The following is a 55,684-nucleotide window of genomic DNA, read 5'->3' as shown; positions in this document are numbered from 1 at the left end:
CAGGCCCGGCAGGAGCACGACCGGCAGCAGGCCGGGGCCCACGTGCCGTTTCCAGCCGCCGAGGCCGACGACCGGCCGGTCGGGGAAGACCGCGTCGTCGAGGATGCAGGAGATCCCGTTGGCCAGGAAGTTGCGCGCGGCGAAGCCGCAGGTGCGGCGGGCCAGGCGGTACTGGGCCTCGGAGTGGTCGTTCCAGCCCGACTGGGGGTCGGCGAATCCCGAGCACACCCATTCGCGTACGTCGTCGAGGCTGATGTGCGCGGTCGGCACCCGGCGGTGCTGTGCCCAGTACCGGGCCACGGTCGTCTTGCCGGCGCCGGCGGGGCCGATGAGGAGCACCGCGAGCGTGGTGGCGCCGGTCCCCTCGGGGGCCTGCGGCAGCGGTACCGGGCCGCCGGGCGGCAGCGCGACATGGCCGGTGGTGTCCCGGGACGGTGGCCGGGCCGAGGCGTGCTGGGGCGCCGGCCCTTGCCAGCCCTGGGCGGGCGGCTGTTGGGCGCCGGGGTGGTGCGGGGCCCTGGCGGGGGGCGTCGGCGGGTGGGCCGGCAACGGGCCGGCCACGGGACCCGGCTGGAACGGCGGGGTGCCCGGCGCGCTCGGCCTGAGCGGAGCCGTGCCCTCGGACTCGATGCCCGGGGCCCAGTCGTGCGCGGGCTGCCCCGGGGCGTGGGGCGGCGGCGGTGGAGCCCCCCCTGCGTGCTGCATCCGGTGCCACTCCGTCTCGTACAGGCAACTGGCGCTGGTCGGGCGCCCGTCGGTGTGGGCGGCCCGGTGCAGAACCGTACCTCCCCCGGCCGTCACAGTGTGAACGGCCGGGGGGCGGCAACAGTGCCCGTCAGCCGAGTTGGTCGGCCAGTTCGTCGGCGAGCGCGCGCAGCGCGAGCCGGTAGGAGCCGATGCCGAAGCCCGCGACGGTGCCGGTGGCGACGGGTCCGATCACCGAGGTGTGGCGGAATTCCTCACGGGCGTACGGGTTCGAGATGTGCACCTCGATGAGCGGCGCGGTGCGCTGGGCCGCCGCGTCGCGCATTCCGTACGAATAGTGGGTGAAGGCGCCCGGGTTGATGACGACCGGAATTCGACCGTCCGCCGCCTCGTGGAGCCAGCGGATGAGCTCGCCCTCGTCGTTGGTCTCGCGCACCGAGACCTCGAAGCCGAGCTCCTTGCCGAGCCCTTCGCAGACCTCCACGAGGCCCGCGTAGGAGGTGGCGCCGTACACGTCGGGCTCGCGGGAGCCCAGCCGGCCCAGGTTGGGCCCGTTCAGGACGAACACCCGCCGCGTCACGCGGAGACCTCCCCGAAGGCGGCGAGCAGCACCGCCGGGTCCGGGCCCTCCAGGACGGTCGGCTTGGCGAGGCCGTCCAGGACGATGAAGCGCAGGAGGTTGCCGCGGGACTTCTTGTCCAGCTTCATGTTCTCCAGGAGCTTGGGCCACTGGTCGCCCCGGTAGGTGAGCGGCAGACCCACGGACTCCAGGATCGCCCGGTGCCGGTCGGCGGTCGCGTCGTCCAACCGCCCTGCCAGACGGCCGAGTTCGGCCGCGAAGACCATGCCGACGGAGACGGCCGCGCCGTGCCGCCACTTGTAGCGCTCGTTCTTCTCGATGGCGTGCGCCAGGGTGTGGCCGTAGTTGAGGATCTCGCGCAGACCCGATTCCTTCAGGTCGTTGGAGACCACCTCGGCCTTGACCCGGATGGAGCGCTCGATGAGCTCGGCGGTGTGCGGGCCCTCGGGGGTGCGGGCGCCGGCCGGGTCGGACTCGATCAGGTCGAGGATGGCCGGGTCCGCGATGAAGCCGGTCTTGATGACCTCGGCCATGCCCGACACGTAGTCGTTCACCGGCAGCGAGTCGAGCGCGGCCAGGTCGCACAGGACGCCGACGGGCGGGTGGAAGGAGCCCACCAGGTTCTTGCCCTCGGCGGTGTTGATGCCGGTCTTGCCGCCGACGGCCGCGTCCACCATGCCGAGCACGGTGGTCGGCACCGAGATCCAGCGCACCCCGCGCAGCCAGGTGGCCGCGACGAAGCCCGCGAGGTCGGTGGTGGCGCCGCCGCCCACGCCGATGACGACGTCGGTGCGGGTGAAGCCGGACTGGCCGAGCGCCTTCCAGCAGTAGGCGGCGACCTCGGCGGTCTTGGCCTCCTCGGCGTTGGGCACCTGGATGGCGATGGCCTCGTAGCCCTCGGCGGCGAGGTCCAGACGGACCGCGTCCCCGGTACCGGCCAGGGCCTCCGGGTGGATGATCGCGATCCGCTTCGCCCCGTCACCGACGAGCCCGGGCAGCTCGCCCAGCAGGTTGCGGCCGACGAGCACTTCGTACGGGTCAGTGCCGGCGGTGCCGCCGACCTGGATCCGGGTGGGTGCCTGCTCCGTCATGCGTCCTTCAACTCCAGTGCGTCGAGGACCGCCTGCGCGACCTCTTCGGGGGTGCGCTCGTCGGTTGCGACGACCGCACGGGCGACTTCGGTGTACAGATGGCGGCGCGCCTCCATCAGCTCGCGCCACTGCCGGCGCGGGTTGACGGCGAGCAGCGGCCGGGCCGTGTTCAGGCCGACGCGCTTGACCGCCTCGTCGACGTCCATCGAGAGATAGACGACGGGGTGCGCCGCGAGCAGCGCGCGGGTGTCGTCGTCGAGGACGGCACCGCCGCCGAGCGCGAGCACACCCGGGTGCTCGGCGAGCGCGGCGCGTACCGCGGCCCGCTCCAGGGCGCGGAAGTGCGGCTCGCCGTCCTCGATGAAGATGTCCGAGATGGGCCGGCCCTCGGCGGCGACGATGTCGGCGTCGGTGTCCCGGTAGGACGTACCGAGCCGCTCGGCGATCAGCACGCCCACGGTGGACTTGCCGGAGCCCATCGGCCCGACCAGGACGACCAGGGGTCCGGCGCTCACCGGATCTGGAGGTTGTCGAGGAAGGAGGTGACGTTGCGGCGGGTCTCGGGCACGCTGTCGCCGCCGAACTTCTCGGCGACCGCGTCCGCGAGGACGAGCGCGACCATGGCCTCGGCGACGATGCCCGCGGCCGGCACGGCGCACACGTCGGAACGCTGGTGGTGGGCCTTGGCGGCCTCGCCGGTGGCGACGTCGATGGTGGCGAGCGCGCGCGGCACGGTCGCGATGGGCTTCATCGCGGCCCGCACCCGCAGCAGTTCACCGGTGGTCAGGCCGCCCTCGGTGCCGCCGGAGCGGCCGGAGGTGCGCTTGACGCCGTCGGCGGTGTTGACGATCTCGTCGTGCGCCTGCGAGCCGGGCACCCGGGCCAGGTCGAACCCGTCGCCGACCTCGACGCCCTTGATCGCCTGGATGCCCATGAGGGCGGCGGCGAGCCGCGCGTCCAGACGGCGGTCCCAGTGCACGTGCGAACCGAGGCCGACGGGCACGCCGTAGGCGAGCACCTCGACGACGCCGCCCAGGGTGTCGCCGTCCTTGTGGGCCTGGTCGATCTCGGCGACCATCGCCTTCGACGCGTCCGCGTCCAGGCAGCGCACCGGGTCCGCGTCCAGCTTCTCGACATCGGCGGGGGTCGGCAGCACACCGTAGGGGGCCTTGGCCGCGGCCAGCTCCACCACGTGGCTGACGATCTCGATGCCGGCCGTCTCCTTCAGGTAGGAGCGGGCCACCGCGCCGAGCGCGACCCGGGCCGCGGTCTCGCGGGCGCTGGCGCGCTCCAGGATCGGCCGGGCCTCGTCGAAGCCGTACTTCTGCATCCCCGCGAGGTCGGCGTGACCGGGGCGCGGGCGGGTCAGCGGGGCGTTGCGGGCCAGCTCCGCGAGGATCTCGGGGTCGACCGGGTCGGCCGACATGACCTGCTCCCACTTGGGCCACTCGGTGTTGCCCACCATGATCGCGATCGGCGAACCCATGGACAGACCGTGCCGCACACCGCCGAGGAAGGTGACCTCGTCACGCTCGAACTTCATGCGGGCGCCGCGTCCATAGCCGAGCCGCCGCCGGGCCAGGTGATCGGCCACCATGTCCGTGGTGATCGGTACGCCGGCGGGAAGGCCCTCCAGCGTCGCGACAAGGGCGGGTCCGTGGGATTCCCCAGCGGTCAGCCAACGCAGCCTGCTCAACGGTGCTCCTCGTTGCTCGCGCGTCCTGGTACTCCTACGACTGGCGCGTCCAGGATGCGCGGCCCTGGCCCGCCACCCCTGATCCTCCCACGTCCCGGGTGGTGGACCGGGCCCCGGTCCATCAGGCGGACTGTGATGAGGGGCGGCAGGCGGCCTTCCGCTCAGCGGGCGGGAAGGCTCAGCGGTGGGTCAGGGCCGCCTCGCCCGCCTTGCGCATGGCGTCCAGCGGGGCCGTCGGGCAGCCCGTCATCTGCTCGACCTGGAGCACGGCCTGGTGCACCAGGAGGTCGAGGCCGCCGACGACCGCTCCCCCGCGCTCCGCCCAGGCCGCCGCCAGCGCGGTCGGCCAGGGCTCGTACAGCACGTCGAAGAGGGTGCCCGCCCGCTCGGGGACGGCCGCGGCCAGCGCGTCGGTGGTGCCGGCCGGGGTGGTGGCGATGACCAGCGGCGCCTCGAAGGCCTCGGCCGCGCGCGACCAGTCGACGGTACGGACGTCGATCTCAAGGCGCTCGCCCCAGCCGCGCATCTCCTCGGCCCGCGACTCGCTGCGTACGTACGCGGTGACCGGTCCGGTGCAGATCCTGGCGAGGGCGGCGAGCGCCGAGGACGCGGTCGCGCCCGCGCCGAGGACCGCGGCGGACTCGACCCGGGTGACCCCGCGCTCCTCCAGGGCCGCGGTCATGCCCGGGATGTCGGTGTTGTCGCCGAGGCGGCGGCCGTCGTCCGTGAAGACGACGGTGTTGACCGCCTCGACCGAGGCCGCGGTGGCGCTCACCGCGTCGAGCAGCGGGATGACCGCCCGCTTCAGCGGCATCGTGAGCGAGAGCCCCGCCCACGAACCGTCGAGCCCCGCGAAGAAGCCGGAGAGTCCGGCCTCGTCGACCTCGAACCGGTCGTAGGACCAGTGGTCGAGGCCGAGTTCGGCGTACGCGGCCCGGTGCAGGACCGGGGACAGCGAGTGCGCGATGGGTGACCCGAGCACGGCCGCCCGTCGCGCGCCCTCACTGACCGGACTGGGCATTGAACTCTTCCTTCAGCTTGTTGAACTCGGCCAGGTTCTTGGCGAACTCGGTCTTGTGCATGCCGTCGGTGGCCACGAAGTACAGCCAGCCGTCGCTCGTCGGGTCCAGCGCGGCGGCCAGCGCCTCGCTGCCGGGGTTGCCGATCGGCCCCGGCGGCAGTCCGGGCCAGTGGTAGGTGTTGTACGGGTCGGTGTTGGTCTTGATCTCGGCCAGACCGATCTTGATGTTGCTCTGACCGGTGAGGTAGTTGTACGCCGAGTCGAACTGGAGCTTCTGGTTGGTCTCGGTGTTGGTCTTCTTGAGACGGTTGTAGACGACCTCGGACATCTTGCGGAAGTCGTCGTGCGTCTTGCCCTCGGCCTGTACGAGGCTGGCGACGGTGATGAGCTGCCAGGGGCCGTCCAGGTTCAGCTTCTTGGCCTCGGCCGTCAGATCCTGCTTGCCGTACTCGGAGCTGGCCCGGTTGACCATCTTCCGCAGGACGTCGTCGGGCTTCATGCCCTTGGCGACCGGGTAGCTGGCCGGGTAGAGGAACCCTTCCAGCGGGTCCTTGACGTCCTTGTGGTTCTTGGCCCAGTCGGGCAGGCCCATGCTGTCGGCCTGCTTGAGCGCGATGCCCTTGGTGGTGCCCGCCGACAGCCCCAGGCGCTTGTCGATCTCGGCGTAGACCCACGCGTTGCGTTTGCCTTCGGGAATGATGAGCGAGTTCCTGCTGCTCGGGTTGAGCATCAGCTTGATCGCGTTCGCCGCCGACATGCCCTTCTTCAGGGTGTAGGCGCCGGCCTGGATCGTCTTGCCCTTGGGGTCGTCGTTCTGGGCCTGGACGAAGGCGTCGATGCTCTTGACCACGCCGGCCTGCTTCAGCAGCTGGCCGATCTCGGAGCCGCCCGCGCCGGTCGGCACCTCGATGGTGACCGTCTCGCTGCTGCCCTCGCCCACGTAGTCGGGGGCCGCGCCGAACTTCTTCTGGTAGAAGTCGTAGCCCACATAGCCGATTCCGCCGGCGCCGACGGCGAAGATCACGGCGAGCACGAGACAGGCACGCCCGCTCTTGCCCTTCTTCTTGGTCTTGCTCCGACGGTCACGGCCACCGCCGCCGCCGGCCGCGCGGCGCGAGTCGCGCGGCTCGTCCTCATCGCCTTCGCTGTCGCCGGTGCCGGTGAAGAAGGGGTGGTTCTCCTCCTGCGGCTCGGCGTTCCACTCGTGGCCCTGCTCGGGCACCTCGGGCGTGGCGGGCGCCTGGCGCTGGCCCGGCGGCTGCGGAGGGGGATACGCCTCGGGCGTGCCGTAGAGGTCGTGGCCCTCGTCGGCATAGCCGTTGTGGTACGGGTCGGGCTGCTGGCCCGCGTACGGCATGGCCGCCTGCTCACCCGTCGCATTCCAGCCACCGTCGTACTGCTGCGGTTGCCGCGGCTGGGCCGCGTACTGCTCCGCGTACTGCTGCTGGGGGTAGCCCTGCTGGGGCTGTTCTGCGTAGCCCTGCTGCGCGTGCTGGTCCGCGTAGTGCTGCGGGGCCTGCTGGTCGCCGAAGTGCTGCTGGGCCTGCGGGTCGCCGTAGTGCTGCTGCCCGTACGGGTCCTGCGGCTGCTGCGGGTAGTACTGCTGCTGGCCCTGGTGTTGGGCCTGCTGCTGGTACTGCTCCTGCTGCTGGTAATGGCCCTGCTGCCGGCCGTCGTACGGAGCCTGACCGGAGGCAGCTTGCTGCGCTCCCCACCCCTGGTCCCCGTAGAGGGGATCCTCTGGGTGCCACGGTTCGGAGCCTTGGCTCCGGCCATACTCAGTCATCGGTCCCCTAGAGCCGCGAGGCATCCGGACGGTCCGCCTCTTGTGCTGTGCGGCGACTGTTCGAATGCCTCCGCATCGGCCGGAACGTTACCGTATCGCGATCAGATAACCACTTCGACGCCTTCGCCCGGAGCGTTACCTGACACCCGTTCGGCCTCAAGTGCGGTCTGGAGGATGATCACGGCCGCGGCCTGATCGATGACGGAACGTCCCTTCTTCGACTTCACTCCGGAGGCGCGCAGCCCCTGGCTCGCGGTCACCGTCGTCATGCGCTCGTCCACCAGCCGCACCCCGACCGGGGCGATGCCGCGCGCCAACTCCTGGGCGAAGAGGCGGACTTTGGCCGCCGCCGGGCCCTCGCCCCCGTTGAGGGAGCGGGGCAGTCCGACGACCACCTCGATCGGTTCGTACTCCTCGACGATCTGGCGCAGCCGCCGGTGGGCGGCCGGGACGTCGCGTCCCGGCACGGTCTCCACCGGCGTGGCGAGCACCCCGTCGGGGTCGCACGAGGCGACCCCGATCCGGGCGTCCCCGACATCGATCGCGAGTCGGCGTCCTCGTCGCATCAGGCGGTCTCGGCGACCTGGCGCTCGACGGCGTCGATGGCGTCGCCGATCGCGTCCGCGTTCTGGCCGCCGCCCTGGGCGACGTCCGGCTTGCCGCCGCCACCACCGCCGAGGGTCTTGGCGGCGGTACGGACCAGCTCGCCGGCCTTGAGGCCGCGCTCGCGGGCCGCCTCGTTGGTGGCGATGACGGTCACCGGGCGGCCGTTGGCCGTGGTGAACAGGGCGACGACGGCCGGGCGGTCGCCCGGGATGCGGCCGCGCACGTCCAGGACCAGCTTGCGCAGGTCGTCCGCGGAGGTGCCGTCCGGCACCTGACCGGTGACCAGCGCGGTGCCGCGGACGTCCTTGGCGGAGTCCACCAGACCGGCGGCGGCCTGGAGCACCTTCTCGGCGCGGAACTTCTCGATCTCCTTCTCGGCGTCCTTCAGTTTGCCGAGCATGGCGGAGATCTTCTCCGGAAGCTCCTCGGAACGGCCCTTGACCAGCTCCTGGAGCTGGGCGACGACCGTGTGCTCGCGCGCCAGGAAGTTGTACGCGTCGACGCCGACCAGGGCCTCGATGCGGCGCACGCCGGAGCCGATGGACGACTCGCCGAGCAGCTTCACCAGACCCAGCTGGGCGGTGTTGTGGACGTGAGTGCCACCGCACAGCTCCTTGGAGAAGTCGCCGATGGTGACCACGCGGACCCGCTCGCCGTACTTCTCGCCGAACTCGGCGATGGCGCCCTGCTTCTTGGCCTCGTCGATCGACATGACCTCGGCCTGCACGTCGAGCTCGCGGGCGAGGACCTCGTTGATCTTCTGCTCGACGTCGGTGAGGACCGTGCCGGGGACGGCGGCGGGCGAACCGAAGTCGAAGCGGAAGCGGCCCGGCGAGTTCTCGGAGCCGGCCTGGGCGGCCGTCGGGCCGAGCGCGTCGCGCAGCGCCTGGTGGGTGAGGTGGGTGGCGGAGTGGGCGCGGGCGATGGCGCGGCGGCGCTTGGTGTCGATGGCCGCGTACGCGGACGCGCCGACCGTCACCTCGCCGACCTGCACGACGCCCTTGTGCACGTGGACGCCGGGGACCGGCTTCTGCACGTCGCGGACCTCGATGACCGCGCCGCTGTCGAGCTTGATGCGGCCCTGGTCGGCGAGCTGGCCGCCGCCCTCGGCGTAGAACGGCGAGCGGTCGAGGACGACCTCGACCTCGTCGCCCTCGGTGGCGGCGGGCGAGGGCACGCCGTCCACGAGCAGGCCGACGATGGTCGACTCGTTCTCGGTGGAGGTGTACCCGGTGAAGTCCGTCGCGCCGGAGGCGTCGGCCACCTCGCGGTAGGCGGACAGGTCGGCGTGGCCGGTCTTCTTCGCGCGGGCGTCGGCCTTGGCCTGGTCGCGCTGCTGCTTCATCAGACGGCGGAAGCCGTCCTCGTCCACGGAGAGGCCCTGTTCGGCGGCCATCTCCAGGGTGAGGTCGATCGGGAAGCCCCAGGTGTCGTGGAGCAGGAACGCCTTGTCGCCGGCCAGGACCGTGCCACCGGTGGCCTTGGTCTCGGTGATGGCGGTGTCCAGGATGTTGGTGCCGCCGCGCAGCGCCTTGAGGAACGCGGCCTCCTCGGCGAGGGCCACCGTCTCGATGCGCTTGCGGTCGGTGACCAGCTCCGGGTACTGGAGGCCCATCGTCTTGATGACGACGTCGATGAGGTCCTGGACCACGGGGCCGGTGGCACCCATGAGGCGCATGTTGCGGATGGCGCGGCGCATGATGCGGCGCAGCACATAGCCGCGGCCCTCGTTGCCCGGGGTCACACCGTCGCCGATGAGCATCACGGAGGTGCGGATGTGGTCGGCGACCACGCGCATCGAGACGTCGGACTCGTGCTTGTCGCCGTAGCGGACACCGGTCAGCTCGGTGGCCTTGTCCATGACGACGCGCAGGGTGTCGGTCTCGTACATGTTCTGTACGCCCTGGAGGATCATCGCGAGGCGTTCCAGGCCGAGGCCGGTGTCGATGTTCTGCGACGGCAGGTCGCCGAGGATCGGGAAGTCCTCCTTGCCCTCGCCGGCGCCGCGCTCGTACTGCATGAAGACCAGGTTCCAGATCTCCACGTACCGCTCGTCGTTGACGGCCGGGCCGCCCTCGACGCCGAACTCGGGGCCGCGGTCGTAGTTGATCTCGGAGCAGGGGCCGCACGGCCCGGGCACGCCCATGGACCAGAAGTTGTCCTTCTTGCCGAGGCGCTGGATGCGCTCCTTCGGCACGCCGACGACGTCGTGCCAGATGCGCTCGGCCTCGTCGTCGTCCAGGTAGACGGTGATCCAGAGCTTCTCGGGCTCCAGGCCGTAGCCGCCGTCCGCCACGGAGCTGGTGAGCAGCTCCCAGGCGTACTTGATGGCGCCTTCCTTGAAGTAGTCCCCGAAGGAGAAGTTGCCGCACATCTGGAAGAACGTGCCGTGCCGGGTGGTCTTGCCGACCTCTTCGATGTCCGGCGTGCGCACGCACTTCTGCACGCTGGTGGCGCGCGGGGCGGGCGGCTTGGTCTCACCGAGGAAGTACGGCTTGAAGGGGACCATGCCCGCGTTGACGAGCAGCAGAGTCGGGTCGTCCGCGATGAGCGACGCCGAAGGGACGACGGTGTGCCCGCGCTCCTCGAAGAAGCTCAGCCAGCGGCGGCGAATCTCGGCCGACTCCATCAGTGGTCCTCATTCCGGTTGTACGAATGCTTGGTGTGCTGTTGTGGTGTGGTCTCGATGGCGACGAGACGGCGCTGCGCGGGAAGTTCGCGCGGCGGCTCGCTCTCGCCGATGCCCAGGACGTCGTTGAGCTCGGCCTCGCGCTGGGCCATGCCGGACTTGATGTCGAGGGCGAAGTCCTTGAGCCGGTGACCGGCCTCGACCGCCTTGTCGGCGGTGCGCGCGGCCAGGCTCTCCGGGGTCAGCTGCTTCAGCTTCCGGTTGACCTTGGTGGTGGCCCAGACTCCGGCGGCAGCGCCCGCGGTGAACCAGAACGTACGGCGGAACATCGCAGCGTCAGCCCTTTCGCTTGGAGCGCCGCGCGGACGGCACGGTCCGCCCGACGATCACGGTACGGCGGCTCTCCCGGGCGGGTGCCTCGGCGGGGGCGGCGCCCTTGCGGCCGATGGCCCGGCGCACCCCGTAGCCGAAGGCGGCGACCTTCACCAGGGGGCCGCCGAAGGTGGAGGCGACGGTGGTGGAGAGCGCGGAGGCGTTGGAGGTGACCTCCTGGACGTCGGACGCGATCGCGTCGACGCGGTCCAGCTGGGTCTGCGCCGAGCGCACCGCGCTCGACGCGTCCGCGAGCAGGGGGACGGCCTGGTCGGTCACGTCCGCGACCAGCTTGGTCGTCGCCTTCAGCGTCTGGGCCAGCCTCACGAGAACGACCGCGAGGAAGGACACCAGGATCGCCCAGAAGACGGCCACCAGGATCCCGGCCACCTCTCCACCGGACACTTGCACCGCTCCCCGCAACCCGTCGGAACCCGAAAACCTCGAAAAAGGTAGTCCTCCGACCCTATCGCGCCGCGGATGGCTTCCCGTACCGCGTTCCCGCCCGCCACCGGCGGAGTCGAGCAAGCCGATTGTACGCAGTGCATACCCTTGAGTACGCTGCGTGTTCCATGCGCTCCCATGTGCCCGCGGAGTTGAACCGCTTCGTCGGGCGAGACCGAGAACTGGCCCGTCTCGACCGGCTGCTCAGCGATGCGCGCATGGTCACGGTGACCGGCGTCGGTGGAGTGGGCAAGACCCGCCTGGCCCTGCGGGCCGCGGCCGTGGCGGTGGAGCAGGAACGGTACAGCGGGGGCGTCCGCCTGGTGGAGCTGTCCGCCCTCACCGATCCCGCGCTCCTCGACCACGCGGTCGTCGAGGCGCTCGGCCTGACCGATCACACGGCCAGGGCTCCGCGCCGGCTGCTCCTCGACCATCTCGCGGAGCGTGAACTCCTGCTGGTCGTCGACGGGTTCGAGCAGCTGGTGGAGGGTTGCGCCGAGCTGGTGCGGGAGCTCCTCCGGGGCTGCCCGCGGCTGCGGGTGCTCGCCGCCGGGCGGCTGCCGCTGCGGATCGAGGGCGAGCGGGTCTGCGCGCTGGCGCCGATGGACGAGGACGACGCGCTGCTGCTCTTCGCCGAGCGCGCGGCCGAGGCCAGGGGCGGGGAGCGGGCGGCCGAGGCCCGGGGTACGGCGGCCGCCGAGCTGTGCCGGCGGCTCGACGGGATTCCGCTCGCCCTGGAACTCGCGGCCGGACGGCTCGGGACGCTCTCGGTGGAGCAGCTTCTTCGCCGCCTCGACGACCGGTTCCGGCTGCTCACCGGCGGCGGCCGGGGTGCGCTCCCCCGTCACCGGACCCTGCGGACGGCCATCGGCTGGAGCCACGAGCTGTGCACGGGGGCGCAGCGGCTGCTGTGGGCGCGGCTCTCGGTGTTCGCGGGCTCCTTCGATCTGGAGGCCGTCGAGTACATCTGCGTGGGCTCGGATCTGCCGCAGCACGACATCCTCGACGTCCTCGGCGAGCTGCTCGACCAGTCGGTGGTGGTGCGCGAGGACGGCCCGGGCGGCATCCGCTACCGGCTGCTCGACACGGTCCGTGAGTACGGCGCCGAGTGGCTGGCGGCGACCGGGGACGCGGAGCGGCTGCACCGGCGTCACCGCGACTGGTACCTGGGGCTCGCCACCTGGTGCGAACTGGACTGGTTCAGCCCCCGCCAGGCGGAGGTGGCCGCCCGGGTGGAGGGCGAACTGCCCAATCTGCGGGCCGCGATGGAGTTCTCGCTCGGCGCGTCCGATGACGTGCACCTGGCCCAGTACCTGGCGGGCACGCTCTGGTTCTACTGGACCGGCTGCGGGCGGCTCGCCGAGGGACGGCACTGGCTGACCCAGGTCCTGGACACCCGGGGCGAGCACGACAGCGCGCGGCTCAAGGCGCTGTGGGTGCTCGGCTATGTGGCGGTGCTCCAGGGCGACGCGGTGGCGGCGATCGCGGCACTCCAGGAGTGCCGCGAGGCGGCCGAGCTGCGCGGCGACCCGGTGGCGGTGGCGTACGCCGTGCACCGCACGGGGTGTCTGGCCCTGGTCACCGACGACATGCCGCGCGCCGAGGAGCTCATCCGCGCCGCCCTGGCCGGATATGAGGAGGTCGGCGAGCTCAACGGCAATGTGCTGATGGGCCGGGTCGAGATGGCGATGGCGGTGGGCTTCCGGGGCCGCCTGGACGAGGCCGTCTCGGTGTGCGAGCAGGTCGTGGAGGTCTGCGAGGACCACGGCGAGCGCTGGGTTCGCGCGTATGCGCTGTACGTCCTGGCGTACGTGGCCTGGTACCGCGGCGATCCGGAGCGGGCGCGTGCCCTGCTGCGGGAGACCCTCGCGATCAGTCATGCCTTCCACGACCTGGTGGCCACGGTGCTCACCTTGGAGCTGCTCGCGCTCGTCGAAGTGGACACCGGGGACCCGGTGGAGGCGGCGGTGCTCCAGGGCGCGGCGGAACGGATCTGGCCGTCGGTGGGCCTGCCGCTGTTCGGCTCGGCGTACTTCTACGCCGCGCACGTGCTGTGCGAGGAGCGCACCCGCGAGCGGCTCGGCGACACGGCGTACGAGGAGTACCGGCGGCGCGGCACCTCGATCGACCTGGAGGCCGCGGTGGCACGGGCGCTGGGAGCGCGTCAACCGGCGGACGGGGCAGGGGAGTTGGCACCCGCACGGGAGGGGCGGGGGCCGGAGGAGCCCGCACATGCGGAAGCCCGCCGCCTCCCGCTCCGTGCGGAGCGGGGGGACGGCGGGCTGAAGCGCTGAGGCTCCGGTACGACGCCTGGATCAGCGGGCGTAGTACTCGACGACGAGCTGCTCGTCGCAGATGACCGGGATTTCCTTGCGGTTCGGGTCGCGGTCCAGGCGGAAGGCCAGGGCCTTCAGGTTCACCTGGAGGTAGCGCGGGGTCTCGCCCTCGCCGGCGTAGCCACCCTCGCGGGCGACCTGGAAGGGAACCTTCTCGCGGCTGCGCTCGCGGACGGTCACGACGTCGTCCGGACGGACACGGAACGACGGCTTGTCGACCTTGCCACCGTTGACCTGGATGTGACCGTGCACGACCATCTGGCGGGCCTGGTAGATGGTGCGGGCGATGCCCGAACGCAGGACCAGGGCGTCGAGGCGACGCTCAAGCTCGACGACCAGCGCCTCGCCCGTCTTGCCCTCGGCCTTCTTGGCGCGGTCGTAGGCACGCGCCATCTGGCGCTCGCTGATGTCGTACTGGGCGCGCAGGCGCTGCTTCTCCAGCAGACGGACCTTGTAGTCCGAGTTCTGCTTGCGGCCACGGCCGTGCTCGCCCGGCGGGTAGGGGCGGGCCTCGAAGTACTTGACGGCCTTCGGCGTCAGCGCGATGCCGAGCGCACGAGACTTCTTGACCTTGGGACGCGACTGGTTAGGCACGTTCTCCAAACCTCCATGGTTGGGTTAGGTTAGGCTCACCTTACTCAAGGAGATCGCATGTCTCGTCCGGGGAACACCAGTCACATCACGGACAGCACGAAGAAGGTCGGCCAGACGCCGCTCTCGCGGGAGGCCGACTCTCCCGACTCCTCAGGAGCCGGGCACGTGACGGAGGTCCGATCAGATCGTGGTCAGCCGCGTCCCAGCGGACTTGAAATCGCGCGGATGCCGTCAGCAGCCGAGCGCACACGAACTCTCGTACAGAGTACCTGCTCGGCGGTGCTGCTCGTACCGGGCCTTGCGAGCGCCCGTCCGGAGCAGCTCGTGGCCGACGAACGCGGCGTCGGCCCCGACGGCGATCTGTTCCTGACCTACCCCGCCGATTCCCCGGCGGTACGGGCCGCCACGCACGCACAGGACGACGAGGTCCCGGCCGTCCTGGAACTCGCGGATGTGGCTCCGGTCTCCGTCCCCCACCGTATCCGGGGCCGCGCCTGGGTCTCCGGCTGGCTGACCCTGCTGCCCGGCCGGGCGGGACCGGGGCGCATGACGCTCCGCCTCGAAGTGGGCGAGGCCTACGTGGACGACCTCTGGGGCGCCGCGGCGGTGGACCCGGAGGACTTCGCCCGGGCGACGCCCGACCCACTGGTGCGGCACGAGCCCGAACTCCTCCAGCACCTCGCGGCCGTCCACGGCGAGCAGCTGGGTCTGCTGTGCGGACTGGTCGAGCGCGCGGGCGTGGCACGGGTCACTCCGCTGGCGCTCGACCGGTTCGGGCTGCGGGTGCGTTTCGGCCACGCCGACGGTCACACCTTCGACGCGCGCTTCGACTTCCCCGAACCGGTGGCCGACATCACGGCCCTGCGCCGCGCGATGCATCAGCTCTTCGAGGCCGCGGCGGGCTGAGCACCGTCCGGTCAGCCGCAGCCGGCCAGCATGTCCTGGAGAGCCGCCTTCTCCGGCGGGGTCACGGTCAGCCGGTACTTGGCCTTGATGCCGACCCAGCGGCGCGCGTACTCGCACCAGTACGCGTGGCGCGGCGGCTTCCACTTGTCCGGGGTCAGGCTGCTCTTGTCGTAGTTGGTCTGCTTGTCGGTGGCGAGCAGGACGTCCAGGTCGTTGGCGTACTCCAGGCGGCGCTGCGGGCTCCAGGCCCAGGCGCCGGCCCGCCAGGCCGCGCCGAGCGCCACGACGTGGTCGGTCTGGATCTGGGAGGCCCGGCGGTAGTAGTACGGCAGCGACTTTCCGGTGTAGGGGTCGTGCAGCGTGCCGGAGACCACCACACAGGGGTTGCGGTCGCCCTGCTTCAGGTCGGAGAGGTCGCGCCGCAGTACGTCGTCGCGGGTGTCGCAGCCGTTGCGTCCGCCGGGGGCGTCGGTGTCATCGGACCAGGTCTCGCCGAACTCGGCCCGGCGGTACGTCTCCCAGTGCTGCCCCCAGCCGACTTCGAGCCGCCCCAGCTGGTCCCGGGCGGTGACGGGATCCGGCGGGAATCCCGCGCTCGTGAGGGGGACGGCGGAGACGCGGGCCGCCGTATCGGCGTGGGCCGTCTCCGCCGCGGGACGGCCCGCGCAGCCGGACACCGCGAGCAGCAGCGCGGCACCGAGCAGGACCGCGGGGCGGAGCGAGGTCATGGGCCGAGCGTAGATCCGGCCCCGCGTACCTGCCCGCCGCGCCGACGACGGGACGCGGCCCGCACCCCCGCAGGCCCGCCCGTCCCGATGGCCCCCGTCGGTGCTGACAGGGGCGCGGGGGTGCCGCGCGACCGGCCGCCCCGGCCCGCAGCCGAACGATACCCCCGAGGGGGTGGGGGCCCACCCCCTACCCCTCGCGGCGCGCCCAGCTACTCCTCGCCGCGCGCCAAACGCTCCCGGACCTTCTCCACCACGTCCGCGTACCGTGCCTCCGCCCCGTACCGCGTCGGCTCGTAGTAGCGCTTGTCGGCCACCGCGTCCGGTGCGTACTGCTGGGAGGCGATCGCTCCGGGGACGTCGTGCGGGTAGACGTAGCCCTGGGCATGGCCCAGCTTGGCCGCGCCCTTGTAGTGGCCGTCGCGCAGATGGGGCGGGACCGGGCCGGCGAGCCCGGCCCGGACGTCCGCCATCGCGGCGGCGATCGCCGTCGTCGCGGAGTTGGACTTCGGGGCGAGCGCCAGCGCGATCGTGGCGTGGCTCAGTGTCAGGGCCGCCTCGGGGAAGCCGATGAGGGCCACGGCCTGGGCGGCCGCCACGGCCGTCGGCAGTGCGGTGGGATCCGCCAGGCCGATGTCCTCGCTCGCGGAGATGATCAGGCGCCGGGCGATGAAGCGGGGGTCCTCGCCCGCTTCGATCATCCGGGCCAGATAGTGCAGCGCCGCGTCCACGTCCGAGCCGCGGATCGATTTGATCAGCGCGCTCGCCACGTCGTAGTGCTGGTCGCCGCCCTTGTCGTACTTCACCGCCGCACGGTCGACGGTCTCTTCGAGCGTCTGGAGCGTGATCTCCTGCTCGGACTTGGCGAGGGCCGAACCGGCCGCCGCCTCCAGGGCGGTCAGCGCACGGCGGGCGTCGCCGCCCGCGATGCGCAGCAGGTGCGACTCCGCGTCCGCCGGCAGGGTGACCGCGGAGCCGAGGCCGCGCTCCTCGCCCAGCGCCCGCCGCACCAGGGCCCGCAGGTCGTCGTCGGTGAGCGGTTCGAGCGTGAGCAGGAGGGAGCGGGAGAGCAGCGGTGAGATCACCGAGAAGTACGGGTTCTCCGTCGTGGCCGCGATCAGCGTGACCCAGCGGTTCTCGACGGCGGGGAGCAGTGAGTCCTGCTGGGCCTTGGAGAAGCGGTGGATCTCGTCGAGGAAGAGGACGGTCTCCTTGCCGAAGCCGCCGATGGCGCGGCGCGCTCCGTCGATGACCGCGCGGACCTCCTTGACCCCGGCGGTGATGGCCGAGAGCTCCACGAACCGCTTGTTCGTGGCCTTGGAGACCACGTACGCCAGCGTCGTCTTGCCCGTACCGGGCGGGCCCCACAGGATCACCGAGGACGGGCCGGCCGGGCCGCCGGCCCCCTCCCCCACGAGGCGGCGCAGCGGCGAGCCCTGTTTCAGGAGGTGCTGCTGGCCCACCACCTCGTCGAGGACGCGCGGACGCATCCGTACGGCCAGAGGGCTGCCCGCCGGGTCTTTCTCCTGGCGGTCCTCCGCTGCTGCGGTGAAAAGATCGGGTTCCACGCCCACGACCTTATGGCACCGCACTGACAACGCCGTCTGAGCTGCGAAAACGCCCAGGGGCCGTCAGCTGGTCCAGAAGTCCCACCAGCGGGTCAGGATCAGCATGCCGATGATGCCGACGTGCAGCACCGGAAAGACCCAGGTGAACTCGGCCAGGAAGTTCTTCGCCCAGCCCGGCGCCGGCAGCAGCCCCTTGCGGAGGTTGAAGGAGGTCACGTACCAGAACATGAAGATGGTGGCGACCCAGGCCAGGCAGCACCACAGGCACAGCGAGTTGATCCGGTACAGGGACTCGAACTGGAGCCAGGTGACGAATCCGACGCCGAACAGGGTGCCGGCGTTGAAGGTCAGCCAGTACCAGCGGCGGAAGCGGGCGCCCGCCAGGACGCTCATGCCGACGCAGATGACCATGCCGTAGGCGACCAGACCCAGCATCGGGTTCGGGAAGCCGAAGGCGGCCGCCTGCTCGCTCTTCATGATGTTGCCGCAGGAGACGACCGGGTTGAGGCTGCACCCCGGCACGAAGTTCGGGTTCTCCAGGAGCTTGAACTTGTCGAGCGTGATGACCCAGGCCGCCACCAGACCGGCCGCACCCGTGATCACGAGCAGCCAGGCGAAGGCGCGGCTGCCGCCGATCGCCCCCTTGCCGCTGACCTCGGGGTGGCCGGAGTCGGAGGAGACGTCGTCAAGTGTTGTGGTCATAGCGCCGGTCCGTCATCCCGTCATCGTGGTCGCCTGTGCTGCCGGGGCCTCATTGTGCCGCACGGGACACTCTGTCCACCGTTCGATGGGGATAAGTACGGCCGGGGGTTGGGTACGGCGCCGTGCCGGGCCGTACCCAATCCGCCGGTCAGGCCAGCCGCTCCTGAAGGGTCGTCAGGACGTCGTCGAGGCGCACCGGCCCCTGCTCCCCCGACTCCATGTCCTTGAGCTGGGCCACGCCCTCCGCGAGGTCGCGCTCACCCACGACCAGGGTGAACCGGGCCCCGCTGCGGTTCGCGTTCTTCATCGCGCCCTTCAGGCCCTTCGAGCCGAAGGAGAAGTCCGCCGCGATGCCGGCCCGCCGCAGCTCCGTCACCTTGGCGAAGAGCACACGTCGCGCCTCCTCGCCGAGCGGGACCGCGAACACGCTGGTCGCGGCGGGGAGTTCGAGGGTGACGCCCTCGGCCTCCAGGGCCAGGACCGTGCGGTCGACGCCGAGGGCCCAGCCCACCGACGGCAGGGCGGGGCCGCCGATCATCTCGGAGAGACCGTCGTAGCGGCCGCCGCCGCCGACCGCGGACTGCGAACCCAGACCGTCGTGGACGAACTCGAACGTCGTGCGGGTGTAGTAGTCGAGGCCGCGCACCAGACGCGGGTCGTCCTCGTATGCCACGCCCTGTGCCGTCAGGAGCGCGCGCACCTCCTCGTGGTACGCCTTGCACGCGTCGCACAGGTAGTCGCGCAGCAGCGGCGCGTCCGCCAGCTGCTTCTGGACCGCTTCCCGCTTGTCGTCGAGCACCCGCAGCGGGTTGATCTCGGCCCGGCGCAGGGTGTCCTCGTCGAGGTCGAGCCCGCGCAGGAACTCCTGGAGCGCGGCGCGGTAGACCGGCCGGCACTCCTTGTCGCCCAGCGAGTTCAGCAGGATGCGGAACTCGCGCAGGCCGAGCGAGCGGTACGCGTCGTCGGCCAGGACGATCAGCTCGGCGTCGAGCGCCGGGTCCTCGGCACCGATCGCCTCCGCACCCACCTGCGAGAAGTGGCGGTAGCGGCCCTTCTGCGGGCGCTCGTAGCGGTAGTACGAGCCCGAGTACCAGAGCTTGACGGGGAGGTTGCCCGCCTTGTGCAGATTGGCCTCAAGGGCCGCGCGCAGCACGGAGGCGGTGCCCTCGGGGCGCAGGGCGAGCCGGTCGCCGCCCTTGGTCTCGAAGGCGTACATCTCCTTCGTGACGATGTCGGTGGACTCGCCGACCCCGCGCGCGAAGAGCTCGACGTTCTCGAAGCCGGGGGTCTCGATGTAGCCGTAGCCCGACCGCTTCAGGGGCGCCGAGATGGCCTCGCGCACCGCGAGGAAGCGCGCCGAGTCCGGCGGGATCAGGTCGTAGGTGCCCTTGGGGGCCTGGAAGGTGCTCATGGGAAGGCTTCTCGTCACATTCCTCGTCGGGGAGAGGCGATGCCCTCTCCCTGGCCGGCGGCCACCTGCCGCAGATACGGGTTGGTGGCGCGCTCCTGGCCGATGGTCGTCTGGGAGCCGTGGCCGGACAGCACCACGGTCGAGTCGTCGAGCGGCAGGCACACACGGCCCAGCGATTCGAGGAGCTCGACGTGGCTGCCGCCGGGCAGGTCGGTGCGTCCGACGGAGCCGGCGAAGAGCAGGTCGCCCGAGAACAGGATCGGAGGAATGTCCTCCGCCTCGGGCAGCCCGAACGTCACCGACCCCTTGGTATGGCCGGGCGCGTGCGACACGGTGAGCTCCATGCCGGCGAGCGCCAGCCTGGCGCCGTCGGTGAGCTCCTTGACGTCGTCCGGCTCCCCCACGGTCAGCTCGCCCATGAGCTGGGCGCCGAAGGCACGGCCGAGGGCCTTCTCCGGGTCGCTCATCATGTAGCGGTCGTCGGGGTGGATCCAGGCGGGTACGTCGTGGGCTCCGCAGACCGGGACGACCGAGGCGCAGTGGTCGATGTGGCCGTGGGTGAGGACGACGGCGACGGGCTTGAGCCGATGCTTCTTCAGCGTTTCCTCGACGCCCTGGGCGGCCTGGTGGCCGGGGTCGATGATCACGCATTCCTCGCCTGCGGCGGGGGCGACCAGGTAGCAGTTGGTCCCCCAGGCCCCGGCGGGGAACCCGGCAATCAGCACGATCGTCCTCGATTTCTTGCGCGGCGGGTGATTACGGCTGTTCAGAGCCTACCGGCGCCGCTCGGGTCACAGCGAACCCATATACGGTACGGGTCACAGTCAGCTCGTACGCACGTACCCGCACCCCACGAGACCGCACAAGGAGACGACCGGTGGTCAGCAGCGAACAGCGTCGGCGCCAGCTCGCGCGCGAGAAGTTCGAGCGGCAGCAGCAGCGCCGGGAGACGGCCCGGCGCAAGGCCAGGCGCCGCAACACGGTCATCGCGGCCGCCCTCGCGGTGGTCGTGGCGGCGGGCGGCGCCGCCTTCGCGACGGGAGCGTTCTCCAGCGACGGCAAGAAGTCGGACACCGCGGCTCCCTCCAACAGCCCGTCCCCGTCGGCCAGTTCGACGCCCGAGCCGAAGATGGCCGTGGACGCCAAGGCCAAGTACGACATGGCCCTGAAGACGAACACCGGCGACGTCAGGATCGCGATGGACGCGGCGAAGACCCCGCACACCGTGAACTCCTTCAAGTACCTCGCCGACAAGGGGTACTTCAACAACACCAAGTGCCACCGACTCACCACCCAGGGCATCTACGTGCTCCAGTGCGGCGACCCGCAGGGCACCGGTTCGGGCGGCCCCGGCTACACGATCCCGGACGAGAACCTGAGCGGCCTGGGCAAGGCGGGCGCGGACGGCACGGTGACCTACCCGGCGGGCACGGTCGCGATGGCCAATACCGGCCAGGCGCACACCGGCGGCAGCCAGTTCTTCCTGGTCTACAAGGACAGCAAGCTGCCGCCCACCTACACGCCGTTCGGCACGATGGACGCGGCCGGTCTGAAGGCCGTCCAGGACGTCGCCAAGGAAGGCGTGGAGGGCGGCGCGGGCGACGGGGCGCCCAAGAAGGCCGTCACCATCGAGAAGGCCGCCGTCACCAAGGAGTGACGCCGCCGGCCGCCCGGCACCGAGCGTGAACCGCTGAATTCGGCCGCGCTGAGTGCGGACAGCCGGGCGGCCGGTCGCCTAGATTGGCGTTGTGCAGCGCGGGCTCGTACCGCGCTGTGGAGGGCGGGCGAGGCCCGCCGGGAACCTGTGGACGATGCCCCGGGGGGCGAACCCCCCGCGCAGGCATCATGTGGAGGAGGCGCTGTGAGCAGCGACCCGTGGGGCCGTGTCGACGAGACGGGCACCGTGTATGTGCGTACAGCCGAGGGCGAAGTGGTCGTCGGATCGTGGCAGGCGGGCTCTCCCGCGGAGGCCCTGGCCTACTTCGAGCGCAAGTACGAGGGCCTGGTTGTCGAGATCGGCCTCCTCGAACGACGGGTGAAGACCACCGACCTGTCGGCGAAGGACGCGCAGACCGCGATCGACCACCTGCGCTCGCAGGTGGACGAGCATCACGCGGTCGGTGACCTCGACGCGTTGCGGGGGCGCCTCGACAAGCTCGTCAAGACCGTCGAGTCGCGTCGCGAGGAGCGCAAGGTCCAGAAGGCCAAGCAGACCGACGAGGCCAAGCACGCCAAGGAGGCTCTGGTCGCGGAGGCCGAGGAGCTGGCGCAGAGCGAGCAGTGGCGCTCGGCGGGCGAGCGGCTGCGTGCCCTGGTGGACACCTGGAAGGGTCTGCCGCGTCTGGACCGCAAGTCCGACGACGAGCTGTGGCACCGCTTCTCGCACGCCCGCTCGGCGTTCTCCAAGCGCCGCAAGGCGCACTTCGCTTCGCTCGACGCGCAGCGCGAGGACGCCCGCAAGGTCAAGGAGAAGCTGGTCGTCGAGGCCGAGGCGCTCTCGGGCTCCACGGACTGGGGCACGACGGCCGCGCGCTACCGCGACCTGATGGCCGAGTGGAAGGCCGCGGGCCGTGCCCAGCGCGAGGCCGAGGACGAGCTGTGGAACCGCTTCCGCGGCGCCCAGGACGTCTTCTTCGCCGCACGCAGCGGGGTGTTCGCGGAGCGCGACGCCGAGCAGATCGAGAACCTGAAGCTCAAGGAGGAGCTGGCCGTCGAGGCCGAGAAGATCCTCCCGGTGCGGGACCTGAAGGCGGCCCGCGCCGCGTTCCGCTCGGTGAACGAGCGCTGGGAGGCCATCGGCCACGTACCGCGGGACGCGCGTCCCAAGGTCGAGGGCCGGATGCACGCCGTGGAGCGCGCGATCCAGGAGGCCGAGGAGGCCGAGTGGCGTCGTACGAACCCGGAGGCGCGGGCGCGCGCCGCGGGTCTCACCGGTCAGCTCCAGGACGCCGTCGACAAGCTGCACCGCCAGATCGACGCCGCCCGTGCGTCCGGCAACGACGCGAAGGCGGACAAGCTGGCCCGTGAGCTGGAGGGCCGTCAGGCCCTGCTCGACCAGGCGCTGAAGGGTCTTGAGGAGTTCGGCGGCTGATCCCGGCCCCGCCCCCTGCCTGAGGCCCCCCAACCCGAAAGGGCACGGGGGCCTCACGCATGTGCCCCGGCGAAGCACCGGCCTCAGCCCCGAAGGGGCGCGCCACACGGCACCGGGCGTCCTACGGCGGCGCGGGGCTGTGCCGTTGCGCGGCTCCGCCACGACGGGCGCGACGGGTCGGTGGCACTGGGCGCCCTACAGGGGCGCGAGGCTACGACATTGCCCGGCTCCGCCACGGCGAGCGCGACGGGGTCGACGGTGCTGGACGCGCCCTACAGGGGCGCGGGGAACTGCGCGATCAGCCCCGCACGGTCCGCAGCCGAAAGCGAAGGGCCCTGGGGCTCCGCCCCAGACCCCGGGAGGCACCCCACCCCGCCCCTTCCCGAAACCCTCCGGGAGTGAAAAGGATCCTGGGGCTCCGCCCCAGACCCCGTTCGCGCCTGAAGGGCGCTCGTCCTCAAGCGCCGGACGGGCTGAGGTAGCCCCTGCCGAGCCCCCGCCACGGGCAGAGAGAACTCCGCGGACGGCCAGGCGCGCCCCCGGTCCCCGCATGCAGCGCCGGACGGGCCGAGGTGGCCCTTGCCGAGCCCCGCCAGGGGCACGGGGAACTCCGGGGACAGCCACGCCCCCGGGGACCCCGCATACAGCGCCCGAACGGGCCGAGGTGGCCCTTGCCGAGCCCCGCCAGGGGCAGAGCGGACGCGCCCCCGGACCCCGCATGCAGCCCGCCTAAGGGCGCCGCGCCGAAGTCACCCGGTACACGTCGTACACGCCCTCGACACCCCGCACCGCCTTGAGTACGTGCCCGAGGTGCTTGGGGTCGCCCATCTCGAAGGTGAAGCGCGAGGTGGCGACGCGGTCGCGGGAGGTCTGCACGGCCGCGGACAGGATGTTGACGTGCTGGTCCGACAGGACGCGCGTGACGTCCGACAGGAGCCGGGAGCGGTCCAGGGCCTCCACCTGGATGGCGACCAGGAAGACCGAGGACTGGGTCGGCGCCCACTCCACTTCGAGGATCCGCTCGGGCTGCTGGGACAGCGAGTCCACGTTGACGCAGTCCGCCCGGTGTACCGAGACGCCGCTGCCGCGGGTCACGAAGCCGATGATGGGGTCGCCGGGCACCGGCGTACAGCAACGGGCGAGCTTGACCCACACGTCGTCGACGCCCTTGACGACCACGCCCGGGTCGGCGTTCTTGCGGCGCTTGCTGCGGCCGCGCGAGGGCGGCGCCGACTCGGCGATGTCCTCGTTGGCGGCCTCCTCGCCGCCGAGCGCCTGCACCAGCTTCTGCACCACGCCCTGGGCCGCGACATGGCCCTCGCCGATCGCCGCGTACAGCGAGGAGATGTCGGGGTAGCGCATCTCGTGGGCCAGGGTGACGAGCGAGTCGCCGGTCAGGATGCGCTGGATCGGCAGGTTCTGCTTGCGCATGGCGCGCGCGATGGCGTCCTTGCCCTGCTCGATGGCCTCGTCGCGGCGCTCCTTGGAGAACCAGGCGCGGATCTTGTTGCGGGCGCGCGGCGACTTGACGAAGCTCAGCCAGTCCCGCGAGGGGCCGGCGCCGGCCGCCTTGGAGGTGAAGACCTCCACCAGGTCGCCGTTGTCCAGGGTCGATTCGAGCGGCACGAGGCGCCCGTTGACCCGTGCGCCTATGGTGCGGTGACCGACCTCGGTGTGGACCGCGTACGAGAAGTCGACGGGCGTCGAGCCCGCCGGGAGCGCGATGACGTCGCCCTTCGGCGTGAAGACGAAGACCTCGTTGCGCGACAGGTCGAAGCGCAGCGACTCCAGGAACTCGCTCGGGTCCTCGGTCTCCTTCTGCCAGTCGAGGAGCTGGCGCAGCCACGCCATGTCGTTGAGGTGGTCGTCCTTGCCGGTCTTCTTCGGTGCGTCGGTACGCACCTTGGAGGCGCCGGCGGACGGGTCCTGCTTGTACTTCCAGTGCGCGGCGATGCCGTACTCGGCACGGCGGTGCATGTCGAAGGTGCGGATCTGGAGCTCGACCGGCTTGCCGTTCGGGCCGATCACCGTCGTGTGCAGCGACTGGTACATGTTGAACTTGGGCATCGCGATGTAGTCCTTGAACCGGCCGGGGACCGGATTCCATCGCGCGTGGACCGTGCCGAGGGCCGCGTAGCAGTCGCGGACCGTGTCGACCAGGACCCGGATGCCCACCAGGTCGTAGATCTCCGCGAAGTCACGGCCGCGGACGATCATCTTCTGGTAGACGCTGTAGTAGTGCTTGGGGCGGCCGGTGACGGTCGCCTTGATGCGGGCCGCGCGCAGGTCGGACTGGACCTCGTCGGTCACTATGGCGAGGTACTCGTCGCGCTTGGGGGCGCGCTCGGCGACGAGCCGCACGATCTCGTCGTACATCTTGGGGTAGAGGATCGCGAAGGCGAGGTCCTCCAGCTCCCACTTGATGGTGTTCATGCCCAGGCGATGGGCGAGCGGCGCGTAGATCTCCAGCGTCTCGCGCGCCTTCTTCTCCTGCTTCTCGCGCTTGAGGTACCGCATGGTGCGCATGTTGTGCAGGCGGTCGGCGAGCTTGATGACCAGGACCCGGGGGTCCTTCGCCATGGCCACGACCATCTTGCGGACGGTCTCGGCCTGTGCCGCGTCGCCGAACTGCACCCGGTCGAGCTTGGTGACGCCGTCGACGAGGAGGGCGACCTGGTCGCCGAAGTCGCGCCGCAGGGTGTCCAGGCCGTATTCGGTGTCCTCGACGGTGTCGTGCAGCAGACCCGCCATCAAGGTGGCCGGATCCATGCCCAGCTCGGCGAGGATCGTCGTCACCGCGAGGGGGTGCGTGATGTACGGGTCGCCGCTCTTGCGCTTCTGGCCGCGGTGCCAGCGCTCGGCGACCTGGTAGGCCTTCTCGACCTGGCGCAGCGTGGCCGTCTCGATCTTGGGATCGTTGCTGCGCACTATCCGCAGCAGCGGTTCGAGCACCGGGTTGTAGGCGGAGGAGCGCTGCACGCCCAGACGGGCGAGGCGCGCGCGGACGCGGTTGGAGGAGCCGCCGGAGCGGGACACCGAGCCGGCCGGGACCACGGGCTTGGCTACCGGTGCCGGGGCCGGGGCCTTGGCCTCCGCGCGCTCGGGCGTCGCCGGCTTCGGCTCCGGCTTCGGCTCGGGCTCGGTGGGCGTGGCCGGGGCCGCCGCGGCCTCTGCGGCCTCCTTGTCCGGCTGCTGCTTGTCCGGCTGCGCGGCGGAGAGTGGCTGGGCCTCGTCTGGCAAAAGCGCTCCTCTGGGGGTCCCCCCGGACGGGGTCTGGGGGAGGGTCCGGGTCCCCCGGTCAGGCCCGGAAGTACCCATGGTATCGAGCCAACGGCATCCGCTCGTCCCGGGCCGGTACCGGGGCTCCGGCAGAGGAAACGCCGGAGGCGGGCGCCGGATTCCTCCGGGCCCGCCTCGGCGGTCTGCTGCGGCCTGCTCAGACCCGTGGTCGGCTGGGTCGGCTACCTGCTCACACCGTGATCAGGGCTTCGAGCGGGGCACCGTCGAGGGCGCTCTCCAGGCGCTCGCGACCACTGAGGAAGCTGAGCTCCATCAGGACCGCGACCCCGGCGACCTCGGCCCCGGCCCGGCGGATCAGCTCCAAGGAGGCCCCCGCGGTGCCGCCGGTGGCGAGCACGTCGTCGATGACCATGACGCGGTCGCCCGCGCTGAGGTCCTCGGCGTGCACCTCGATCTCCGCCGTGCCGTACTCCAGCTCGTATGCCTGCTTGAGGGTGGCTCCGGGGAGCTTGCCCGCCTTGCGTACGGGGATGAAGCCGATCCCGGCGCGGACCGAGACGGGGGCGGCCAGGATGAAGCCGCGCGCCTCCAGGCCGACGATCTTCGTCGCGCCGTGCTGGACGCACAGCGCGGCGAGCGCGTCGGTGAGGGCCGTGAACGCCTTCGGGTCCGCGAGCAGCGGGGTGATGTCCTTGAACATCACGCCCGGCTTCGGATAGTCCGGCACATCACGGATGCGGCTGAGCAGCAGATCCACGGTCTCGGTGGAGACGCTGGTCATCGGCGCTTCCCCCGGTTGTTGCGGCTCGGCTGGCGGCGCTGGCCGACGACCGCGCCCGCGGTCTCGGAGTCGTCGTCCTCGTCGAGCGGCGCCGCGTCCTGCTGCTCCTCGGTCTCGCCCTTGGCGGCGGCCGCCGCGCGCTTGGCGAGCACCCGCTTCTTGAGGGCCTTCATCTCCGGCATGGTCTCCTTCAGGTCGGCGACCAGCGGAGTGGCGATGAAGATCGAGGAGTACGCGCCGGCCGCGAGGCCGACGAACAGCGAGAGCGAGATGTCGTTCAGCATGCCGGCGCCGAGGACGCCGCCACCGATGAACAGCAGGCCCGCCACCGGGAGCAGCGCGACGACCGTGGTGTTGATGGAGCGGACCAGGGTGCCGTTGAGGCTCTTGTTCGCCATCTCGCTGTAGGTGACCCGGGTCTGCTTGGTGATCCCCTTCTGGCCCTCCTTGAGTCCGTCGAAGACGACGACGGTGTCGTAGAGGGAGTAACCGAGGATCGTGAGCAGACCGATCACGGTGCCCGGGGTGACCTCGAAGCCGACCAGGGCGTAGATGCCGACCGTGATCGTGAGGTCGTGGATCAGGGCGACCAGGGCCGCGACCGCCATCCGCCATTCGAAGGCGATGGCCAGGTAGATCACCACGAGGATCATGAAGATGATCAGGCCCGTCCAGGCCTTGTTGGCGATCGTCTGCCCCCAACTGGGGCCCACCAGGTCGGCGTTGATGGTGTCCGCGTCGACCTTGAGGTCCTTGGCGAGCTGGGTCTTGATCTGGTCGGACTTGCCGGTGTCGACCCCGCCGATGGTGATGCGGATCGTGCCGTCGCCGAGCTTCTGGGCGATCGCGTCGTGGCCGGAGGCGGCCTCGGCGTCCTTCTCGGCCTGCTGGGCCGAGATGGAGGTCTTCGGGGTGGTGAAGACCGCGCCGCCCTCGAATTCGATGCCCATCGTCAGACCCCGTACCGCCAGGCCGACGATGGCCGTGATGGTGATCAGGATCGAGATGCCGTACCAGATCTTCCGCTTGCCGACGAAGTCGTAACCGACCTCACCGCGGTACAGCCTGGCGCCGAGAGTGCCGAGCTTCGACATCTCACGCCTCCTTCGGGGTGTCGACGGGAGCGGAGGTGGTGCGGCGGGTGCGGCGCAGCGGAGGCTTGGCGCCGAGCCGCTTCGGGTCGAGGCCGGACCACGGGTGGCCGCTCGCGAAGAACTTGCGGCGGGCCAGGAGCGTCATCACCGGCTTCGTGAAGAGGAAGACGACGACCACGTCGAGCAGGGTGGTCAGACCCAGCGTGAACGCGAAGCCCTGGACCTTGCCGACCGTCACGATGAAGAGCACCGCGGCGGCGAGGAACGACACGAAGTCGGAGACCAGGATGGTGCGCCGGGCGCGGGGCCAGGCCCGCTCGACGGCGGGACGCAGGGTGCGGCCCTCGCGGATCTCGTCACGGATGCGTTCGAAGTAGACGATGAACGAGTCCGCGGTGATGCCGATGGCCACGATGGCGCCGCAGACCGCGGGCAGGTTCAGCGCGAAGCCGATGCCCGGGCCGAGCAGCGTCATGATCGCGTAGGTCAGGATCGCCGAGACGACGAGGCTGAGGATGGCGATCATCGCGAGGCCGCGGTAGTAGGCCACCAGGTAGATGATGACCAGCGCGAGGCCGATGGCACCGGCGATCAGACCGGCGTGCAGCTGGTCGGCGCCGAGGGCGGCGGTCACCGTGGTGACGCTCTGCTCCTGGAAGGAGAGCGGCAGCGCGCCGTAGGACAGCACGTTCGCCAGGTCCTGGGCGGTCGTCTGGTTGAAGTTGCCGGAGATCTCGGCGGAGCCGCTGAGCGTGGAGCTCACGGTGGGGGCCGAGACGACCTGGTTGTCCAGCGCGATGGCGAAGCGGTTGTTCGGGTACTGCTGCTGCGACAGCTTGCCGGTGATGGCCGCGAACTTCTTCGAGCCACCGCTCGTGAAGTCCATCTGAACGATCCACTGACCGTTCTGCTGGTTGATCACGGCCTGCGCCTTGGCGACGTCGGTGCCGTCGACCTCGGCCGGGCCGAGGATGTACTTCTCGGCGCCGTCCTTGTCGCACGCCACCGTCGGCTCGCTGGACTTGGCGCCCTCGCCCGCCTTGGCGCGAGATTCCCTGGTGGAGCAGTCGAGCGCGGCGAACTTCGCCTGGAGCTGTGCGGCGGCGGCCTCGCCCGCGGAGGCCGACGGGTCCGGCGCGGGGGCGCTCGGCTTGCTCGCGCCCGGCGTGGGCGAGCCGGACGCCTTCAGGGCGTCGGTGACCGCACGGCCCTGGGGGGTGCCGCTCGGCTTGCCCGCGCTGGGCGTCGCCTTGCCGGAGGCGGTCGGGGTGGCCTTGCCGGAGGCGCTCGGGGTGCCCGAGGGAGTCGGCGTGCCCTTGCCGGAGGCGCTCGGGGAAGCGCTCGGGGTGGGCGCGGCGGTCGGCTGGGCGGTCAGCACCGGCCGGAAGTACAGCTTGGCGGTCTGACCGACCTGCTGACGGGCCTGCTCCGAGTTCGTGCCCTTGGGGATGTTGACAATGATGTTGTCACTGCCCTGGGTCTGGACCTCGGCCTCGGTGACACCAAGACCATTGACACGGCGGTTCATGATCGCCACCGCTGTGTCCATGTTTTTCTTGTTGATCGCCGATTGCTGACCCGGCTCGGTCTTGGCCTTGAGCGTGATGCTCGTGCCGCCCGCGAGGTCGATGCCGAGCCTCGGGGTGGTGGTGTGGGAAATGAACATCCCACCGACGAGCGCGACCATGGCGATGAGAATCAAGGCCAGGGCGCGGCCCGGCTTGCTCTGACCCCCCGCCGCCGGCCTTCGGCCCTTGTTCGGTGCTGCCACCTTGTCGTTTCTCCCTGTCCAACCGCCCTGCGCCGGATGTGCGCGGGACGGCCACGAAGTGTTGTGGGGACGTCCCCCGTCGAAGTGGGCGCGCTCCGGGGACCGCCGGCGCCGGTCGGGCGCCGCGGTCCCGGTGCGTGACTACTTCGTGTCGGCCCCGCCGTCGGCCTTGCCGTCCTTGCCGTCCTTGGGCGCGGCGGCGTCCTCCGCCTCGTCCTTCTTGCCCAGGTCGATCTTGGCGTCCTTGGCGACCTCGGCGTCGGCCTCGGCGGCCTCGGTGCCCGCGGTCAGCGAGGAGGCGTCGTCCGGAACGACCGGGAGCTCCTCCTCGGTGTCGCCGTGCACGATCCGGTTGTACTCCGCGTCGTCCAGGACCGCGCCGATGGCGTTCTTGGCGTAGACGGCGTGGACGCCGGGAGCCACCTCCAGGAGGACCGTCTCGTCGCCGATCTCCTTGACGGTGGCGTACATGCCCCCGATGGTGCGGACACCGGTGCCGGGCTGCATCTCGTTGCGCATGGCGGCGGCGGCCTGCTGCTTCTTCTTGGCGGACCGGGTCATCAGGAACATGGCCCCGATAAGCACAATGAAGGGGAGGAGAGTGATAGGGCTCACGGGACGGAACTTCCTTCGCATGACCGCACCTGTGGGGGCGGCCTGATCTGGGGGTGGGTACGCCGGCCTGGAAGGGCGGCATCGGCGGAGTCTAAGCGAGTCCGCACAGATGGAACAACGCCCAGCATCCCACCGGGGTTCCTCGGTGTGCGACCCTCCGCGCCGTCACGCCCCGAAGAGCCCCTGTTGTCCGCTTCCTGCCGCGCCGCCGCCCTGCTGCGGCGGTACGAGACCGAGGTGGGCCCAGGCCGCGGGCGTGGCCACCCGGCCGCGCGGGGTGCGGGCGAGCAGACCCTCCCGGACCAGGAAGGGCTCGGCCACCTCCTCCACCGTCTCGCGCTCCTCTCCCACCGCCACCGCGAGGGTGGACAGGCCCACCGGGCCGCCGCCGAAGAGCTTGAGCAGGGCTTGCAGGACCGCCCGGTCGAGCCGGTCCAGGCCGCGGGCGTCGACCTCGTACACCGCGAGGGCCATCGAGGCGATCTCGGGGGTGATGACGCCGTCCGCCTTGACCTGCGCGTAGTCGCGCACTCGGCGGAGCAGCCGGTTGGCGATGCGCGGGGTGCCGCGGGAGCGGCCCGCGATCTCGGCGGCGCCCGCCGTGTCGATCTCCACGTCGAGCAGCCGGGCCGAGCGGTGGATGACCCGCTCCAGCTCGGACGGCTCGTAGAACTCCATGTGCCCGGTGAACCCGAACCGGTCGCGCAGCGGAGGCGGCAGCAGGCCGGCCCGGGTGGTGGCGCCGACCAGGGTGAAGGGCGGCAGCTCCAGCGGGATGGCGGTGGCTCCGGGGCCCTTGCCGACGATGACGTCGACCCGGAAGTCCTCCATCGCCATGTAGAGCATCTCCTCGGCGGGCCGCGACATCCGGTGGATCTCGTCGAGGAAGAGGACCTCGCCCTCCTGGAGGGAGGAGAGGATCGCCGCGAGGTCGCCGGCGTGCTGGATGGCGGGGCCGCTGGTGATGCGGATCGGGGCGCCCATCTCGGCCGCGATGATCATCGAGAGGGTGGTCTTGCCGAGGCCGGGGGCGCCGGAGAGCAGGACGTGGTCGGCGGTGGCGCCGCGGGCGCGGGCCGCGCGCAGCACCAGGTCGAGCTGCTCGCGGACCTTCTCCTGGCCGACGAACTCCTCCAGGTCCTTGGGGCGCAGCGCGGCCTCGACGGCGGTGTCCTCGCCGTCGGCGTCGGCCCCCACCAGCCGGTCGCCCGCCGTCGCGGACAGATCCGCCGTGTCGGAGCCGTCTTCCCAGTTCATGACGTGTGCCTCGGATCGTGGTCGCGGTGGGGGGCCTGCGGGCTGGTTCAGCGGGCGCGGTTGAGGGTCTGGAGGGCGGCCTTGAGGAGCGCGCCGATGTTCGGCTTGTCCATGGCCTCGGCCTGGGCGGTCACGGCGGCGACCGCCTCGTCGGCCTCACGGGTCGCGTAGCCGAGCCCGATCAGGGCCGCGTGCAGCTGGTCGCGCCAGCCGGAGGTGGCCGGGGCGCCGATCGCCGGGGCGGTGCCGACGGGCGCGCCGAGCCGGTCCTTCAGCTCGATGAGCAGCTTCTGCGCGCCCTTCTTGCCGATGCCGGGCACGGCGGTGAGCGCCTTCTCGTCGCCGGTGGCGAAGGCCCGGCGCAGCGCGTCCGGGGTGTGCACGGAGAGCACCGCCTGGGCCAGCCGGGGGCCGACGCCGTTGGCGGTCTGGAGCAGCTCGAAGACCTGCTTCTCGTCGTCGTCGGCGAAGCCGTACAGGGTCAGCGAGTCCTCCCGCACGACCAGGGACGTGGCGAGTTTGGCGTGCTGTCCGATGCGCAGTTCGGCCAGGGTGTTGGGCGTGCACTGGAGGGCCATGCCGATGCCGCCGACCTCGACCACCGCGGTGTCGGGGGCGAGGGCGGCGACCGGGCCGCTGACGAACGCGATCATCGGGTGACCTTCCGTACGGAGTGCTGGGCGTGGGCCTGTTGGAGCCTGTTGAGCGCGGGGGCGCGCCAGATGTGACAGATGGCGAGGGCCAGCGCGTCCGCCGCGTCGGCCGGTTTGGGCGGGGCGTCGAGCCGGAGCAGCCGCGTCACCATCGCGCCGACCTGCGCCTTGTCGGCCCGGCCGCTGCCGGTGACGGCGGCCTTGACCTCGCTGGGGGTGTGCAGGGCGACGGGGATGCCGCGGCGCGATGCGCACAGCATGGCGACCGCGCTCGCCTGGGCGGTGCCCATCACCGTCCGCACGTTGTGCTGGCTGAACACCCGCTCCACGGCGACGAATTCGGGCCGGTGCGCGTCGAGCCACTCCTCGATGCCGCGCTCGATGGCGACCAGGCGGTGGCCCAACTCGGCGTCCGCGGGCGTGCGGACGACGCCCACGCCGAGCATGGCGAGCGGCCGCCCCGCGATCCCCTCGACGACGCCCACGCCACACCGCGTCAGTCCGGGGTCCACCCCGAGTACGCGCACGGCCCCTCCCCCTCGCCACCTCGGTGATCTTTGACTTGTCGCAAGGCTAACCGCTGCCACTGACAACGGCGGCGGGCCGATGGGACGTGTCCCATCGGCCCGCCGAAAACGCTCAGCCCGCGGCAGTACTACGCGTCGACCTTCTCCATGACCTCGTCGGAGACGTCGAAGTTGGCGAAGACGTTCTGCACGTCGTCGCTGTCCTCCAGCGCGTCGATCAGCTTGAAGATCTTCCGCGCGCCCTCTTCGTCCAGCTCGACCTGCATGGTCGGGACGAAGTTGGAGTCGGCCGAGTCGTAGTCGATGCCGGCCTCCTGGAGCGCGGTACGGACCGCGACCAGATCGGTCGCCTCGGAGATGATCTCGAAGGAGTCACCGAGGTCGTTGACTTCCTCCGCACCCGCTTCCAGGACCGCGCCCAGGACGTCGTCCTCGGACAGCTCGGCCTTGGGCAGGACGATGACGCCCTTGCGGTTGAAGAGGTACGAGACGGAACCCGGGTCGGCCATGTTGCCGCCGTTGCGGGTCATCGCGACACGTACGTCGGAGGCGGCACGGTTGCGGTTGTCGGTGAGGCACTCGATGAGCACCGCGACACCGTTGGGGCCGTAACCCTCGTACATGATCGTCTCGTAGTCGGCACCGCCCGCTTCGAGACCGGCGCCGCGCTTGAGCGCGGAGTCGATGTTCTTGTTGGGCACCGACTGCTTCTTGGCCTTCTGTACGGCGTCGAAGAGCGTCGGGTTGCCGTCGATGTCGGCGCCACCGGTGCGGGCCGCGACCTCGATGTTCTTGATCAGCTTCGCGAAGAGCTTGCCGCGCTTGGCATCGATCACGGCCTTCTTGTGCTTCGTCGTAGCCCATTTAGAGTGGCCGGACATCTGCCTGTCTCCTTCGCGTAACCCATTCTGCGTCGTTCGGCAGAGATCCTACCGGGACCCGGCCCGCTCGTCGCCCGGCCCCCGCCCGTCAGCAGGCGCTTTCACGCCCCTCGTTCACGAGGCGGCGCGCACCATGTCCACGAACAGGGCGTGCATGCGGTGGTCGCCGGTCAGCTCGGGGTGGAACGAGGTCGCCAGCGCGTTGCCCTGGCGGACCGCGACGATGTGGCCGCCGTGCTCGGCGAGCACCTCGGTCTCGGCGCCCACGGACTCGACCCAGGGCGCGCGGATGAACACGCCTTCCACCGGACCCACGCCGGCCACCTCGACGGTCGCCTCGAACGACTCGTTCTGCCGCCCGAAGGCGTTGCGGCGCACGATCATCTCGATGCCGCCGATGGTCTCCTGGCCCGAACGCGGGTCCAGGATCTTGTCGGCGAGCATGATCAGCCCGGCGCAGGTGCCGTACACCGGCAGGCCCGCCCGGACCCGCTCGCGCAGCGGCTCCAGCATGCCGAACAGCGCGGCGAGCTTGGAGATGGTGGTGGACTCGCCGCCGGGTATGACCAGGCCGTCCACCTCGGCGAGCTCCTCGGGACGCCGGACCGGCCTGGCCACGGCGTCCGCCGCGGCCAGGGCGATGAGGTGCTCCCGTACGTCGCCCTGGAGGGCCAGGACGCCGATCACTGGGGTCGTCATGAGTGACTACCAGCCGCGGTTGGCGTAGCGCTCGGTCTCGGGCAGGGTGTCGCAGTTGATGCCGACCATGGCCTCGCCCAGGTTGCGGGAGGCGTCCGCGATGATCTTCGGGTCGTCGAAGAAGGTGGTGGCCTTCACGATGGCGGCCGCGCGCTTGGCCGGGTCGCCCGACTTGAAGATGCCGGAGCCGACGAAGACGCCCTCGGCGCCGAGCTGGCGCATCAGCGCGGCGTCGGCGGGGGTGGCCACGCCACCGGCGGAGAACAGCACGACGGGGAGCTTGCCGAGCTCGGAGACTTCCTTGACCAGCTCGTACGGGGCGCGCAGCTCCTTGGCGGCGGCGTACAGCTCGTTGTTGTCGAACCCGCGCAGCTTGGCGATCTCGTTCTTGATCTGGCGCAGGTGGCGGACGGCCTCGACGACGTTGCCGGTGCCGGCCTCGCCCTTGGAGCGGATCATGGCCGCGCCCTCGGCGATGCGGCGCAGGGCCTCGCCCAGGTTGGTGGCGCCACAGACGAACGGCGTGGTGAAGGCGAACTTGTCGCTGTGGTTGACCTCGTCGGCCGGGGTCAGGACCTCGGACTCGTCGATGTAGTCGACGCCGAGGGACTGAAGGACCTGGGCCTCCACGAAGTGGCCGATGCGGGACTTGGCCATCACCGGGATGGAGACCGCGCCGATGATCTCCTCGATCATGTTCGGGTCGGACATCCGGGCCACGCCGCCGTCCTTGCGGATGTCGGCCGGGACCCGCTCCAGGGCCATGACGGCCACGGCGCCCGCGTCCTCGGCGATCTTCGCCTGCTCGGCGTTGACGACGTCCATGATCACGCCGCCCTTGAGCTGCTCGGCCATGCCCCGCTTGACGCGGGCGGTGCCGATGGCGGGGCTGTCGGACTGGGGGGTGCTGGAAGGCGTGGTGGACACGGAGCGACCTCACTGGGCGAAGAAGGGATTCTGCTGTCCCGAGAGAACCCCGGCGGAGCAGTCCACATCAAGGGCCAATGCGTACCCGGTGGATCGTTTTCCCCGGTCAGCCGGTCGGCCCGGCCCTCCCGACTGCTTTGGCCCGCCGGGGCCGCCCGGCTCTCCCCGGTCCCCCTTGGGCCTGCCGGAGCCGCCCGGGTCCGCCTTGGTCTGCTCGCGCCCGCCGGGCTCGCTCGGACCCTCCGCCCGGCTCACCAGGTCCGCCCCGGTCCATCCGGATCCGCCGCCCGCGCAGCCGCGCCGGCGCCGCCGCGATCAGGTGCCCGGCCGGTCCGCGAGCGCCGTCGGCGGCTCGTCGTCCATCTCGAAGGCGAGCGGGAAGGGCGCGTGCCCGGCGAGGCGCAGCCAGCGCACCGTGCGGTGCCGGCGCAGCGCCCGCGCCGCGCGTACCGCGTCGTTGTGGAAGCGACGCGCCATCGGCACCCTGCGCACGGCCTGAGCCAGCTCCTCGGCGGCCTCCACTCCCCCGGGCGCCTCCCGTACGGCTTCGACCTGTGCGGGCTCCCCGAACACCGCGCGCAGCGCCTGGCTCAGCTCGCTCTCGGCGACCTCCCGGTGCTCCTCCTCCGCCTGGCGCGCGGCGTGCGCGGCCTCGTACAGGACGATGGAGGCGGCCGGGTCGAGCACGCCGCTGGTGGCGAGTTCCTGGGTGACCGAGGCGCGGCGCAGGAGTTGGGCGTCCAGGGCGGCGCGAGCCGCGTCGATGCGGGCGTGCAGCCGGTCGAGCCGGCCGGCGGTCCAGCTGAGGTAGAGGCCGATCGCGACCAGGGCGACGACGATCCAGATGAGAGTTACGGTCACGGGCCGCAAGGCTACCGGGGCGAAGCCTTGCCGGGTGGCCCCTGCGGCCCGCCTCGGCCCTCGGCCCTCGGCCCGTCCGGCCACTCGGCGCCGGCCGCCGCGGTCCACCTCGGCCGGTCACGGGGTCCCCTGGGGTCGCACGCCGTGGAGCGACCCGGGGGGGGCCGTACCCCGTGGAGCGGCCCGGAAGCCGTACGCCGTGTAGCAATCCAGGGGCCGCACGACGGGGTACGGCCCGGAGGTCAGTCGCGTGCCAGCCCGAACCGCGCCCGGAATCCGGTGCGTTCGTCCGTCGCCACCGCCGCCGCGCCATGCGTGACCGTCTCGTACACCGCGAGGATGTCCGCGCCGACCGTCGCCCAGTCGAAACGCCGCACATGCGCCGAGCCGCGTTCGCTCAGGCCCGCACGGCGGTCGGGGTCGGCAAGCAGCCGTACCGCGGCCGAGGCCAGCGCGTCGGCGTCCTCGTTCGCGAAGAGGTCGCCCGCCGCGCCCTGGTCCAGGACCTGCGCGAAGGCATCCAGGTCGCTGGCGAGGACCGCGGCGCCCGCCGAGAGCGCCTCGACCAGGATGATCCCGAAGCTCTCGCCACCGGTGTTGGGGGCGACGTACACGTCCACACTGCGCAGCAGCCGCGCCTTGTCCTCGTCGCTGACCATGCCGAGGAACTCGACCCGCGAGCGCATCTCGGCCGGCAGCGATGCGACCGCCTCCTCCTCGTCGCCGCGGCCGGCCACGAGGAGCCGGGTGTCCGGGCGCTCGGCGAGGATCTTGGGGAGGGCCTTCATCAGGACCGGCAGGCCCTTGCGGGGCTCGTCGATGCGGCCGATGAAGCCCAGGGTCTGCCCCTGCCACTCCTTCTTCGGCTCGGCCTTGGCGAAGAAGTCGACGTCCACGCCGTTGGGGATGACCACGGCGTCGCCGCCGAGGTGCTCCACCAGGGTGCGCCGCGCGTACTCGCTGACCGCGATGCGCGCGCTGATCTTCTCCAGAGCGGGCTGGAGGATCGGGTACGCCGCGATCATCGCGCGGGAGCGCGGGTTGGAGGTGTGGAAGGTCGCCACGATCGGCCCCTGCGCGGCCCAGCAGGACAGCAGGCCGAGCGAGGGCGAGGCAGGCTCGTGGATGTGGATCACGTCGAAGGTGCCGTCGTGCAGCCAGCGCCGCACCCGGGCCGCCGAGAGGAACCCGAAGTTGAGCCGCGCGACCGAGCCGTTGTACGGGACGGGTACGGCCCGGCCCGCCGAGACGACGTAGGGCGGCAGCGGGGTCTCGTCGTCGGCGGGGGCGAGCACCGACACCTCGTGGCCGAGGCGGATGAGGTGCTCCGCCAGGTCGCGGATGTGGAACTGGACGCCGCCCGGGACGTCCCACGAGTACGGGCAGACGATGCCGATCTTCACGGCCGTCGCTCCTCCAGATCCGCGAGCCACAGGCGTTGCAGCATGTGCCAGTCCTCGGGGTGGTCGGCGATTCCGGTGGCGAAGGCGTCTGCCATCGCCTGGGTCATCGAGGCGGTCCTGGCGGCCCGGTCACCCGTCTCGGGCACCTCGACGGGCGGGTGCACCCGGCCCTTCATGATCGGCGAGTCGTCGTACCAGAGCGTCACCGGCATGAGCACCGCCCCGGTCTGCTGGGCGAGCATGGCCGGCCCCGCGGGCATCCTGGTCGTCTCGCCGAAGAACTTGACCTCGACGCCGGACGCCGACAGGTCGCGGTCGGCGACCAGGCAGACCAGGCCGCCCGCGCGCAGCCGCCGGGCCAGCGTGCCGAAGGCGGAGCCGCCGGTGTGCGGCAGCACCTCCATGCCGAGGCTCTCGCGGTAGGCGACGAAGCGGTCGTAGAGGCTCTCGGGCTTGAGGCGCTCGGCGACCGTGGTGAACGGGGTGTCCATCTTGGTGGTGACCCAGGCGCCCGCGAGGTCGTAGTTGCCCATGTGGGGCAGCGCGATGACGACGCCCCGCCCGGAGGCGAGGCCGTCGACGAGGTGGTGGACGTCCTCGGGCACGAAGCCGTTCGCCATCCGGTCCCTGCTCCACGACGGCAGCCGGAAGGACTCCATCCAGTACCGCATGTAGGACCGCATGCCCGCCCGGGAGAGGGCCGCGAGCCGCTCGGGGGACGCGTCGGGGACGACCCGGGCCAGGTTGGACTCCAGGCGCAGCACGCTCTTGCCGCGCCGCTTCCACACCTGGTCGGCGATGCGCCGGCCGAGCCCGTTCGCGACGGGCTCGGGAAGCTTCTTGACGGTGGACCAGCCCAGGCCGTAGAGCGCGTCGGTCAGCCTGTCCTTCATACGCCCGCCTCACCGGCCGCCCGCGCGGCGGCGGCGTCCGCCTCGGCGGACTCCCGGCGGACGGTCACCACGCGCTGGACCAGCGTGACCAGGCTGCCGGCGGCGACGACCCACAGCGCGATGGGGAGCAGCACCTGGATGCCCGGCACCCCGAAGTTGTGCAGTCCGGCCAGACCCGCCGCGACCAGCGAGATGACGAGCCGCTCGGCCCGCTCGACCAGGCCGTTGACGGCGACGGGCAGACCGATCGCCTCGCCGCGCGCCTTGGTGTAGGACACCACCTGGCCGCTGGCCAGGCAGAAGATGGCCACCGCGCACAGGACGTTGTTGTCGCCCTGCCCGGCGTACCAGAGGGCGAAGCCGCCGAAGATCGCGCCGTCGGCGACCCGGTCGAGCGTGGAGTCGAGGAACGCGCCCCAGCGGCTGGAGATCCCGGCCTGGCGGGCCATGTTGCCGTCGACCAGGTCGGAGAAGACGAAGAGGGTGATGACGATGGTGCCCCAGAAGAACTCTCCACGGGGGAAGAAGACCAGCGCCCCCGCCATCACTCCGGCCGTGCCGATGAGGGTCACCGCGTCCGGGCTGACTCCGCGGCGGAGCAGAAATGCGGCGAACGGCGTGAGGACACGCGTGAAGAATGCACGCGCGTACTTGTTCAGCATGGCCTTCCCGAGGGGTCGGTGTGGCCGCGCGGCCCCTGCTGGCCACCGGCCGACCCATCGTAGCCACGACTGCGCGGCCGCACCGCCGGGCACCCGCCGGGCGTGCTTCGGGCCACCCGGCCCGCCGGACCCGTACGACGTATGGACGCACCGTGACGGGAGTGGAAAGCTCGAATTACCGCGGGCGTCGCAGATGCCGCCTCGGCACGCGGAGTCCGCGTGTCCGCGCCCCCCTCACCACCTCACCGCGCACGAAACCGGGAGGAACGGACATGGGCGACAAGGCGAACGCACACCCCGGAGCCGCCGGCAGGGCGACGACGGCCGACCACCCCGCATCCGTACGGAACGTGGTGCTGGTCGGCCACAGCGGATCCGGGAAGACCACGCTGGTGGAAGCGCTCGCGCTGGCGGCGGGCGCCGTCAACCGCGCGGGCCGGGTCGAGGACGGCGGCACCGTCTCCGACTACGACGACATCGAGCACCGCCAGCAGCGCTCCGTACAGCTGTCGCTGGTGCCGGTGGAATGGGGCGGCTTCAAGATCAATATCTTGGACACCCCCGGATACGCCGATTTCGTCGGGGAACTCAGGGCCGGTCTGCGAGCGGCGGACGCGGCCCTCTTCGTCGTCTCGGCCGCGGACGGCGTGGACGGCTCGACCCGGATGGTCTGGGACGAGTGCGCGGCCGTCGGGATGCCGCGGGCCATCGTGGTCACGCACCTGGAGGCGGCCCGCGCCGACTTCTCCGCCATGACCGGGATCTGCGCCGAGGCGTTCGGAGGCGACGACCCCGACGCGGTGCTCCCGCTGTACCTGCCGGTGCACGGTTCGGCCGGCCCGGACGGGCACGCGCCGGTGACCGGTCTGATCGGGCTGCTCTCGCAGCGCGTCTTCGACTACCAGTCCGGCGAGCGCAAGGAGACGCAGCCCGACGAGGCCCAGCTCCCGCTGATCGAGGAGGCCCGCAACCGGCTCATCGAGGGGATCATCGCGGAGAGCGAGGACGAGACCCTCATGGACCGTTACCTCGGCGGCGAGGACATCGATTACGCGTCATTGGTGAGCGACCTGGAGCGCGCGGTGGCGCGCGGCACCTTCCACCCCGTCCTCGCCGCGGCCCCGGCCGCCGAGGGCGCCAAACAGGGCCTCGGCACCATCGAGCTGCTCGAACTCGTCACCGGCGGCTTCCCCTCCCCCCTGGAGCGGGCCGCCCCCGGCCTCACCACGCCCGACGGCAAGCCGCGCCCCGCGCCCGCCTGCGCGGTGGACGGGCCCCTGGTGGCCGAGGTGATCAAGACCTCGTCCGACCCGTACGTCGGCCGCATCAGCCTGGTGCGCGTCTTCTCCGGCACCCTGCGCCCGGACGAGACCGTGCACGTCTCCGGGCACGGCATGGCGGACCGCGGCCACGAGGACCACGACGTCGACGAGCGCGTCGGCGCCCTGTCCTCGCCGTTCGGCAAGCAGCAGCGCACGCTCACCCGCTGCGTCGCGGGCGACCTGGCGTGCGTGGCCAAGCTGACGCGGGCCGAGACCGGGGACACCCTGTCCGCCAAGGACGACCCGCTCCTGATGACGCCCTGGGACATGCCCGACCCACTGCTGCCGCTGGCCATCGAGGCGCACAGCAAGGCCGACGAGGACAAGCTCTCGCAGGGGCTCGCGCGGCTGGTCGCCGAGGATCCGACGATGCGGCTCGAACAGAACGCGCACACCCACCAGTTGGTCCTGTGGTGCCTGGGCGAGGCGCACCGCGAGGTGGCCCTGGAGCGGCTGCGCAGCCGGTACGGCGTCCAGGTCGACGTCGTGCCGCACCGGGTGTCGCTGCGCGAGACCTTCGGCGCGAAGGCGGCCGGGCGCGGCCGGCACGTCAAACAGTCCGGCGGGCACGGGCAGTTCGCGATCTGCGAGATCGACGTGGAGCCGCTGCCCCCGGGCAGCGGCATCGAGTTCGTGGACAAGGTGGTCGGCGGCTCGGTCCCGCGGCAGTTCATCCCGTCCGTCGAGAAGGGCGTACGGGCCCAGGCGGCCAGGGGCGTCGCCGCGGGCTATCCGCTCGTCGACGTGCGCGTCACGCTCCTGGACGGCAAGGCGCACTCGGTGGACTCCTCGGACGCCGCGTTCCAGACCGCGGGCGCCCTCGCGCTGCGGGAGGCGGCCACCGAGGCCCGTATCGACCTGCTCGAACCGGTCGCCGAGGTCCAGGTCCTGGTGGCCGACGACTATGTGGGCCCGGTGATGAGCGACCTGTCCGGGCGGCGTGGCCGGGTGGTCGGCACCGAGCAGGCGGGCCCGGGACGCACGCTGGTGCGGGCCGAGATCCCGGAGATCGAGATCGGCCGGTACGCCCTGGACCTCAGGTCGCTCTCGCACGGCACCGGCCGGTTCAGCCGCAGCTACGCCCGGCACGAGCCGATGCCGCCGGGGATCGCCGACAAAGTGCGTGAACAGGCGGAAGCGGGTCGATAGTTGACAGAGCATCAGAAAGCCGCCCATCGCCGTCTCCACGCGATGGGCGGCCTTGCGATGTCCCCTGACGGGCGGGCCGCGTCCCCGATACGCTGGGGTCCCGGTTCAGCAGGTGTGCGGGGAGCGGTGACCGGGAACGGGCCGCAGAGCAAGGACGCGCGGCGATGGGGGCGGCAGTGACCACGGAAGAGCCATTCTTCGACTTCTTGCCCAGGCCGCAGGTGCCGCTCCAGGGCTCCGCGGGCCAGACCGCGGCGACCCAGGCGCTCGCCTCGGCCGCGTACCGGGACAGCCCGGTCGAGGACATACTCAAGGCCAACGGCGAGTGGCACGAGTCGGTGGTGACGAAGGGCAAGCTGTCACTCTTCGAACCGAATCTCGGCGAGGCCTTCTCGCGGGCCGTGCAGAACCGGATGCTCGGGGCCACCCGCAAGGGCATCATCCAGTCCTTCGGCACCGAGCCCGGCACCATCGTCGAGCACTGCCTGGCCTCGATCCGCATCCGCAAGGAGCGGGACACCAAACTCACCCTGGTCATGGGCGTCTTCGGGGTGCTGTTCCTGCCCGGAATGCTGCTCTGGCTCGCCGTCTTCCAACTGCGCCGCACCCTGGCCGGGGCCAAGGACCGGCGGGCCGGCGCGCTCGGCACGGTCCTGATGGTGGCGGTGGCCGGGCTCGCCGTGCTCTTCCTGATCAAGCTGCCCTTCCACGGAATACTCGCGCTCTATCTGCGCGCGATGATGGTGGCCCCGGTCATCGGCTGGTACTGGGCCAAGGTCATCTGCGAGCGCACGGCGCGCGATCTGCGCTCGCGCTGGGACAGCCTGCTGGGCGGTGGCGGCATAGGAGCCAAGATCCCGGAGGCGGTGCCCAAGAGCTCGGCGGCCGGCTCCGCGGAACAGCTGCGCCAGTCGCTGGTCAAGCTGGCCGCCGAGGACCAGAGCAACGTCGTCTTCTACGCGGGGCCCAAGGGCATACTCGGGATGGGCACCCGCTGGGGCAGCTGGCAGCTCGCCGAGGAGCTGGAGCCCAAGGAAGCCGGCAAGGAGATCCACGGCTTCCGCAGCTGGGACGTCATACGGGCCATCCAGGACCGCCTCCAGCTCCTGGAGCGCGGCCCCCTGCACACCGGCGGCTTCCCCACCCCGTCCATCAAGAACTGGGTGGTCTCACCGATCGGCGAGGGCGCCAAGGAGGTCTCGCGGCCCAGCGGCCAGGACATCGACAACTTCCAGGTGCGCCAGCACGAGATACAGCGCATCTGCAACGAGCAGCAGTTCTCCAGCGGCAACCGCCACTACCTGGGCATCCAATTCACGCTCTGGGACGGCCAGTTGGTCATCACCATGATGGTCACCGTCACCGTGCTGCACGAGACCCTGCGCATCGAGGTGACCGGGCACGCGCTCGGCCCGGTGCACTCCCTGTTCACGACCAAGCCGTCGCCCAAGACCAGGGAGGTCGACAAGACCTTCAAGTTCTGGGAGAAGAAGACGATCCAGCTGCCCCTGGTCGACGCCACCGAGGTGGTGCGGCTCGCCGCCCGAGCGCCGCTGACCTGGTATCCGCCGCTGCTGGACCACCTGGGCGGCAAGATAGCGCTGCCCGAGCCGTTCGGGCTGCGGCACGCCTGGGCCGACAAGCCCTGGCGCCACCGCTTCATGGCCGACGACGCGATGCGGGCCGCGACGCCGGTCCTGCGGGTGGTCCACTCCGCCGCCATGAAGGTGCTCGACGAGCACGGAGTGAACACCGACCGCTTCACCAACCGCTCGATGATCCTGAGCGGCCTGGTCCAGGACCCGGCACCGCGCAAGGCGGACCTGTACGACGCGTGAGGACTACGCGGGCCAGGCGTCGGCCAGCATCTTGCGGGTGTCCGCGAGGAGTTGGGGCAGCACCTTGGTGTGGCCGACGACCGGCATGAAGTTGGTGTCGCCGCCCCAGCGCGGCACCACGTGCTGGTGCAGATGGGCGGCGATCCCGGCTCCGGCCACCGTGCCCTGGTTCATCCCGATGTTGAACCCGTGGGCGCCGGAGGCGGCACGCAGCGCGGTCATCGCCCGCTTGGTGAGGTCGGCGAGCTCCAGCGTCTCGGCCTCGTCCAGCTCCGTGTAGTCCGCGACGTGGCGGTAGGGCACCACCATCAGGTGCCCGCCGTTGTACGGGTAGAGGTTGAGTACCGCGTACACGTGCTCGCCGCGCTTGATGATCAGGCCGTCCTCGTCCGACTTCGCCGGAATCGAGCAGAACGGACATCCGTCGCCGGACTCCGGTCCCGTCGGCTTGTTCTCGCCCTGGATGTAGGCCATCCGGTGGGGCGTCCACAGGCGCTGGAACGCGTCCTGCGTCCCCACTCCGATCTGCTGCTCCGGCTCAGTCGTCATGGTGTGCAGCATATGACTTCGGCGGGCCTGGGCGTCGCCCGGGTGGCCGGTGGCAGAACGTACGCGGGCCCCCGGGAAGGCACGCTTCCCGGGGGCCCGCGGCGTACGGAGGCGTCAGACCTGGGTCCGCTCCGCCACGACCTTCTCGATCTTCGCGATGGCCTCGGCCACCGGGACGCCGTTCTCCTGCGAACCGTCGCGGTAGCGGAAGGAGACGGCGCCGGCGGCCATGTCCTCGTCACCAGCGATGATCATGAACGGCACCTTCTGCTTCTGCTGGTTGCGGATCTTCTTCTGCATCCGGTCCGACGAGGCGTCGACCTCGACCCGCAGCCCCTTGGCCCTGGCCTGGCGGGCGAAGTCCTGGAGGTACTCGACATGGGCGTCGCCGATCGGGATGCCGACCGCCTGGACGGGGGCCAGCCACGCCGGGAACGCGCCCGCGTAGTGCTCAAGGAGCACCGCGAAGAAGCGCTCGATGGAGCCGAACAGGGCGCGGTGGATCATCACCGGGCGCTGCTTGGTGCCGTCGGGGCCGGTGTACTCCAGGTCGAACCGCTCGGGCAGGTTGAAGTCGAGCTGGACGGTCGACATCTGCCAGGTGCGGCCGATGGCGTCGCGCGCCTGCACGGAGATCTTCGGGCCGTAGAAGGCCGCGCCACCCGGGTCGGCGACCAGTTCGAGACCCTGCTTCTCGGCCACCGCGCGCAGCGTGTTGGTGGCCTCCTCCCAGATCTCGTCCGAGCCGACGAACTTCTCCGGGTCCTTGGTCGACAGCTCCAGGTAGAAGTCGTTCAGACCGTAGTCGCGGAGCAGGTTCAGGACGAAGGTGAGCGTCCGGTCCAGCTCGTCGGCCATCTGCTCCTTGGTGCAGTAGATGTGCGCGTCGTCCTGGGTGAAGCCCCGGGCCCGGGTCAGACCGTGCACCACGCCCGACTTCTCGTACCGGTACACCGTGCCGAACTCGAAGAGCCGCAGCGGCAGTTCACGGTAGGAACGCCCGCGCGCATCGAAGATCAGGTTGTGCATCGGGCAGTTCATGGGCTTCAGGTAGTAGTCCACGCCCTCGTCGAGCTGCATGGGCGGGTACATGCCGTCGGCGTACCAGTCCAGGTGGCCCGAGGTCTCGAAGAGCTTCCCCTTGGTGGCGTGCGGGGTGTAGACGAACTCGTAGCCCTCCTCCTCGTGCCGGCGGCGCGAGTAGTCCTCCATGACCCGGCGGATGATGCCGCCCTTGGGGTGGAAGACGGCGAGGCCGGAGCCGATCTGCTCCGGGATGGAGAACAGGTCGAGCTCGTTGCCGAGCTTGCGGTGGTCGCGCTTCTCGGCCTCGGCGAGGAACTCCAGATGCGCCTTCAGCTCGTCCTTCGACGGCCAGGCGGTGCCGTAGATGCGCTGGAGCATCGGGTTCTTCTCGCTGCCGCGCCAGTAGGCGGCGGCGTTGCGCATCAGCTTGAACGCGGGGATGTTGCGGGTGGTGGGCAGGTGGGGACCGCGGCAGAGGTCCTTCCAGCACAGCTCGCCGGTCTTGGCGTCGAGGTTGTCGTAGATGGTCAACTCGCCGCCGCCCACCTCCACGTTCGCCCCGTCGTCGGTGGACGCCGCGCCCTTGATGCCGATGAGTTCCAGCTTGTACGGCTCGTCGGCGAGCTCCTCGCGGGCGGCCTCGTCGGTGACGACGCGGCGCGAGAAGCGCTGGCCGCGCTTCTGGATCTCCTGCATCTTCTTCTCGACGGCCTTGAGGTCCTCGGGCGTGAACGGCTTCTCGACGTCGAAGTCGTAGTAGAAGCCGTCCCGGACCGGCGGGCCGATGCCCAGCTTGGCCTCGGGGAAGAGCTCCTGCACGGCCTGGGCCATGACGTGCGCGGTGGAGTGGCGCAGGATGTCGAGGCCGTCCTCGGAGGAGATCTCGACGGGCTCGACCTCCTCGCCGTCCTTCACCTCGTACGCGAGGTCCTTCAGCTCACCGGCCACGCGGGCCGCGACGATGGTGCGCTCGCCGGCGAAGAGCTCGGCGGCCGTAGTGCCCGTCGTCACCACGCGCTCTTCCCGCTCGGAATCGCGTTGGATGATCACACGGACGTCTGACACCGGACTTCTCCTGCCGTAGGGGGCGCGCAGCGCGTGTCGCGTACGCGGAACGATCCTACCGAGCCGGTGGGGTACGCCGCGAAACGGTTAACGCCGCTCCCGCATCCACCCCCGGCGAAGCCCGCGCCCGGCTCAGTCCGCCGCCGCCTCCGGCTCCGCCCCGCAGGCCTCCTCGAAGAAGTCGAGGTTCTCCTGGAGCGACTTCATCAGCCGGTCCCGCTCGGCGTCGTCGACCTGGACGGGGGTGACCTCGCGGGCCGCCGACAGCCTGCGGAATCCGCCCCGGCTCTCCAGGCGCCCCACCACCCGGATCGGCAGCCCGACCAGATGCGCGTGCCCGGCGATGCGGTACGCCTCCTCGTCCAGCTCCATGCGGACGTGCGGGACCTCCGCCCCGGCGAGCACCCGCAGCCGTACGACGCCGGGCCCGCGCGGTCCCGAGCGGCGCAGCCGCACCACGGCGCCGGTGATCCGCACCGGCACGGACGGCTCGTCGCTCAGGTAGCGGGCGCCGGCCGCGCGCAGGGCGGGCAGGTCGCCGGGCGAGAAGTCGACGGGCTCGGGGCGGGCCGCGCACCCGGCGGGCACCCCGGCCGCGGGGGCCCACTCCAGGGCGACCCGGACACCTTCGGTGCCGTGCACGAGCGCGACCACGGCCTCGGTCAGCTCCCGGCTCACCCCGGCCCGCACGGCGGCGTCGAAGGCCTCCATGCCGCCCGTGGCGCGCTGGTAGTCGACCGCGTCCCGGACCGCGTTGAGCGCCGCGTAGAGACGCACCACCGCGGGCCGGCCGGAGGCGGCCGGCACGAACGCGGTGAGCCCGCCGCCGGGTCCCGGCTCGACCAGGACGCCTTCGAGCGAGGCGAGGGCCTGCCTGCGGTGACGGGCCCCGTGGTACCCGGCGGCCCCGCGCACGGCGAGCGCGCCCGCGAGCAGCATCCGGTGGGCGGCGCCGCGCAACTGGTCCTGCTCGCTCCAGGACGCGGCGCCGGCCGGCCCCTCGGGGACCTCGCGCCACCAGCGCACCTCGTCGCTGGGCAGCGCGAGCGAGACCAGCACCTCGCGCGCGGAGGGCGCGGCGCTGTGGGCGAGCGCGGTGAGGGCCTCGCCGAGCAGGTCGTCGCAGTCGGGGTAGGCACGGCTCTCGGGGACCAGCAGGCTGGTGCCGGAGCCGATCGCGCCGGGCGGCGTCCAGCGTGCGTAGCGCCCCGCCGCTCCCCCGCGCCGGCGCCAGCCGTGCCGGTGCAGGAGCACCCCGAGCACCGTCGGATCGACCTGGCCGGGAACCGGCGGCGTGCCACCGGGATCGTCGTCGGTCCAGCGCATCAGGGCCTCCCTCCCACCCCGACCCGCGTCATGATCTCGCAGAGCGCGCGGTCGTCGAAGATCCGCGAGGTCGGTATTCGCACCGTGGTCCTGCGCCGGCCGGTCACCGGGTGCCCGGCCAGGTTGGTCCAGTAGCAGCAGTGCCGCAGCGCCAGTCGGTCGTGGCCCGCGCGCAGCCACTCGTCCCGGATCCTCGGCGCCAGCATCACGACCAGGATCTTGTGCACCGACACGGGTGTGCGGGCCAGCTTCACGAGGTGGTCGTTGTCCAGCGTGAAGGAGAAGGCCCCGCCCGGCGGATGCGGCGGAATCTGGTACGTGCACTTGAGCTGCACCTTGATCGTCACTTCGTCGTCGACGGTGTGCCCGGGAGCGCTGTGGCTCACGTGCCAGTCGATGCCGTTGTCCGGAAAGGGCTGCGACAGCGAACACCCCGCGGCCGCCGCCACCGCGTGCAGGTAGCCCACCTGAAGGGTCTCCATGCAGGCGGTGGTGGCGAGCGAGCCGCGCAGCGGTGCGATCCGCTCGGGCAGCAGACCGTGCCCGGGCGCGGCCGGATCGGGCTGCGCGAGCGCCATGGCTGTCGTATGCCTTCCGGAACTGTGCCGAACTTCTATCTGACGGATCGTCAAACGACAGTTCCGTCAACAGTGTTGTCTCCGTACTCGGCTCCCCGCAAACGGCGTATGTCGCAAACAGCCCGGGTATCACGGAAACGGGCAGGGGATGCACGCCATCTGCCGGTAGTACGCGAGGAGTTGAACAGACATGACGTGCTGGTACGAAGGTCCCCTGGCGGCGTTCGACACGGAGACGACCGGGGTGGACGTCGAAGGGGACCGGATAGTGTCGGCCGCCCTGGTGGTGCAGGACGGGCCCGGGGCGCGGCCGCGGGAGACGCGCTGGCTGGTGAATCCGGGCATACCCGTGCCGGCGGGCGCGACCGCGGTGCACGGCCTGACCGACGAGCACCTCCAGCGCAACGGGCGCTGGCCGGCACCCGTGATGGACGAGATGGCGAAGGGCCTCGCCGAACAGTGCGTGGCGGGCCGGCCGCTGGTCATCATGAACGCGCCGTTCGATCTGACGCTCCTCGACCGGGAGTTGAAGCGGCACCGTGCGGCGTCCCTGGCCCACTACCTGGGCCAGAACCCGATGCGGGTACTCGATCCGCGGGTCCTGGACAAGCATCTGGACCGCTACCGCAAGGGCCGCCGCACCCTCACCGACCTGTGCGAGCACTACGGCGTGACACTGGAGGGGGCGCACGACGCGGCCGCCGACGCGCTGGCCGCGCTGGAGGTCGTACGGGCGGTGGGCCGCAGGTTCGCGACCCGACTTGAGCGCCTGACGCCGACCGAGTTGCACACGCTCCAGGCGACCTGGCACGCCGCCCAGGCGCGCGGTCTCCAGGCCTGGTTCAGCCGGCAGGGCACTCCCGAGGTGGTGGACACGGCATGGCCGCTGCGGCCCGAACTCCCGGCGGCCGCCTGAGCGTTGCGGGAGGCAGGCAGCGGCACCGGCAGCAAAAAGGCCGGTCCGTCGATGACGGACCGGCCTTTCCCGGTGGGCGATACTGGGTTCGAACCAGTGACCTCTTCGGTGTGAACGAAGCGCTCTCCCACTGAGCTAATCGCCCGGGAACGGACTGAACAATACAGGCCGACGGGCCCAGCTTTCAAACCGCCCGCCCGTCTCCCGATCGCCGCCCCTCGACGACGCGCTCCGCGCGGCTTTCCTTTTCCAGGCGGTGGCGCAACCCGCGCCTCCCGGACCTCATCATCAGGGCGTGGTTGGCCCGGAACACCGGGCGGCCCGGCACCGCGAGCCGTCGCATGAGCGGCTTGCGCACCTCGACCTCCTGCTCGTAGACGGCCCGCGTCCCGCCCCGGTGCGCCAACAGCGTCCAGCGCGCCCACCCTTCGAGATCGCCGACGAGCGAGACCTCCAGGACCAGCGCCGCCGGATCGCGCCGGCGCTCGCGGGCGGTGACGAACAGGTCGTACGGGACGAGCGAGCGCAGCCGGGCGGTGCCGGTGCGGTCGTCGACCGGCGTCACCTCGCGGACCTCGCGCCACCAGCGCGGGTACTCCTCGACGCGCTCCAGGACGGCGTAGACGGCGCCAGGAGCGGCCCGCAGGTCCCAGACGCTGCGGAAGCGGTAGTGGCACCAGTTCATGCCGTCAGTCTGCGCGTGGCGGCCCCGTCGCGGAACACCCGGGAACGCCGAAGGCCCCGGAGATCGTGATGATCTCCGGGGCCTTCGGTCCGGGTGGGCGATACTGGGTTCGAACCAGTGACCTCTTCGGTGTGAACGAAGCGCTCTCCCACTGAGCTAATCGCCCGGGCGCACCGCAAACATTACCGCATGTCAGCGGGGCCTTTGACCATGCGCGGTCACTCGTTGATCCTCCACGGCATCACCATGCCGAACTTCCACACGTAGACGCCGAGGAGCACGGCGACGATCACCAGGCCGGCCGTCGTCAGGATGATGTTGCGGCGCCGCACCTTGGGGTCGAGCGCCTTCTGCGCGGCCTCGGTGACCTTGCGCCTGGTCCAGCGGAGCACCAGCTGGGCCCAGACGAATTCGGTCGCCCAGATCGCCATACCACCGAAGATCACCAGCCAGCCGGGGCCCGGCAGCGGAAGCATCACGATTCCGGCGGCCACGACCGCGAGACCCACCACGAAAACGCCGACCTGCCAGCTCACGTGCAGCGGCCGTGACGCCTTGATGAACTCCGGCGCCCGCGAGCCGAGGGCCGCGGCGCCCTGTTCGTCACTCCCCGTATCCATGGGCCCAACCTACCGGAACGGTGTCCGGAAACGCGTTCACCGAAATGGACCTATAACTCAAAGTAATAGTCCGCTGTACGAGCTACATGAAGGCCCGCAAAACGGTCAGAGGGGTTTACAACGGCACCGTAGGTGGCATGTCGATTTCGCCGACGTGCGAATCCCCGAGCGCACACTGAGCGAAAGGCCCTGGCGCTTATGAACACCACGGTCAGCTGCGAGCTGCACCTGCGCCTCGTTGTGTCGAGCGAGTCCTCACTGCCTGTACCCGCGGGCCTGCGGTATGACACGGCCGATCCCTATGCCGTGCACGCCACCTTCCACACCGGAGCCGAGGAAACCGTCGAGTGGGTCTTCGCTCGCGACCTCCTCGCCGAGGGCCTGCACCGGCCCACCGGAACCGGCGACGTCAGAGTCTGGCCGTCACGCAGTCACGGTCAGGGTGTCGTCTGTATCGCCCTGAGCTCGCCGGAAGGAGAAGCCCTGCTCGAAGCCCCGGCGCGGGCCCTGGAGTCGTTCCTGAAACGGACCGACGCCGCGGTGCCGCCCGGTACCGAGCACCGTCACTTCGATCTCGACACGGAACTCTCGCACATCCTGGCCGAGAACAACTGAGGCCAGGCAGAGAGCCGCACGGCGCCGTCCGACTCGGGGCGACGGCGCCGCGCGGACAACCACATAACGGCAGTCAACCGGTGCCGTCCCCCACGAAAGCCGTCGTGGGGGACGGCACCGGTGCGCGTACGGCACGAGCCGCTAGAGTCCTCCACCATCGACGGGCGCCCGCCCGACGCAGGCCAGGGAGCGAATCGTGCTGATCCCTCACGACACCCGAAGCGCGCTCGACATGGTGGTCGATCTGGTGAACACCGCCCCGGAGAGCGAGGCCACCGACCGCCTCGCCGATGTGGAGGCGCTGTACGGCTTCGTCCACGACCACAGCGTCAGCGGTGTGGAGCGACTCTCCATCGGTGACCTCGTGGGCGTCCAGGCGGTGCGCAACAGATTCGCGGAGATCTTCGCGGCCCCCGACGCCCCCAGCGCCGCCGAGCTCGTCAACCAGCTGGTCGCGGCCGCCGGCACCACCCCGCAGCTGACCGACCACGACGGCTACGACTGGCATGTGCACTACTTCGCGCCGGGCGCCTCGGTCGCCGACCACCTGGCCGCCGACGGCGGCATGGCCCTCGCCTTCATCGTCGTCACCGGCGAGCAGGAACGCCTTCGCCGGTGCGAGGCGCCGGACTGCGGCCGGGCCTTCGTGGACCTCTCGCGCAACCGCTCCCGCCGCTACTGCGACAGCCGCACCTGCGGGAACCGCCTGCATGTGGCGGCCTACCGGGCCCGCCGCAAGGAGGCCGAGGCCGCGCGCTGACCCCGCGCGCCAGGGCCTCACAGCAGGAACAGGTCATGCACGGCCGCCATGAGCAAGAGGAAGCCGATCACCCCCAGGAAGATCATCAGGGGTGGCTGCGAGAGCGCGAAGAGACAGCCCCGCGCTTGCGGGTCGGGCGCGCTCGGCTTGTCCGTCGGTGCAGGGGTGGAGCCCTGGGAAGTGTCCAGCATCTCGGGGCGATGATGACCCAGCCACACCGCATGGGTATACCAACACGCCCATAAACAGCGGGAGTTCGCCCGATCTTGTAGCGCGTACGGGAGCGGACGCGCGCGGTTCACACGCCTTCGCGCTCCCGGCGGAAGCGGGCCAAAACCTCAGATGCCGTGCTTTTTCAGGATGGCCTCGATATCGCTGAAGTCCTCGCTCGGAGCGGGCTGCGCCTTGGCCTTGGCGGCGGGCTGGGCGGCCGGCGCGGGGCCGCCGCCGAGCGAGGGCGCGGAAGCCCTCGGGGCCACCGCGTCACGCTGTGCGGCGGCCGCTGCGGCCTTGCGTTCCTTGCGGGTGCCGCCCGTGCGCCGCTCGACGGCCCGTGTCGTCAGGAACAACAGCCAGGCGACCCCGAGCAGCCCGAAGCCGAGCCAGACGCTCGGCTTGAAGACGATGCCCGACACCCACTGCACGACGCCGGTCATGACGAGACCGACGGGCACCAGCGAGTAGGCGGCGATGCGCGTAGCCGCGAGGAAGCGCTTGCGGTACGCCGTGATGGCAGCGATCCCCAGTCCGGCCGCGGAAACGGCGGAGCAGACGGTCTCGGCAAGCATCCGGTTCCTCCAGGCATGGGGGGTATGGCTTCTTCCATCGTGCACCGGAACCCGCCCCTCGGGCCACGGCCGGGCAGGACCTCAGGGAGATCTCCGGGGCGGGATCCTCCCCAGGTCCCGGTTGCTGGGAGACTGAGCCCATGAGCGACACCACCCCCTCCAGCACCGCAGGCCCCGTCGTCCTCGACGTGTGGTGCGAGTTGCAGTGCCCCGACTGCCGCACCGCCCTCGACGACATCCGCGCCCTGCGCGCCCGCTACGGCGACCGCCTCGACATCCGGCTGCGGCACTTCCCGCTGGAGAAGCACAAGCACGCCTTCGCCGCGGCCCAGGCCGCCGAGGAGGCCTTCGAGCAGGGGCAGGGCTGGCCGTACGTGGAGGCAGTGCTCGCCCGCACCGAGCGCCTGGCCGAGCGCGGCGAGTCCGCCCTCGTGGACACGGCGGCCGAACTCGGCCTGGACGCCGAGGAGTTCGAAACCGCCCTCATCGACGGGCGGCACATCCTGATCGTCGACGCCGACCAGGCCGAGGGCAAGGCGATCGGCGTCACCGGCACGCCGACGTACGTCATCGACGACCAGCGGCTGGACGGCGGCAAGAGCCAGGAGGGTCTGCGCGAGCGTATCGAGGAGATCGCGGACCGGCTGCTCGCCCCGTAGCTCCGGCGGCCCGACGCGGCCCCGAACGCTCAGAGCAGCTCCTTGTGCTGGTTGTGGCGGACGGTCCGGTACCCGAGCGACTCGTACAGGCGCAGCGCGGGGGTGTTGCCCGCGAAGACGTGCAGCCCCACGATGTCCTGACCGTCGGCCAGTGCCACCCGCTCGGCGAGCAGCAGCAGTGAGCGGCCGTGGCCGCGCCCGCGGTGTTCCTCGGCGACGAGGACGTCGTAGACGTACGCCCCCTCGGCGGGCGGCCTGGCCCGGGCCACCCACAGGGTCCCCACCGCGCTCCCCCGGTCCTCCAGGACCATCAGCCGCATCCCGGCGGTGGCGGCCCCGTCCGGCAGCAGTGCGCGGTGTTCCCCCTCCGACCAGGCCAGGGCACGCTCCGCGGGCATGCCCTCCTCGATCCGGCTCCGCGCGTAGCTTTCGACCGCCTCGCGCCGCCACCGCTCGTACTCGTCCGCACTCATGGCGCGCCCGGTCGTCCCGGCGGGCAACTCCGGCGCGGTGTCCGGCAGTTGCTTGACCATGTTCCGGCTGCGCTCCCGGTAGCCGAGGGCGGCCGCCATCCGCAACGCCGCCTCGGCGTCCGCCCCGACCGAGAAACGGACCTGGCCGCAGCCCCAGCCGCGCAGCACTTCCTCGGCCGCGAGCGCGGCGACGGTCCCGCGCCCGCGGCCCCGGTCCGCCTCCTCGATCCACAGCTCGTCGATCCGGCCCACGGCGAGCCCGAGCGAGGTGTCGGCGGCGATCACGATCCGGCCGACGCGTCGGCTGTTCACACACACGTCGTAGGTACGCGACTTGGCGCCGTCGGCGCCCTGCTGAAGCGGCTCGGTCGGCCGAATGGTGGTGGTCATCAAGGCCGTTGTACCCGCCCCGGCGCCGCCCGTCATCCGTATTTACGGGTCGAGATCCGATCCGGCCCGCTCGTCGAAGATCCGCATGGCCTTCGCCGTGACCGGGCCGGGCGCACCCGCCAACTCCCGTCCGTCCACCCGGTGTACGGCCTGGATGTCCCGCAGCGTGGAGGTCAGGAAGATCTCCTCGGCACGCTCCAGGACGTCCATCGGGAGCTCGCTCTCGTGGGCGCCGGTCCATTCGACGGCGAGGGCGCGGGTGATTCCGCCGAGGCAGCCGGAGGCGAGCGGCGGGGTGTGCAGCCTGCCGTCGACGACCACGAAGACGTTGGAGCCGGTTCCCTCGCAGAGCTGCCCCGCGGTGTTGGCGAACAGGGCCTCCGAGGCGCCGGCCCCGTGCGCCTTCGCGAGGGCGACCACGTTCTCGGCGTACGAGGTCGTCTTCAGGCCTGCCACCGCGCTGTGCTCGTTGCGCGTCCACGGGACGGTGATCACCGCGGTGCTGTCGGGCCTGCGCGCGCTCTCGGCGATCGCGACGACCAGCGTCGGCCCGGCGTCGCCCCGGTCGGAACCGAGCGGCGAGAGGCCGCCGGTGTAGGTGATCCGCAGCCGGCCGAGCGGCATGGGGTTGGCATCGACGACGGCCGCGCACGCGTGCCGCACCTCGTCGAGGTCCGGGTCGGACAGGCCCAGGCCGCGGGCCGAGCGGGTCAGGCGGTCGAGGTGGCGGGTGAGCGCGAACAGGCTCCCGCCGCTCGCCTTCACCGTCTCGAAGACGCCGTCGCCCACGGTGAGCCCGTGGTCGAGGACCGACACCCGCGCGGCGTCGGCGTCCCGCAGTGCGCCATTGACCCAGATCTGCATTTACACGGTCCTTCCGCTGTGGTCAGTACGTCCGCCGCGGCCGCTGTGGGCCGCGGGGACGCCATGGTCGCTGTGCGCCACGGGGCCGCCGTGGTCGCCGTGTCCGCCGGGCCCGCCCGGGGCGTACGCGCCGGAGGCCACCGCCAGCAGGCGCGAGGCCTTCAGCTCGGTCTCGGCCCACTCGCGTTCCGGGTCGGAGCCCCAGATGATGCCCGCGCCGGTACCGAAGCGGAGCACCCCGTGGGGCCGGTCGATCCAGAAGGTGCGTATCCCCACGGCGAGCTCGGCGGTGCCCCGGTCGGCGTCGACCCAGCCGATGCCGCCGCAGTAGGGGCCGCGCGGCGAGGTCTCCAGGGCTTCGATGATCCGCAGCGCGCTGGACTTGGGCGCCCCGGTGACCGAGCCCGGCGGGAAGGTGGCGTCGAGCAGCTCGCGCCAGCCCGCCCCCTCGCGCAGTTCGCCGCGCACGGTGGAGACGAGGTGGACGAGACCCGGGTGCTCCTCGACCGCGCACAGGGCGGGCACGGTCACCGAACCGGTGGCGCAGACGCGGCCCAGGTCGTTGCGGACGAGGTCCACGATCATCACGTTCTCGGCGCGCTCCTTCTCCGCGAGGTCCGCCGCCGTCCGCCCGGTCCCCTTGATGGGCCCGGACTCCACGACGCGGCCCGCCCGGCTCAGGAACAGCTCGGGGGAGGCGCTCGCGATCTCGACGCCGTGCGCGGGCAGCCGGATCGTTCCTGCGTAGGGCGCCGGGTTGCCGCGGGCGAGCAGTGCGGTGAGCGCGTCCACGTCGGCCGCCGCGGGGTCGGGCAGCGGCGCGCTCAGCACCCGGCAGAGGTTCGCCTGGTAGACCTCGCCGGCCGCGATGTGCTCGCGGATGCGCCGTACTCCGGCCGTATACGCGGCGCGGTCCAGGGAGGACGTCCAGTCGCCCTCGGCGGGCCCCCGCCAGGCGCCGGGTACGGGCGCGGGGACCGGCTCGGTGCGGATGTCCGCGAAGCGGGCGCACACCAGGCGGCCCTCGAAGTCGTGGGAGACGGCCCAGAAGCCGGAGGAGTCGAGGGCCTCGGGGTCGCTGGTGACATCACGCAGGTCCGAGGCGACGAGCTGGCCGAAGCGTGCCAGCGGAGTGAGGTCGTGCACGGTTGCGAGTCTAGAGCCGGTGCAGGTGGGGTGCCCCTGAGTGACCTGGAGGCGAACACCGGCCCGGGCTCCGGCCGCGGTCCGGACCAGGCGTAACGCAGCACGCTGCACAAACGCGTTTTTGTACTGGCCCGGGAATCCGCTAGAGTTCAACACGTCGCCGGGACGCGCAAGCGAAACGGAAACGACAAGCGGACGTGGCTCAGTTGGTAGAGCATCACCTTGCCAAGGTGAGGGTCGCGAGTTCGAATCTCGTCGTCCGCTCGGTGTGGGGGATCTTCCCGAACCCCCATATGCACTCCTGGTGGAGTGGCCGAGAGGCGAGGCAACGGCCTGCAAAGCCGTCTACACGGGTTCAAATCCCGTCTCCACCTCCAAGCGCGATTAG

52 protein-coding genes, 4 tRNA genes and 1 pseudogene (1 of these 57 cut by a window edge) are annotated in these 55,684 nt (G+C 71.3%); 12 read left to right on the top strand and 45 right to left on the bottom strand.

The window, feature by feature from the left end:
- From ACFYNP_RS24140 to ACFYNP_RS24090, 11 genes are all read right to left on the bottom strand, one after another.
- Window positions 1–705, bottom strand: the 5' portion of a protein-coding gene (locus ACFYNP_RS24140) for a Pro-rich N-terminal domain-containing protein (RefSeq protein WP_388411636.1). The gene continues 204 nt to the left of window position 1, outside the view; the window shows 705 of its 909 coding nt (coding positions 1–705); it begins with the start codon at window positions 703–705; its stop codon lies beyond the left edge, outside the window.
- A gap of 130 nt (window positions 706–835) precedes the next feature.
- The gene (gene aroQ, locus ACFYNP_RS24135) at window positions 836–1,285 is read right to left on the bottom strand and encodes a type II 3-dehydroquinate dehydratase (RefSeq protein WP_100577290.1); all 450 of its coding nucleotides are present in this window, start codon (window positions 1,283–1,285) and stop codon (window positions 836–838) included.
- A complete protein-coding gene (gene aroB / locus ACFYNP_RS24130; protein ID WP_388787975.1) occupies window positions 1,282–2,376 on the bottom strand; it encodes a 3-dehydroquinate synthase in 1,095 nt (364 codons plus the stop codon). Before aroB ends, aroQ begins: the two co-directional genes overlap by 4 nt.
- Entirely contained in the window at window positions 2,373–2,855 is a 483-nt protein-coding gene (locus ACFYNP_RS24125; protein WP_388788072.1) for a shikimate kinase, read from the bottom strand. Before ACFYNP_RS24125 ends, aroB begins: the two co-directional genes overlap by 4 nt.
- A gap of 32 nt (window positions 2,856–2,887) precedes the next feature.
- Window positions 2,888–4,072 (bottom strand): chorismate synthase, encoded by a 1,185-nt coding sequence (aroC, locus tag ACFYNP_RS24120; RefSeq protein WP_388411630.1) that lies wholly within the window; start codon window positions 4,070–4,072, stop codon window positions 2,888–2,890.
- A gap of 178 nt (window positions 4,073–4,250) precedes the next feature.
- Window positions 4,251–5,093, bottom strand: coding sequence for a shikimate dehydrogenase (locus tag ACFYNP_RS24115; protein WP_388411627.1), 843 nt, complete (start codon window positions 5,091–5,093; stop codon window positions 4,251–4,253).
- Window positions 5,074–6,879, bottom strand: a complete 1,806-nt coding sequence (mltG, locus tag ACFYNP_RS24110) for an endolytic transglycosylase MltG (RefSeq protein WP_388787972.1) — start codon at window positions 6,877–6,879, stop codon at window positions 5,074–5,076. The genes ACFYNP_RS24115 and mltG overlap by 20 nt, the downstream gene beginning before the upstream one ends.
- Window positions 6,880–6,980: 101 nt before the next feature.
- Window positions 6,981–7,445 (bottom strand): Holliday junction resolvase RuvX, encoded by a 465-nt coding sequence (gene ruvX, locus ACFYNP_RS24105; RefSeq protein ID WP_388787969.1) that lies wholly within the window; start codon window positions 7,443–7,445, stop codon window positions 6,981–6,983.
- Complete coding sequence (gene alaS, locus ACFYNP_RS24100) at window positions 7,445–10,114, bottom strand: alanine--tRNA ligase (RefSeq protein WP_388787967.1); 2,670 nt, start codon at window positions 10,112–10,114, stop codon at window positions 7,445–7,447. Before alaS ends, ruvX begins: the two co-directional genes overlap by 1 nt.
- Complete coding sequence (locus ACFYNP_RS24095; protein ID WP_388411619.1) at window positions 10,114–10,443, bottom strand: DUF6167 family protein; 330 nt, start codon at window positions 10,441–10,443, stop codon at window positions 10,114–10,116. The genes alaS and ACFYNP_RS24095 overlap by 1 nt, the downstream gene beginning before the upstream one ends.
- Before the next feature lie 7 nt (window positions 10,444–10,450).
- On the bottom strand, window positions 10,451–10,891 hold the full coding sequence (locus ACFYNP_RS24090; protein ID WP_382600232.1) for a DUF948 domain-containing protein: 441 nt from the start codon (window positions 10,889–10,891) through the stop codon (window positions 10,451–10,453).
- A gap of 167 nt (window positions 10,892–11,058) precedes the next feature.
- Between ACFYNP_RS24090 and ACFYNP_RS24085 the strand changes: the two are divergent.
- A pseudogene (locus ACFYNP_RS24085) lies at window positions 11,059–13,216 on the top strand (ATP-binding protein).
- 29 nt (window positions 13,217–13,245) lie between these two features.
- Here ACFYNP_RS24085 and rpsD read toward each other — a convergent pair.
- Window positions 13,246–13,860, bottom strand: a complete 615-nt coding sequence (gene rpsD, locus ACFYNP_RS24080; RefSeq protein WP_053723667.1) for a 30S ribosomal protein S4 — start codon at window positions 13,858–13,860, stop codon at window positions 13,246–13,248.
- A 225-nt stretch (window positions 13,861–14,085) separates the two neighbouring features.
- Here rpsD and ACFYNP_RS24075 point away from each other — a divergent pair, with 225 nt between their 5' ends.
- The gene (locus tag ACFYNP_RS24075; protein WP_388787964.1) at window positions 14,086–14,766 is read left to right on the top strand and encodes a DUF2470 domain-containing protein; all 681 of its coding nucleotides are present in this window, start codon (window positions 14,086–14,088) and stop codon (window positions 14,764–14,766) included.
- A gap of 11 nt (window positions 14,767–14,777) precedes the next feature.
- On the opposite strand, the gene ACFYNP_RS24070 is transcribed toward ACFYNP_RS24075, so the two are convergent.
- From ACFYNP_RS24070 to ACFYNP_RS24050, 5 genes are all read right to left on the bottom strand, one after another.
- Window positions 14,778–15,494 carry an HNH endonuclease family protein gene (locus ACFYNP_RS24070; protein WP_388787962.1) on the bottom strand — a complete coding sequence of 239 codons (717 nt, stop codon included), beginning with the start codon at window positions 15,492–15,494 and terminating at the stop codon, window positions 14,778–14,780.
- Window positions 15,495–15,703: 209 nt separating this feature from the next.
- Window positions 15,704–17,059, bottom strand: a complete 1,356-nt coding sequence (locus tag ACFYNP_RS24065) for a replication-associated recombination protein A (protein ID WP_388411608.1) — start codon at window positions 17,057–17,059, stop codon at window positions 15,704–15,706.
- 63 nt (window positions 17,060–17,122) lie between these two features.
- Window positions 17,123–17,761: a vitamin K epoxide reductase family protein gene (locus tag ACFYNP_RS24060; protein ID WP_388787961.1), complete on the bottom strand. Its 639-nt coding sequence runs from the start codon at window positions 17,759–17,761 to the stop codon at window positions 17,123–17,125.
- Window positions 17,762–17,909: 148 nt separating this feature from the next.
- Entirely contained in the window at window positions 17,910–19,172 is a 1,263-nt protein-coding gene (hisS, locus tag ACFYNP_RS24055; protein ID WP_388787959.1) for a histidine--tRNA ligase, read from the bottom strand.
- A gap of 14 nt (window positions 19,173–19,186) precedes the next feature.
- Window positions 19,187–19,897: an MBL fold metallo-hydrolase gene (locus ACFYNP_RS24050; protein ID WP_388787957.1), complete on the bottom strand. Its 711-nt coding sequence runs from the start codon at window positions 19,895–19,897 to the stop codon at window positions 19,187–19,189.
- Window positions 19,898–20,049: 152 nt separating this feature from the next.
- Between ACFYNP_RS24050 and ACFYNP_RS24045 the strand changes: the two genes are divergently transcribed.
- Together ACFYNP_RS24045 and ACFYNP_RS24040 are read left to right on the top strand one after the other, a co-directional pair.
- On the top strand, window positions 20,050–20,829 hold the full coding sequence (locus tag ACFYNP_RS24045) for a peptidylprolyl isomerase (RefSeq protein ID WP_388787954.1): 780 nt from the start codon (window positions 20,050–20,052) through the stop codon (window positions 20,827–20,829).
- Window positions 20,830–21,033: 204 nt separating this feature from the next.
- The gene (locus ACFYNP_RS24040) at window positions 21,034–22,263 is read left to right on the top strand and encodes a DUF349 domain-containing protein (RefSeq protein ID WP_388411599.1); all 1,230 of its coding nucleotides are present in this window, start codon (window positions 21,034–21,036) and stop codon (window positions 22,261–22,263) included.
- 729 nt (window positions 22,264–22,992) lie between these two features.
- Here ACFYNP_RS24040 and ACFYNP_RS24035 read toward each other — a convergent pair.
- From ACFYNP_RS24035 to pgsA, 15 genes are all read right to left on the bottom strand, one after another.
- Complete coding sequence (locus ACFYNP_RS24035; protein ID WP_388787951.1) at window positions 22,993–25,503, bottom strand: RelA/SpoT family protein; 2,511 nt, start codon at window positions 25,501–25,503, stop codon at window positions 22,993–22,995.
- 229 nt (window positions 25,504–25,732) lie between these two features.
- Window positions 25,733–26,284 carry an adenine phosphoribosyltransferase gene (locus tag ACFYNP_RS24030; RefSeq protein WP_388411594.1) on the bottom strand — a complete coding sequence of 184 codons (552 nt, stop codon included), beginning with the start codon at window positions 26,282–26,284 and terminating at the stop codon, window positions 25,733–25,735.
- The gene (gene secF, locus ACFYNP_RS24025) at window positions 26,281–27,378 is read right to left on the bottom strand and encodes a protein translocase subunit SecF (RefSeq protein WP_388787949.1); all 1,098 of its coding nucleotides are present in this window, start codon (window positions 27,376–27,378) and stop codon (window positions 26,281–26,283) included. Before secF ends, ACFYNP_RS24030 begins: the two co-directional genes overlap by 4 nt.
- Window position 27,379: 1 nt before the next feature.
- Complete coding sequence (gene secD / locus ACFYNP_RS24020; RefSeq protein ID WP_388787946.1) at window positions 27,380–29,149, bottom strand: protein translocase subunit SecD; 1,770 nt, start codon at window positions 29,147–29,149, stop codon at window positions 27,380–27,382.
- A 141-nt stretch (window positions 29,150–29,290) separates the two neighbouring features.
- Complete coding sequence (gene yajC / locus ACFYNP_RS24015; protein WP_100577269.1) at window positions 29,291–29,764, bottom strand: preprotein translocase subunit YajC; 474 nt, start codon at window positions 29,762–29,764, stop codon at window positions 29,291–29,293.
- Between the two features lie 165 nt (window positions 29,765–29,929).
- Entirely contained in the window at window positions 29,930–31,021 is a 1,092-nt protein-coding gene (gene ruvB / locus ACFYNP_RS24010; RefSeq protein WP_161253494.1) for a Holliday junction branch migration DNA helicase RuvB, read from the bottom strand.
- Between the two features lie 47 nt (window positions 31,022–31,068).
- Entirely contained in the window at window positions 31,069–31,674 is a 606-nt protein-coding gene (gene ruvA, locus ACFYNP_RS24005) for a Holliday junction branch migration protein RuvA (RefSeq protein WP_388787943.1), read from the bottom strand.
- On the bottom strand, window positions 31,671–32,201 hold the full coding sequence (gene ruvC / locus ACFYNP_RS24000; protein ID WP_388411582.1) for a crossover junction endodeoxyribonuclease RuvC: 531 nt from the start codon (window positions 32,199–32,201) through the stop codon (window positions 31,671–31,673). The genes ruvA and ruvC overlap by 4 nt, the downstream gene beginning before the upstream one ends.
- Before the next feature lie 128 nt (window positions 32,202–32,329).
- Window positions 32,330–33,082 (bottom strand): YebC/PmpR family DNA-binding transcriptional regulator, encoded by a 753-nt coding sequence (locus tag ACFYNP_RS23995; RefSeq protein ID WP_161253500.1) that lies wholly within the window; start codon window positions 33,080–33,082, stop codon window positions 32,330–32,332.
- A 114-nt stretch (window positions 33,083–33,196) separates the two neighbouring features.
- On the bottom strand, window positions 33,197–33,781 hold the full coding sequence (pdxT, locus tag ACFYNP_RS23990; RefSeq protein ID WP_388411576.1) for a pyridoxal 5'-phosphate synthase glutaminase subunit PdxT: 585 nt from the start codon (window positions 33,779–33,781) through the stop codon (window positions 33,197–33,199).
- Window positions 33,782–33,787: 6 nt separating this feature from the next.
- Window positions 33,788–34,708: a pyridoxal 5'-phosphate synthase lyase subunit PdxS gene (gene pdxS, locus ACFYNP_RS23985; RefSeq protein WP_100577264.1), complete on the bottom strand. Its 921-nt coding sequence runs from the start codon at window positions 34,706–34,708 to the stop codon at window positions 33,788–33,790.
- 315 nt (window positions 34,709–35,023) lie between these two features.
- A complete protein-coding gene (locus tag ACFYNP_RS23980) occupies window positions 35,024–35,569 on the bottom strand; it encodes a hypothetical protein (protein WP_356614284.1) in 546 nt (181 codons plus the stop codon).
- Window positions 35,570–35,811: 242 nt separating this feature from the next.
- Entirely contained in the window at window positions 35,812–36,972 is a 1,161-nt protein-coding gene (locus tag ACFYNP_RS23975; protein WP_100577262.1) for a glycosyltransferase family 4 protein, read from the bottom strand.
- The gene (locus ACFYNP_RS23970; protein ID WP_388787939.1) at window positions 36,969–37,865 is read right to left on the bottom strand and encodes a phosphatidylinositol mannoside acyltransferase; all 897 of its coding nucleotides are present in this window, start codon (window positions 37,863–37,865) and stop codon (window positions 36,969–36,971) included. Before ACFYNP_RS23970 ends, ACFYNP_RS23975 begins: the two co-directional genes overlap by 4 nt.
- A complete protein-coding gene (gene pgsA, locus ACFYNP_RS23965; RefSeq protein ID WP_388787936.1) occupies window positions 37,862–38,527 on the bottom strand; it encodes a phosphatidylinositol phosphate synthase in 666 nt (221 codons plus the stop codon). Before pgsA ends, ACFYNP_RS23970 begins: the two co-directional genes overlap by 4 nt.
- A gap of 272 nt (window positions 38,528–38,799) precedes the next feature.
- On the opposite strand from pgsA, the gene ACFYNP_RS23960 reads away from it, so the two are divergent.
- The gene (locus ACFYNP_RS23960; RefSeq protein ID WP_388787933.1) at window positions 38,800–40,998 is read left to right on the top strand and encodes an elongation factor G-like protein EF-G2; all 2,199 of its coding nucleotides are present in this window, start codon (window positions 38,800–38,802) and stop codon (window positions 40,996–40,998) included.
- Window positions 40,999–41,162: 164 nt separating this feature from the next.
- Entirely contained in the window at window positions 41,163–42,836 is a 1,674-nt protein-coding gene (locus tag ACFYNP_RS23955; RefSeq protein ID WP_388411562.1) for a hypothetical protein, read from the top strand.
- 3 nt (window positions 42,837–42,839) lie between these two features.
- Here ACFYNP_RS23955 and ACFYNP_RS23950 read toward each other — a convergent pair whose 3' ends face one another.
- The 4 genes from ACFYNP_RS23950 to ACFYNP_RS23935 all read right to left on the bottom strand — a co-directional run bounded on the left by ACFYNP_RS23950 (window position 42,840) and on the right by ACFYNP_RS23935 (window position 47,380).
- Window positions 42,840–43,397, bottom strand: coding sequence for an HIT family protein (locus ACFYNP_RS23950; RefSeq protein ID WP_388787930.1), 558 nt, complete (start codon window positions 43,395–43,397; stop codon window positions 42,840–42,842).
- 102 nt (window positions 43,398–43,499) lie between these two features.
- On the bottom strand, window positions 43,500–45,476 hold the full coding sequence (gene thrS, locus ACFYNP_RS23945; RefSeq protein ID WP_388411559.1) for a threonine--tRNA ligase: 1,977 nt from the start codon (window positions 45,474–45,476) through the stop codon (window positions 43,500–43,502).
- A 132-nt stretch (window positions 45,477–45,608) separates the two neighbouring features.
- Window positions 45,609–46,802 carry a hypothetical protein gene (locus ACFYNP_RS23940; protein ID WP_388411557.1) on the bottom strand — a complete coding sequence of 398 codons (1,194 nt, stop codon included), beginning with the start codon at window positions 46,800–46,802 and terminating at the stop codon, window positions 45,609–45,611.
- The gene (locus tag ACFYNP_RS23935) at window positions 46,802–47,380 is read right to left on the bottom strand and encodes a DUF4365 domain-containing protein (protein ID WP_100577255.1); all 579 of its coding nucleotides are present in this window, start codon (window positions 47,378–47,380) and stop codon (window positions 46,802–46,804) included. The genes ACFYNP_RS23940 and ACFYNP_RS23935 overlap by 1 nt, the downstream gene beginning before the upstream one ends.
- A 190-nt stretch (window positions 47,381–47,570) precedes the next feature.
- Between ACFYNP_RS23935 and ACFYNP_RS23930 the strand changes: the two genes are divergently transcribed.
- Entirely contained in the window at window positions 47,571–48,296 is a 726-nt protein-coding gene (locus ACFYNP_RS23930; RefSeq protein WP_388411554.1) for a 3'-5' exonuclease, read from the top strand.
- Between the two features lie 73 nt (window positions 48,297–48,369).
- Here ACFYNP_RS23930 and ACFYNP_RS23925 read toward each other — a convergent pair.
- The 4 genes from ACFYNP_RS23925 to ACFYNP_RS23910 form a co-directional block, all read right to left on the bottom strand.
- Window positions 48,370–48,441, bottom strand: a tRNA-Val gene (locus tag ACFYNP_RS23925).
- A gap of 39 nt (window positions 48,442–48,480) precedes the next feature.
- The gene (locus ACFYNP_RS23920) at window positions 48,481–48,981 is read right to left on the bottom strand and encodes an SRPBCC family protein (RefSeq protein ID WP_388787927.1); all 501 of its coding nucleotides are present in this window, start codon (window positions 48,979–48,981) and stop codon (window positions 48,481–48,483) included.
- Between the two features lie 94 nt (window positions 48,982–49,075).
- Window positions 49,076–49,147: transfer RNA gene (locus tag ACFYNP_RS23915), tRNA-Val, on the bottom strand.
- A gap of 52 nt (window positions 49,148–49,199) precedes the next feature.
- The gene (locus tag ACFYNP_RS23910; protein ID WP_388787924.1) at window positions 49,200–49,601 is read right to left on the bottom strand and encodes a TIGR02611 family protein; all 402 of its coding nucleotides are present in this window, start codon (window positions 49,599–49,601) and stop codon (window positions 49,200–49,202) included.
- A gap of 198 nt (window positions 49,602–49,799) precedes the next feature.
- Between ACFYNP_RS23910 and ACFYNP_RS23905 the strand changes: the two genes are divergently transcribed.
- Both ACFYNP_RS23905 and ACFYNP_RS23900 read left to right on the top strand, forming a co-directional pair.
- Entirely contained in the window at window positions 49,800–50,216 is a 417-nt protein-coding gene (locus tag ACFYNP_RS23905) for an SsgA family sporulation/cell division regulator (protein WP_053723613.1), read from the top strand.
- A gap of 196 nt (window positions 50,217–50,412) precedes the next feature.
- Entirely contained in the window at window positions 50,413–50,976 is a 564-nt protein-coding gene (locus ACFYNP_RS23900) for a CGNR zinc finger domain-containing protein (RefSeq protein ID WP_388411548.1), read from the top strand.
- A 17-nt stretch (window positions 50,977–50,993) separates the two neighbouring features.
- Here ACFYNP_RS23900 and ACFYNP_RS23895 read toward each other — a convergent pair whose 3' ends face one another.
- Complete coding sequence (locus tag ACFYNP_RS23895) at window positions 50,994–51,167, bottom strand: hypothetical protein (protein ID WP_388411546.1); 174 nt, start codon at window positions 51,165–51,167, stop codon at window positions 50,994–50,996.
- 147 nt (window positions 51,168–51,314) lie between these two features.
- Window positions 51,315–51,764, bottom strand: coding sequence for a hypothetical protein (locus tag ACFYNP_RS23890; protein WP_388787921.1), 450 nt, complete (start codon window positions 51,762–51,764; stop codon window positions 51,315–51,317).
- A 140-nt stretch (window positions 51,765–51,904) separates the two neighbouring features.
- On the opposite strand from ACFYNP_RS23890, the gene ACFYNP_RS23885 reads away from it, so the two are divergent.
- Window positions 51,905–52,423: a DsbA family protein gene (locus tag ACFYNP_RS23885; protein WP_388411542.1), complete on the top strand. Its 519-nt coding sequence runs from the start codon at window positions 51,905–51,907 to the stop codon at window positions 52,421–52,423.
- A 29-nt stretch (window positions 52,424–52,452) separates the two neighbouring features.
- Here ACFYNP_RS23885 and ACFYNP_RS23880 read toward each other — a convergent pair whose 3' ends face one another.
- The 3 genes from ACFYNP_RS23880 to ACFYNP_RS23870 are packed head-to-tail and all read right to left on the bottom strand — an operon-like array spanning window position 52,453 to window position 55,296.
- A complete protein-coding gene (locus ACFYNP_RS23880; RefSeq protein WP_388411540.1) occupies window positions 52,453–53,286 on the bottom strand; it encodes a GNAT family N-acetyltransferase in 834 nt (277 codons plus the stop codon).
- Between the two features lie 42 nt (window positions 53,287–53,328).
- Window positions 53,329–54,150 (bottom strand): aminotransferase class IV, encoded by an 822-nt coding sequence (locus tag ACFYNP_RS23875; protein ID WP_388787919.1) that lies wholly within the window; start codon window positions 54,148–54,150, stop codon window positions 53,329–53,331.
- The gene (locus ACFYNP_RS23870) at window positions 54,151–55,296 is read right to left on the bottom strand and encodes a chorismate-binding protein (RefSeq protein ID WP_388787917.1); all 1,146 of its coding nucleotides are present in this window, start codon (window positions 55,294–55,296) and stop codon (window positions 54,151–54,153) included.
- A gap of 191 nt (window positions 55,297–55,487) precedes the next feature.
- Between ACFYNP_RS23870 and ACFYNP_RS23865 the strand changes: the two genes are divergently transcribed.
- Both ACFYNP_RS23865 and ACFYNP_RS23860 read left to right on the top strand, forming a co-directional pair.
- Window positions 55,488–55,560 (top strand) — tRNA-Gly (locus tag ACFYNP_RS23865).
- A gap of 39 nt (window positions 55,561–55,599) precedes the next feature.
- Window positions 55,600–55,673 (top strand) — tRNA-Cys (locus tag ACFYNP_RS23860).
- Window positions 55,674–55,684: the final 11 nt, after the last annotated feature.

The organism is Streptomyces sp. NPDC006691, assembly GCF_042869955.1.
Taxonomy (GTDB): Bacteria; Actinomycetota; Actinomycetes; order Streptomycetales; family Streptomycetaceae; genus Streptomyces.
The sequence above is the reverse complement of the archived record's forward strand: the minus strand, read 5'-3'. Positions and strand labels throughout refer to the sequence as shown.

What these genes read in the sequence shown, in the direction of transcription:
- ACFYNP_RS24070 (WP_388787962.1), bottom strand. Translation starts at nt 15,494, where the DNA reads ATGACCTCGCTCCGCCCCGCGGTCCTGCTCGGTGCCGCGCTGCTGCTC.
- ACFYNP_RS23950 (WP_388787930.1), bottom strand. Translation starts at nt 43,397, where the DNA reads ATGCTGCACACCATGACGACTGAGCCGGAGCAGCAGATCGGAGTGGGG.
- ruvX (WP_388787969.1), bottom strand. Translation starts at nt 7,445, where the DNA reads ATGCGACGAGGACGCCGACTCGCGATCGATGTCGGGGACGCCCGGATC.
- ACFYNP_RS23910 (WP_388787924.1), bottom strand. Translation starts at nt 49,601, where the DNA reads ATGGATACGGGGAGTGACGAACAGGGCGCCGCGGCCCTCGGCTCGCGG.
- ACFYNP_RS24095 (WP_388411619.1), bottom strand. Translation starts at nt 10,443, where the DNA reads ATGTTCCGCCGTACGTTCTGGTTCACCGCGGGCGCTGCCGCCGGAGTC.
- pdxT (WP_388411576.1), bottom strand. Translation starts at nt 33,781, where the DNA reads ATGACGACCCCAGTGATCGGCGTCCTGGCCCTCCAGGGCGACGTACGG.
- ACFYNP_RS24115 (WP_388411627.1), bottom strand. Translation starts at nt 5,093, where the DNA reads ATGCCCAGTCCGGTCAGTGAGGGCGCGCGACGGGCGGCCGTGCTCGGG.
- ACFYNP_RS23960 (WP_388787933.1), top strand. Translation starts at nt 38,800, where the DNA reads ATGGGCGACAAGGCGAACGCACACCCCGGAGCCGCCGGCAGGGCGACG.
- ACFYNP_RS23920 (WP_388787927.1), bottom strand. Translation starts at nt 48,981, where the DNA reads ATGAACTGGTGCCACTACCGCTTCCGCAGCGTCTGGGACCTGCGGGCC.
- ACFYNP_RS23940 (WP_388411557.1), bottom strand. Translation starts at nt 46,802, where the DNA reads ATGCGCTGGACCGACGACGATCCCGGTGGCACGCCGCCGGTTCCCGGC.
- ACFYNP_RS23995 (WP_161253500.1), bottom strand. Translation starts at nt 33,082, where the DNA reads ATGTCCGGCCACTCTAAATGGGCTACGACGAAGCACAAGAAGGCCGTG.
- ruvA (WP_388787943.1), bottom strand. Translation starts at nt 31,674, where the DNA reads ATGATCGCGTTCGTCAGCGGCCCGGTCGCCGCCCTCGCCCCCGACACC.
- ACFYNP_RS24075 (WP_388787964.1), top strand. Translation starts at nt 14,086, where the DNA reads ATGCCGTCAGCAGCCGAGCGCACACGAACTCTCGTACAGAGTACCTGC.
- ruvB (WP_161253494.1), bottom strand. Translation starts at nt 31,021, where the DNA reads ATGAACTGGGAAGACGGCTCCGACACGGCGGATCTGTCCGCGACGGCG.
- alaS (WP_388787967.1), bottom strand. Translation starts at nt 10,114, where the DNA reads ATGGAGTCGGCCGAGATTCGCCGCCGCTGGCTGAGCTTCTTCGAGGAG.
- mltG (WP_388787972.1), bottom strand. Translation starts at nt 6,879, where the DNA reads ATGACTGAGTATGGCCGGAGCCAAGGCTCCGAACCGTGGCACCCAGAG.
- secF (WP_388787949.1), bottom strand. Translation starts at nt 27,378, where the DNA reads ATGTCGAAGCTCGGCACTCTCGGCGCCAGGCTGTACCGCGGTGAGGTC.
- ACFYNP_RS23970 (WP_388787939.1), bottom strand. Translation starts at nt 37,865, where the DNA reads ATGAAGGACAGGCTGACCGACGCGCTCTACGGCCTGGGCTGGTCCACC.
- ACFYNP_RS24030 (WP_388411594.1), bottom strand. Translation starts at nt 26,284, where the DNA reads ATGACCAGCGTCTCCACCGAGACCGTGGATCTGCTGCTCAGCCGCATC.
- pgsA (WP_388787936.1), bottom strand. Translation starts at nt 38,527, where the DNA reads ATGCTGAACAAGTACGCGCGTGCATTCTTCACGCGTGTCCTCACGCCG.
- ACFYNP_RS23875 (WP_388787919.1), bottom strand. Translation starts at nt 54,150, where the DNA reads ATGCAGATCTGGGTCAATGGCGCACTGCGGGACGCCGACGCCGCGCGG.
- ACFYNP_RS23890 (WP_388787921.1), bottom strand. Translation starts at nt 51,764, where the DNA reads ATGCTTGCCGAGACCGTCTGCTCCGCCGTTTCCGCGGCCGGACTGGGG.
- ACFYNP_RS23880 (WP_388411540.1), bottom strand. Translation starts at nt 53,286, where the DNA reads ATGACCACCACCATTCGGCCGACCGAGCCGCTTCAGCAGGGCGCCGAC.
- ACFYNP_RS23895 (WP_388411546.1), bottom strand. Translation starts at nt 51,167, where the DNA reads ATGCTGGACACTTCCCAGGGCTCCACCCCTGCACCGACGGACAAGCCG.
- ACFYNP_RS23955 (WP_388411562.1), top strand. Translation starts at nt 41,163, where the DNA reads ATGGGGGCGGCAGTGACCACGGAAGAGCCATTCTTCGACTTCTTGCCC.
- ACFYNP_RS23930 (WP_388411554.1), top strand. Translation starts at nt 47,571, where the DNA reads ATGACGTGCTGGTACGAAGGTCCCCTGGCGGCGTTCGACACGGAGACG.
- aroB (WP_388787975.1), bottom strand. Translation starts at nt 2,376, where the DNA reads ATGACGGAGCAGGCACCCACCCGGATCCAGGTCGGCGGCACCGCCGGC.
- ACFYNP_RS24060 (WP_388787961.1), bottom strand. Translation starts at nt 17,761, where the DNA reads ATGACCACAACACTTGACGACGTCTCCTCCGACTCCGGCCACCCCGAG.
- hisS (WP_388787959.1), bottom strand. Translation starts at nt 19,172, where the DNA reads ATGAGCACCTTCCAGGCCCCCAAGGGCACCTACGACCTGATCCCGCCG.
- ACFYNP_RS23905 (WP_053723613.1), top strand. Translation starts at nt 49,800, where the DNA reads ATGAACACCACGGTCAGCTGCGAGCTGCACCTGCGCCTCGTTGTGTCG.
- ACFYNP_RS24125 (WP_388788072.1), bottom strand. Translation starts at nt 2,855, where the DNA reads ATGGGCTCCGGCAAGTCCACCGTGGGCGTGCTGATCGCCGAGCGGCTC.
- ACFYNP_RS23935 (WP_100577255.1), bottom strand. Translation starts at nt 47,380, where the DNA reads ATGGCGCTCGCGCAGCCCGATCCGGCCGCGCCCGGGCACGGTCTGCTG.
- ACFYNP_RS23885 (WP_388411542.1), top strand. Translation starts at nt 51,905, where the DNA reads ATGAGCGACACCACCCCCTCCAGCACCGCAGGCCCCGTCGTCCTCGAC.